The 56,589-nt window shown below is 66.7% G+C and carries 54 protein-coding genes, 1 other RNA gene and 1 pseudogene (1 of these 56 only partly in view); 25 read left to right on the top strand and 31 right to left on the bottom strand.

All coding sequences use genetic code 11. The features are described 5' to 3' along the window. Both rlmN and ndk read right to left on the bottom strand, forming a co-directional pair. Window positions 1-11, bottom strand: partial view of a 23S rRNA (adenine(2503)-C(2))-methyltransferase RlmN gene (rlmN, locus tag QZM67_RS34840; protein WP_043188276.1) — the start only. The gene continues 1,129 nt to the left of window position 1, outside the view; the window shows 11 of its 1,140 coding nt (coding positions 1-11); its start codon is at window positions 9-11; the stop codon falls past the left edge of the window. Between the two features lie 55 nt (window positions 12-66). Beyond that, entirely contained in the window at window positions 67-492 is a 426-nt protein-coding gene (gene ndk, locus QZM67_RS34835) for a nucleoside-diphosphate kinase (RefSeq protein ID WP_011352265.1), read from the bottom strand. A gap of 249 nt (window positions 493-741) precedes the next feature. Between ndk and QZM67_RS34830 the strand changes: the two genes are divergently transcribed. Further along, window positions 742-1,440, top strand: coding sequence for a Bax inhibitor-1/YccA family protein (locus tag QZM67_RS34830; protein ID WP_006761414.1), 699 nt, complete (start codon window positions 742-744; stop codon window positions 1,438-1,440). 64 nt (window positions 1,441-1,504) lie between these two features. Here the strand turns inward: QZM67_RS34830 and rlmD are convergent, their stop codons facing one another. Further along, window positions 1,505-2,902, bottom strand: coding sequence for a 23S rRNA (uracil(1939)-C(5))-methyltransferase RlmD (rlmD, locus tag QZM67_RS34825; protein ID WP_301810451.1), 1,398 nt, complete (start codon window positions 2,900-2,902; stop codon window positions 1,505-1,507). Between the two features lie 219 nt (window positions 2,903-3,121). Between rlmD and QZM67_RS34820 the strand changes: the two genes are divergently transcribed. Beyond that, window positions 3,122-3,976, top strand: coding sequence for an endonuclease/exonuclease/phosphatase family protein (locus QZM67_RS34820; RefSeq protein ID WP_301810471.1), 855 nt, complete (start codon window positions 3,122-3,124; stop codon window positions 3,974-3,976). Between the two features lie 33 nt (window positions 3,977-4,009). Here the strand turns inward: QZM67_RS34820 and QZM67_RS34815 are convergent, their stop codons facing one another. The 10 genes from QZM67_RS34815 to ffs form a co-directional block, all read right to left on the bottom strand. Then, complete coding sequence (locus QZM67_RS34815) at window positions 4,010-4,786, bottom strand: 3'-5' exonuclease (RefSeq protein WP_043188263.1); 777 nt, start codon at window positions 4,784-4,786, stop codon at window positions 4,010-4,012. A 3-nt stretch (window positions 4,787-4,789) separates the two neighbouring features. Continuing rightward, window positions 4,790-5,878, bottom strand: coding sequence for an RNA polymerase sigma factor RpoS (gene rpoS / locus QZM67_RS34810; protein ID WP_089450612.1), 1,089 nt, complete (start codon window positions 5,876-5,878; stop codon window positions 4,790-4,792). Window positions 5,879-5,889: 11 nt separating this feature from the next. Further along, window positions 5,890-6,777 (bottom strand): peptidoglycan DD-metalloendopeptidase family protein, encoded by an 888-nt coding sequence (locus QZM67_RS34805; protein WP_301810448.1) that lies wholly within the window; start codon window positions 6,775-6,777, stop codon window positions 5,890-5,892. A gap of 5 nt (window positions 6,778-6,782) precedes the next feature. After that, window positions 6,783-7,715: a protein-L-isoaspartate(D-aspartate) O-methyltransferase gene (locus QZM67_RS34800; protein WP_301810445.1), complete on the bottom strand. Its 933-nt coding sequence runs from the start codon at window positions 7,713-7,715 to the stop codon at window positions 6,783-6,785. Beyond that, window positions 7,712-8,473, bottom strand: coding sequence for a 5'/3'-nucleotidase SurE (surE, locus tag QZM67_RS34795; RefSeq protein ID WP_301810440.1), 762 nt, complete (start codon window positions 8,471-8,473; stop codon window positions 7,712-7,714). Before surE ends, QZM67_RS34800 begins: the two co-directional genes overlap by 4 nt. Before the next feature lie 222 nt (window positions 8,474-8,695). Continuing rightward, on the bottom strand, window positions 8,696-9,901 hold the full coding sequence (locus tag QZM67_RS34790) for a CaiB/BaiF CoA-transferase family protein (protein ID WP_043188252.1): 1,206 nt from the start codon (window positions 9,899-9,901) through the stop codon (window positions 8,696-8,698). A 48-nt stretch (window positions 9,902-9,949) separates the two neighbouring features. Further along, complete coding sequence (gene recR / locus QZM67_RS34785) at window positions 9,950-10,546, bottom strand: recombination mediator RecR (protein ID WP_006478665.1); 597 nt, start codon at window positions 10,544-10,546, stop codon at window positions 9,950-9,952. 31 nt (window positions 10,547-10,577) lie between these two features. Then, on the bottom strand, window positions 10,578-10,904 hold the full coding sequence (locus QZM67_RS34780) for a YbaB/EbfC family nucleoid-associated protein (protein ID WP_043188249.1): 327 nt from the start codon (window positions 10,902-10,904) through the stop codon (window positions 10,578-10,580). Between the two features lie 92 nt (window positions 10,905-10,996). Next, window positions 10,997-13,357 (bottom strand): DNA polymerase III subunit gamma/tau, encoded by a 2,361-nt coding sequence (locus QZM67_RS34775; protein ID WP_301810435.1) that lies wholly within the window; start codon window positions 13,355-13,357, stop codon window positions 10,997-10,999. Window positions 13,358-13,485: 128 nt separating this feature from the next. After that, window positions 13,486-13,584, bottom strand: an RNA gene (gene ffs, locus QZM67_RS34770) — signal recognition particle sRNA small type. 406 nt (window positions 13,585-13,990) lie between these two features. Here ffs and trxA point away from each other — a divergent pair. The 8 genes from trxA to QZM67_RS34730 all read left to right on the top strand — a co-directional run bounded on the left by trxA (window position 13,991) and on the right by QZM67_RS34730 (window position 22,595). After that, complete coding sequence (gene trxA, locus QZM67_RS34765) at window positions 13,991-14,317, top strand: thioredoxin TrxA (RefSeq protein ID WP_006402348.1); 327 nt, start codon at window positions 13,991-13,993, stop codon at window positions 14,315-14,317. A gap of 193 nt (window positions 14,318-14,510) precedes the next feature. Beyond that, window positions 14,511-15,773: a transcription termination factor Rho gene (gene rho / locus QZM67_RS34760; protein ID WP_006478662.1), complete on the top strand. Its 1,263-nt coding sequence runs from the start codon at window positions 14,511-14,513 to the stop codon at window positions 15,771-15,773. A gap of 134 nt (window positions 15,774-15,907) precedes the next feature. After that, window positions 15,908-16,417: a MerR family transcriptional regulator gene (locus tag QZM67_RS34755; protein ID WP_301810432.1), complete on the top strand. Its 510-nt coding sequence runs from the start codon at window positions 15,908-15,910 to the stop codon at window positions 16,415-16,417. Continuing rightward, window positions 16,414-17,970 (top strand): MFS transporter, encoded by a 1,557-nt coding sequence (locus QZM67_RS34750; RefSeq protein WP_301810430.1) that lies wholly within the window; start codon window positions 16,414-16,416, stop codon window positions 17,968-17,970. The genes QZM67_RS34755 and QZM67_RS34750 overlap by 4 nt, the downstream gene beginning before the upstream one ends. Before the next feature lie 38 nt (window positions 17,971-18,008). Then, window positions 18,009-18,842, top strand: coding sequence for a zinc-dependent peptidase (locus QZM67_RS34745; protein WP_301810427.1), 834 nt, complete (start codon window positions 18,009-18,011; stop codon window positions 18,840-18,842). A 157-nt stretch (window positions 18,843-18,999) separates the two neighbouring features. After that, window positions 19,000-19,260, top strand: coding sequence for a type B 50S ribosomal protein L31 (locus tag QZM67_RS34740; RefSeq protein ID WP_006753671.1), 261 nt, complete (start codon window positions 19,000-19,002; stop codon window positions 19,258-19,260). Window positions 19,261-19,404: 144 nt separating this feature from the next. Then, a complete protein-coding gene (locus QZM67_RS34735; RefSeq protein WP_089450618.1) occupies window positions 19,405-21,237 on the top strand; it encodes a glycosyltransferase family 39 protein in 1,833 nt (610 codons plus the stop codon). Between the two features lie 2 nt (window positions 21,238-21,239). Next, a complete protein-coding gene (locus QZM67_RS34730) occupies window positions 21,240-22,595 on the top strand; it encodes an MATE family efflux transporter (protein WP_301810423.1) in 1,356 nt (451 codons plus the stop codon). Window positions 22,596-22,606: 11 nt separating this feature from the next. On the opposite strand, the gene lipA is transcribed toward QZM67_RS34730, so the two are convergent. From lipA to QZM67_RS34700, 6 genes are all read right to left on the bottom strand, one after another. Beyond that, a complete protein-coding gene (gene lipA / locus QZM67_RS34725) occupies window positions 22,607-23,572 on the bottom strand; it encodes a lipoyl synthase (protein ID WP_301810420.1) in 966 nt (321 codons plus the stop codon). A gap of 2 nt (window positions 23,573-23,574) precedes the next feature. Then, window positions 23,575-24,690 carry an acetoin dehydrogenase dihydrolipoyllysine-residue acetyltransferase subunit gene (locus QZM67_RS34720; protein ID WP_301810418.1) on the bottom strand — a complete coding sequence of 372 codons (1,116 nt, stop codon included), beginning with the start codon at window positions 24,688-24,690 and terminating at the stop codon, window positions 23,575-23,577. 4 nt (window positions 24,691-24,694) lie between these two features. Next, the gene (locus QZM67_RS34715) at window positions 24,695-25,699 is read right to left on the bottom strand and encodes an alpha-ketoacid dehydrogenase subunit beta (protein ID WP_043188229.1); all 1,005 of its coding nucleotides are present in this window, start codon (window positions 25,697-25,699) and stop codon (window positions 24,695-24,697) included. Between the two features lie 54 nt (window positions 25,700-25,753). Next, window positions 25,754-26,737, bottom strand: a complete 984-nt coding sequence (locus QZM67_RS34710) for a thiamine pyrophosphate-dependent dehydrogenase E1 component subunit alpha (RefSeq protein ID WP_175025747.1) — start codon at window positions 26,735-26,737, stop codon at window positions 25,754-25,756. Window positions 26,738-26,814: 77 nt separating this feature from the next. Beyond that, window positions 26,815-27,591, bottom strand: a complete 777-nt coding sequence (locus tag QZM67_RS34705) for an SDR family NAD(P)-dependent oxidoreductase (RefSeq protein ID WP_043188226.1) — start codon at window positions 27,589-27,591, stop codon at window positions 26,815-26,817. 59 nt (window positions 27,592-27,650) lie between these two features. Continuing rightward, entirely contained in the window at window positions 27,651-28,709 is a 1,059-nt protein-coding gene (locus tag QZM67_RS34700; protein ID WP_301810413.1) for an ATP-NAD kinase family protein, read from the bottom strand. 536 nt (window positions 28,710-29,245) lie between these two features. Between QZM67_RS34700 and QZM67_RS34695 the strand changes: the two genes are divergently transcribed. After that, window positions 29,246-31,162, top strand: a complete 1,917-nt coding sequence (locus QZM67_RS34695; protein WP_175025745.1) for a sigma-54-dependent Fis family transcriptional regulator — start codon at window positions 29,246-29,248, stop codon at window positions 31,160-31,162. Between the two features lie 23 nt (window positions 31,163-31,185). Here QZM67_RS34695 and QZM67_RS34690 read toward each other — a convergent pair whose 3' ends face one another. Next, a complete protein-coding gene (locus QZM67_RS34690; RefSeq protein ID WP_301810410.1) occupies window positions 31,186-31,635 on the bottom strand; it encodes a carboxymuconolactone decarboxylase family protein in 450 nt (149 codons plus the stop codon). Next, window positions 31,619-32,080 carry a MerR family transcriptional regulator gene (locus tag QZM67_RS34685; protein WP_301810406.1) on the bottom strand — a complete coding sequence of 154 codons (462 nt, stop codon included), beginning with the start codon at window positions 32,078-32,080 and terminating at the stop codon, window positions 31,619-31,621. Before QZM67_RS34685 ends, QZM67_RS34690 begins: the two co-directional genes overlap by 17 nt. Window positions 32,081-32,366: 286 nt before the next feature. Between QZM67_RS34685 and QZM67_RS34680 the strand changes: the two genes are divergently transcribed. Together QZM67_RS34680 and QZM67_RS34675 are read left to right on the top strand one after the other, a co-directional pair. Further along, a complete protein-coding gene (locus QZM67_RS34680; protein WP_175025742.1) occupies window positions 32,367-32,978 on the top strand; it encodes a helix-hairpin-helix domain-containing protein in 612 nt (203 codons plus the stop codon). A gap of 88 nt (window positions 32,979-33,066) precedes the next feature. Then, window positions 33,067-33,504 carry a YidB family protein gene (locus tag QZM67_RS34675; RefSeq protein ID WP_043188214.1) on the top strand — a complete coding sequence of 146 codons (438 nt, stop codon included), beginning with the start codon at window positions 33,067-33,069 and terminating at the stop codon, window positions 33,502-33,504. A gap of 103 nt (window positions 33,505-33,607) precedes the next feature. On the opposite strand, the gene clpB is transcribed toward QZM67_RS34675, so the two are convergent. Together clpB and QZM67_RS34665 are read right to left on the bottom strand one after the other, a co-directional pair. Beyond that, the gene (gene clpB, locus QZM67_RS34670) at window positions 33,608-36,205 is read right to left on the bottom strand and encodes an ATP-dependent chaperone ClpB (RefSeq protein WP_043188212.1); all 2,598 of its coding nucleotides are present in this window, start codon (window positions 36,203-36,205) and stop codon (window positions 33,608-33,610) included. 157 nt (window positions 36,206-36,362) lie between these two features. Continuing rightward, complete coding sequence (locus QZM67_RS34665; RefSeq protein WP_175025741.1) at window positions 36,363-36,872, bottom strand: Rrf2 family transcriptional regulator; 510 nt, start codon at window positions 36,870-36,872, stop codon at window positions 36,363-36,365. A 251-nt stretch (window positions 36,873-37,123) separates the two neighbouring features. Between QZM67_RS34665 and QZM67_RS34660 the strand changes: the two genes are divergently transcribed. Next, the gene (locus QZM67_RS34660) at window positions 37,124-37,684 is read left to right on the top strand and encodes a group III truncated hemoglobin (protein ID WP_175025740.1); all 561 of its coding nucleotides are present in this window, start codon (window positions 37,124-37,126) and stop codon (window positions 37,682-37,684) included. Between the two features lie 66 nt (window positions 37,685-37,750). Here the strand turns inward: QZM67_RS34660 and QZM67_RS34655 are convergent, their stop codons facing one another. The 6 genes from QZM67_RS34655 to QZM67_RS34630 form a co-directional block, all read right to left on the bottom strand. Further along, window positions 37,751-38,227 carry a molybdenum cofactor biosynthesis protein MoaE gene (locus tag QZM67_RS34655; protein WP_175025739.1) on the bottom strand — a complete coding sequence of 159 codons (477 nt, stop codon included), beginning with the start codon at window positions 38,225-38,227 and terminating at the stop codon, window positions 37,751-37,753. A gap of 10 nt (window positions 38,228-38,237) precedes the next feature. Continuing rightward, window positions 38,238-38,495: a molybdopterin converting factor subunit 1 gene (moaD, locus tag QZM67_RS34650; protein ID WP_011352296.1), complete on the bottom strand. Its 258-nt coding sequence runs from the start codon at window positions 38,493-38,495 to the stop codon at window positions 38,238-38,240. 19 nt (window positions 38,496-38,514) lie between these two features. Next, window positions 38,515-39,762 (bottom strand): gephyrin-like molybdotransferase Glp, encoded by a 1,248-nt coding sequence (gene glp, locus QZM67_RS34645; RefSeq protein WP_301810398.1) that lies wholly within the window; start codon window positions 39,760-39,762, stop codon window positions 38,515-38,517. 243 nt (window positions 39,763-40,005) lie between these two features. Continuing rightward, window positions 40,006-41,457 (bottom strand): threonine synthase, encoded by a 1,452-nt coding sequence (gene thrC, locus QZM67_RS34640; protein WP_175025737.1) that lies wholly within the window; start codon window positions 41,455-41,457, stop codon window positions 40,006-40,008. 12 nt (window positions 41,458-41,469) lie between these two features. Continuing rightward, window positions 41,470-42,798, bottom strand: coding sequence for a homoserine dehydrogenase (locus QZM67_RS34635; RefSeq protein WP_301810395.1), 1,329 nt, complete (start codon window positions 42,796-42,798; stop codon window positions 41,470-41,472). 50 nt (window positions 42,799-42,848) lie between these two features. Further along, on the bottom strand, window positions 42,849-44,087 hold the full coding sequence (locus QZM67_RS34630) for a pyridoxal phosphate-dependent aminotransferase (RefSeq protein ID WP_301810392.1): 1,239 nt from the start codon (window positions 44,085-44,087) through the stop codon (window positions 42,849-42,851). Between the two features lie 315 nt (window positions 44,088-44,402). On the opposite strand from QZM67_RS34630, the gene QZM67_RS34625 reads away from it, so the two are divergent. From QZM67_RS34625 to QZM67_RS34585, 9 genes are all read left to right on the top strand, one after another. After that, window positions 44,403-44,777, top strand: a complete 375-nt coding sequence (locus tag QZM67_RS34625; protein ID WP_043188192.1) for an Mth938-like domain-containing protein — start codon at window positions 44,403-44,405, stop codon at window positions 44,775-44,777. A 124-nt stretch (window positions 44,778-44,901) separates the two neighbouring features. After that, complete coding sequence (locus QZM67_RS34620) at window positions 44,902-46,578, top strand: glycosyltransferase family 39 protein (RefSeq protein WP_301810388.1); 1,677 nt, start codon at window positions 44,902-44,904, stop codon at window positions 46,576-46,578. Between the two features lie 13 nt (window positions 46,579-46,591). Further along, window positions 46,592-46,963, top strand: coding sequence for an SMR family transporter (locus QZM67_RS34615; RefSeq protein ID WP_059464372.1), 372 nt, complete (start codon window positions 46,592-46,594; stop codon window positions 46,961-46,963). Between the two features lie 130 nt (window positions 46,964-47,093). Continuing rightward, window positions 47,094-48,245 carry a DegT/DnrJ/EryC1/StrS aminotransferase family protein gene (locus QZM67_RS34610; RefSeq protein ID WP_043188188.1) on the top strand — a complete coding sequence of 384 codons (1,152 nt, stop codon included), beginning with the start codon at window positions 47,094-47,096 and terminating at the stop codon, window positions 48,243-48,245. Window positions 48,246-48,251: 6 nt separating this feature from the next. Then, window positions 48,252-49,274: a glycosyltransferase gene (locus QZM67_RS34605; protein ID WP_175025735.1), complete on the top strand. Its 1,023-nt coding sequence runs from the start codon at window positions 48,252-48,254 to the stop codon at window positions 49,272-49,274. Then, complete coding sequence (locus tag QZM67_RS34600; protein ID WP_301810384.1) at window positions 49,271-50,218, top strand: formyltransferase; 948 nt, start codon at window positions 49,271-49,273, stop codon at window positions 50,216-50,218. Before QZM67_RS34605 ends, QZM67_RS34600 begins: the two co-directional genes overlap by 4 nt. Then, window positions 50,215-51,270, top strand: a complete 1,056-nt coding sequence (locus tag QZM67_RS34595; protein ID WP_051890217.1) for a bifunctional UDP-4-keto-pentose/UDP-xylose synthase — start codon at window positions 50,215-50,217, stop codon at window positions 51,268-51,270. Before QZM67_RS34600 ends, QZM67_RS34595 begins: the two co-directional genes overlap by 4 nt. A 13-nt stretch (window positions 51,271-51,283) precedes the next feature. Then, complete coding sequence (locus QZM67_RS34590) at window positions 51,284-52,180, top strand: polysaccharide deacetylase family protein (RefSeq protein ID WP_043188182.1); 897 nt, start codon at window positions 51,284-51,286, stop codon at window positions 52,178-52,180. A 114-nt stretch (window positions 52,181-52,294) separates the two neighbouring features. Then, window positions 52,295-52,756 carry a peroxiredoxin gene (locus QZM67_RS34585; protein WP_006756046.1) on the top strand — a complete coding sequence of 154 codons (462 nt, stop codon included), beginning with the start codon at window positions 52,295-52,297 and terminating at the stop codon, window positions 52,754-52,756. Between the two features lie 192 nt (window positions 52,757-52,948). Here the strand turns inward: QZM67_RS34585 and QZM67_RS34580 are convergent. Next, a pseudogene (locus QZM67_RS34580) lies at window positions 52,949-53,193 on the bottom strand (hypothetical protein); the annotation flags it as partial. Between QZM67_RS34580 and QZM67_RS34575 the strand changes: the two are divergent. Both QZM67_RS34575 and QZM67_RS34570 read left to right on the top strand, forming a co-directional pair. Further along, window positions 53,089-54,891, top strand: coding sequence for a PhoH family protein (locus tag QZM67_RS34575; protein WP_089425590.1), 1,803 nt, complete (start codon window positions 53,089-53,091; stop codon window positions 54,889-54,891). The pseudogene QZM67_RS34580 and the gene QZM67_RS34575 overlap by 105 nt on opposite strands. Window positions 54,892-55,131: 240 nt before the next feature. Next, window positions 55,132-56,226: a C40 family peptidase gene (locus tag QZM67_RS34570; RefSeq protein WP_301810380.1), complete on the top strand. Its 1,095-nt coding sequence runs from the start codon at window positions 55,132-55,134 to the stop codon at window positions 56,224-56,226. 139 nt (window positions 56,227-56,365) lie between these two features. Here the strand turns inward: QZM67_RS34570 and QZM67_RS34565 are convergent. Then, on the bottom strand, window positions 56,366-56,589 hold a 224-nt coding region (locus QZM67_RS34565), incomplete at its 5' end, for an inorganic phosphate transporter (RefSeq protein ID WP_301810377.1).

The raw sequence follows: 56,589 nt of genomic DNA, 5'->3' as shown, positions 1-56,589 counted from the left end.
TCGCTCGTCATGATGTGCTGCCTTGCCGCGTGCGCTGAATCCTGCCTACTTGCTGCCAGCCAGGGCTTAGCGCGAGTAAACGTTCATTTCCGGGAAGAAGAACGCGACTTCGACCGCTGCCGTTTCAGCAGCGTCCGAGCCGTGAACGGCGTTCGCGTCGATGCTGTCGGCGAAGTCGGCGCGGATCGTGCCCTTTTCTGCCTTCTTCGGATCCGTCGCGCCCATCAGGTCGCGGTTCTTCAGGATCGCGCCTTCACCTTCCAGAACCTGGATCATCACCGGGCCCGAGATCATGAAATCGACGAGGTCCTTGAAGAACGGACGCGCTGCGTGAACCGCGTAGAACTTCTCTGCGTCAGCACGCGACAGGTGTGCCATGCGCGATGCGACGATCTTCAGGCCGGCGCCTTCGAAACGGCTGTAGATCTGGCCGATCACGTTCTTTGCCACCGCATCCGGCTTGATGATCGACAGGGTGCGCTCGATTGCCATAAAAACTCCAAAAAATTAAGAAGTTACAGGTTCAAATGAATCCGCTATTGTAGCACGATCCCGTGTATCATTGCGATTGAACCCTTACACGCATGAAAGGTTCAGAATCCATATGTTTTGTGCCGCCCGGCCATTGAAACCTCCCGGCACGGAACGTATCTTAGCCATAGCTGCTCCGGTTTGCTGCGCCGCACACCGCGCGCGCCGAACCGGCCCCGGACGCCCATGCGTTCAATGTTAGGAGAAACCATGAACGACTATCCGTACAATTTCGGCCGCGGCGGTTCCGTCAGCACCGCCGAGGTTCGCAACCGCGTGCTGCGGAACACGTACTGGCTGCTCGCGCTGTCGATGGTGCCGACCGTGCTGGGCGCCTGGGTCGGCGTCGCGACGGGCTTCTCGCTGTTCGCGGCCACGAGCCCGATGATGAGCCTGCTCGCGTTCTTCGCGATCGCGTTCGGCTTCATGTTCGCGATCGAGCGGACGAAAAACAGCGCGGCCGGCGTGTTCGTGCTGCTCGGCTTCACGTTCTTCATGGGCCTGATGCTGTCGCGGCTGCTGAGCTTCATCCTCGGCTTCTCGAACGGCCCGTCGCTGATCATGCTCGCGTTCGGCGGCACCGGCATCATCTTCGCCGCGATGGCGACGATCGCCACCGTCAGCAAGCGCGACTTCTCGGGGCTCGGCAAGTGGCTGTTCATGGGCGTGATCGTGATCCTGCTCGCCTCGGTCGCGAACATCTTCCTGCAACTCCCGGCGCTGATGCTCACCGTGTCGGTACTCGCGATCGCGATCTTCTCCGCGTACATGCTGTTCGACGTCCAGCGCGTCGTGAACGGCGGCGAGACGAACTACATCTCGGCCACGCTCGCGATCTACCTCGACCTGTACAACGTGTTCACGAACCTGCTCGCGCTGCTCGGCATCTTCGGCGGCAACCGCAACTGACGTTCGCCACGCAACATGAAAAAACCGGCCCGCGGCCGGTTTTTTTTCGTCCGCCGCCCGGCGTTCAGTCGCGCTCGAACAGCGCGATCGATTCGACGTGCGACGTATTCGGGAACATGTTCACGACACCGGCGCCCTTCAGGCGGTAGCCGGCCTCGTGCACGAGCAGGCCCGCGTCGCGCGCCAGCGTCGACGGGTTGCACGACACATAGACGATCCGCTTCGGCAGCGGGCCCTCACCGCTCTGCGCGATCTCGGCCAGCGCCTTCGACACCGCGAGCGCGCCTTCGCGCGGCGGGTCGATCAGGAACTTGTCGAATGCGCCGAGCGCACGCATGTCGTCGCCCGTCACTTCGAACAGGTTCCGGCACGCGAACATCGTGTGGCCGTCGACACCGTTCTCGCGCGCATTCGCCAGCGCGCGCGTCGTCAGCGTGTCGCTGCCCTCGATGCCCATCACTTCGCGCGACAGCCGCGCGAGCGGCAGCGTGAAGTTGCCGATCCCGCAGAACAGGTCGAGCACGCGATCGTCGCGCGACGGCGCGAGCAGGCGCAGCGCACGGCCCACCAGCACGCGGTTGATCTGATGGTTGACCTGCGTGAAGTCGGTCGGCTTGAACGGCATGCGGATACCGAATTCCGGCAGCGTGTAGTCGAGCGACACGTCGAGCGGATAGAACGGCGCCACCGTATCGGGGCCCTTCGGCTGCAGCCAGAACTGCACCTTGTGCTCGTCCGCGAACGCGCGCAGCAACGCCTCGTCGTCCGCGTTGATCGGCTCCAGCACACGCAGCACGAGCGCGGTGACTTCCGAGCCGACCGCGAGCTCGATCTGCGGCATCCGATCGCGGATCGACAGCCCTTCGACGAGCCGGCGCAGCGGCACGAGCATCGCCGACACATGCGGCGGCAGCACTTCACAGCTCGTCATATCGGCAACGTAGCTGCTCTTCTTCTCGTGGAATCCGACCAGCACGCCGCCCTTCTTCGCGACGTTGCGCACGGTCAGGCGAGCACGGTAGCGATAGCCCCACGACGGGCCGTGGATCGGCGCGAACATCGTTTCCGCGCGCAGCTTTGCCAGGTGCCACAGGTTGTCTTCGAGCACGCGCTGCTTGACCGCTACCTGCGCGCGCATGTCGAGATGCTGCATCGAACAGCCGCCGCAGGTGCCGAAGAACGTGCACTTCGGCTGCGTGCGCATCACGCTCGGGCGCAGAATGTCGACAACCGTCGCCTGCTCGTAGCTCGGCTTGCGGCGGAAGCTCGAATAGGTCACGCGCTCGCCCGGCAGCGCCCCCTCGACGAAGATGACCTTGCCCGGCTCACCGTCCTCGGTGATCGTGCGGCCGACACCGCGCGCTTCCATGTCGAGCGATTCGATCTCGAGAACCGGGGCGGGCCCGGGCGCGACGGGCGCATTTCTTGATTTGCGCGCAGAAGTGGGGACGGCTTCGGACACCAGCTTTTCCTGACAAACGTTGAAGAAGGCGAGATTGTAGACGACGAAGGCCTGCATCGCCCGCTTTGCATGACGCAAGCGTCGATACTTAAGCATAGACGCCCCGGCATTGCGCGGGAGCGGCCACACAGGCGGCCCGGGAGCACCCGCGGCCGGGGCGACCGCGGAGCCGGTCAGGACCCGTCCTCGCCCGCAATCCGCCCGACAGGAGATTCGACCATGCGACTGATCGACTGGAACATCCAATGGGGTCGGGACGCGGACGGCGTCGTCGATCTTTCGCGGACCGTCGCGGCAATCCACGAGCTCGGCAACTTCGACGTGCTATGCCTGCAGGAAGTCACGCGCGGCTTCGGCGCACTGCCCGGCCGGCCCGGCAACGACCAGTTCGCCGAACTCGCAGCGCTGCTGCCCGGCCATACGATCGTCGAAGCGATCGGCGCCGACCTGCCGCCCATCGAAGCCGGTGCACCGCGCCGCCAATTCGGCAACGCGATCGCGACCCGGCTCCCGGTCGGGCGCGTGCTCCGCCAGTTGCTGCCGTGGCCGGCCGACGCCGGCGTGCCGTCGATGCCGCGCGTCGCGCTCGACGTCGAGCTGCAGGCGCCCTTCGGGCCGCTGCGGGTGATCACCACGCATCTGGAATATTATTCGGCGCGCCAGCGGCTCGCTCAGGTCGATGCACTGCGCGACCGGCATCGCGAGGCCTGCGCGCACGCGGCACGACCGGCGCCCGCCGAAACCGCCGAGGGGCCATTCAGCGCGACCGGCCAGCCGTGCGATGCGATCGTCTGCGGCGATTTCAACAGCGCATTCGGCAGCGATGCCTATTGCCGATTCCTGGAGCCGATCGCAGACGCGCCGCGTTTCGTCGACGCATGGGTCGCTCGGCACCCCGGCCGCACGCCACCGCCGACGGCGGGCGTCTACGATACGGTGCAATGGTCGGAGGGGCCGCTCGCGTGCGACTTCGTGTTCGTGACCGATACGCTACTGCCGCGCGTCACCCGCTGCGAGATCGACGGCGATGTGCGCGCGTCGGATCACCAGCCGGTGCTGCTCGAACTCGATTGATCGCGACGCCGGCCGCGGCGCGCCCCGCCCGCGCTACGCGTCGAAGCCGGCCAGGTATTCGGCCCAGTGCGACGCAGGCTCCTGTGCAAGCGAGTTCTTCACGAGCAGGATTTCATCCGCGTATTCGCTCGGCGTGAGGCCGCCGCGCATCAACTGGAACCGGCAATACAGCAGGTAGGTATTGACGACATCGGTTTCACAATAGTTGCGGATTTCCTCGATCTGCCCGTTCTGGAACGCCGGCCACACCTGGCTGCCGTCCATCCCGAGCTTGCCCGGAAAGCCGCACATCTTCGCGAGCGCGTCGAGCGGCGCGTTTGCACGTGCCTGGTACATCGCAAGCACATCCATCAGGTCGGTATGCCGCGAGTGGTAGCGCGAGATGTAGTTGTTCCACTTGAATTCGCGATCGTCTTCGCCGAGATCCCAGTAGCGGGACGCGGGGATGCCGTGCACGAGCGCGCGGTAATGGAGCACCGGCAGATCGAAACCGCCGCCGTTCCACGACACGAGCTGCGGCGTGTATTTCTCGATCACGCGGTAGAACGACTGGATCAGCGTCGCCTCGTTGTCCTGCATCGTGCCGAGCGAGCGCACGCGAAAACCGTTGTTGTCGCGGAACACGCACGAGATCGCTGCGATACGCTGCAGGTGGTGCGGCAGGAAATCGCTACCGGTCTTCTCGCGACGGGCGGCGAACGCATGCTCGGCCACCGCGGCATCGTCGAGCGTCGCAGGCAGGTCTTCCAGACGGCGAATGCCGTCGACATCGGGAATCGTCTCGATGTCAAAAACAAGAATCGGAGTCATCAGTTACAGAACGGCGTCCTTGCGCACGCCGTTGGAGGCAAAAAACCGCTTGAGGCGCACCAGCGCTTCCTGCTGGATCTGGCGCACGCGCTCGCGCGTGAGCCCCATCTCGTCGGCCAGTTCCTCGAGCGTCGCCGGTTCGATGTGGTTCAGGCCGAAGCGGCGCTCGATCACATGGCGATGCTTGTCAGACAGCCGCGACAGCCACGCGCGCGTCAGCGTCTCGAGCTCGCGGTGTTGCACCTCGGCGTCGGGCGACTGGCTCTGGTCGTCGGGCAGCAGGTCGAGCAGGCTGCTCGCAGGGTCGAGGTCGAGCGGCGCGTCAAGCGACGCCGTGTGCTCGTTGAGCGCGAGGATATCGGTGACTTCCTCGGCGGTCTTGCCGGTGAGATAGGCGATGTCGTCGATGCTGGCTTCCCGGCGCTCGGCCGCTTCGCCCGTCGACATCGAATTCTTTTCGAGGTGGCGCTTCGCGCGCAACACCTGGTTCAGCTCGCGGATCACGTGCACGGGCAGGCGCACCGTGCGGGCCTGGTTCATGATCGCCCGCTCGATGCTCTGCCGGATCCACCACGTCGCGTAGGTCGAAAAACGAAAGCCGCGCGTCGGGTCGAATTTTTCGATCGCGTGCATCAGGCCGAGGTTGCCTTCCTCGATCAGGTCGAGCAGCGGCACGCCACGGTTCAGATACCCCTTCGCGATGCTGACGACGAGGCGCAGGTTGCGCTCGATCATCACCTGCCGCGCCTCGAATTCGCCGGCCTTGGCCAGACGCGAATAGCGCTGCTCCTCCTCGACGGTGAGCAGCGGCTTCACGCTGATGCGGTTCAGGTAATGCTGGATCGTGTCGGCCGTGAGCTCGGCCTGCAGCATCGTGCGGAAATCGTCGACGTCGGGCGCCGCCTCCGGGCGGCCTTCGCGCTCATCGTCGCCACCGTCCGCGTCGGCGTCGCGTGCCTCGAGGTCACGCTCGTTGTCCGCGACGTCGTCTTCGTCGTCCGTCGAAGCACCAGCTCGCCCCACCGACGCTTGCGTGGCACGACTGATCTTCTCAGACTCGGCTTGCGGCTCGTGGCGCTTCGATTTCGGCATGGTCGTCTCGGTTATTGAGGCGGCAAATACTTCAGCGGATCGACAGGTTTACCCTGCCGGCGAACCTCGAAATGCAGCATCACGCGGTCGGAATCGCTGTTCCCCATCTCGGCGATCTTCTGCCCCTTCGTTACCGCGTCCCCCTCTTTTACCATCAAAGCGCGATTGTGTGCATACGCCGTGAGGTAAGTTGCATCGTGCTTGATGATAATGAGGTTGCCGTAGCCGCGCAGGCCATTGCCGGAGTAGACGACGCGGCCATCGGCCGCCGCCTTCACGGTCTCGCCGACCGTACCGCCGATATTGACGCCCTTGTTCTTCGCGTCGTCGAAACCATTCAGCACGGGACCGCGCGCGGGCCACGCGAACGTCACGGGGCCGCTCGGCGCGGCGGCCGTATCGCTCGATGCGGCGGCCGCGGCAGGCGGCGGCGCAACCGAGGACGACGTGCCGGCGGACGGCGTTGCCGGGCCGCTGCTGAGCGGCGCGGTCGCAACGGCTGCGCCCGCGATCGGTGCGGCGACCTGCGTGCCCGCAACGGCGGCACCGGCCTGCGGCGAAACGCGCAGCAGCTGGTCGACTTCAATCTGATTCGGGTTCGCCAGGTTGTTCCATGCGGCGATGTCGCGATAGTTCTGCCCGTTTTCGAGTGCGATCCGGTACAGCGTGTCGCCCGGCTTCACCCGGTAGTAACCCGGTGGCGCAGGGGGAAGCGGCGCCGCGGGCTGCGCGGTGCCGGTCGTGCCGAGCGAACCGGAGCGATCGACGACGGGCGCGTTGTCGAGCCGCGTCGCACAGGCGGCCAGTAGCGTGGAGAACGCAGCTACGCAGATCGCGCGCTGGGCGAGCGTGAGCGGTTCCCTGGAACGGTTGTTTTGCATCGCGCGCAACATACTCATCGGTTTCAAATTACTCCGGATTTTAAAGGGACAAAGAAAACGCGATCAAGCCGTGACTCTCTCCATTGCGCGTGCGCGACGCGCTCGACGAGCGTAAGCACCTGGTGCTGCCCGCTCTGCGCGCCGACCGGCGCGACGAGCCGCCCGCCGATCGCGAGCTGCTCGAGCAGCGCCTGCGGCACGTCGAGCCCCGCCGCCGCGATCACGATCGCGTCGAACGGGGCCGCGGACGGCAGGCCGACACGCCCGTCGCCGTAGTGCAGACGGATGTTCGGCACGCGCAGCGGCCGCAGGTTCAGCTTCGCGCGCTCGTAGAGCGGCTTGATGCGTTCAATCGAATACACGTCGCGTGCCACGTGGCTCAGCACGGCGGCCTGGTAGCCGCAGCCCGTGCCGATCTCGAGGACGCGCTCGAGTGTGCGGCCGGCCATCGCGAGCTCGATCATGCGCGCGACAACCGACGGCTTTGAAATGGTCTGCTGATGGCCGATCGGCAGCGCCGAATCCTCGTAGGCCTGCGTCGCAAGCCCGGGATCCACGAACAGGTGACGCGGCACTGCCGCCATCGCTTCCAGCACGCGCGCGTCGGTCACGCCGTTCGCGCGCAACCGTTCGACCATCCGTTCGCGCACACGTTCCGACGTGAGCGCGAACGCGCCGGCCGGCGCGACGCTCGGCGCGGCCGGCTTCGGCATCGCCGGCTTCAGCGCGGTCGGCTTCGGCGCGGTCGCGGGCTTCGCGGCCGCGGAGCCAGGCAACGCCGTGCGCGCCGCAGCAGGCTTCACCGCAACCGGTTTCAGCGCGGCGGCGGGCTTGTCGGCGGCCTTCGATACCGCGACCGCCGCATGGCGTTCGCCGGCCCGGCCTTCCGACTTGCGTGGCGCTCGCTTGAGATCTTCGAGCGCGAGCGGGAACCGCTTCGCGCGCTCGCCGCTCATGAAGCCCGCCCTCCGGCGCGCGCCCATTCGCGCGTCGCGGGAAGCATCTGCGTATGCGTGAGGTCCAGCTGCAGCGGCGTGATCGACACGAAACCGTTTGCGACCGCGTGGAAATCGGTGCCTTCGCTGGCGTCCATCGCTTCGCCCGCCGCGCCGATCCAGTAGATCGGTTCGCCGCGCGGGTCGGTCTGGCGAATCACCGGCTGCGACGGATGACGCTTGCCGAGGCGCGTGACCTTCCAGCCTTTCAGTTCGTCGTAAGGCAGGTTCGGAATGTTCACGTTCAGCAGCGGCTGGCCCGGCAGCGGATGCGCAAGGTAGTGCTCGACGATTTCCGCGGCGACGCGCGCGGCGTCCGCCAGATGAGCCCAGCCCTTGTCGGCCAGCGAGAACGCAATGGCCGGCACGCCGAACATGATGCCTTCGGTGGCGGCCGCAACTGTCCCCGAATAGAGCGTGTCTTCGCCCATGTTCTGGCCGTTGTTGATCCCGGAAACGACGAGATCCGGCCTGGCGTCGGCCATCCCGGTCAACGCGACGTGCACCGAATCGGTCGGCGTGCCGTTCACGTAGAAGAAACCCGTACTCGCCGCGCGCTGCACCGACAGCGGCCGCGACAGCGTGAGGGAATTCGACGCGCCGCTGCAGTTCTGCTCGGGCGCGATCACCGTGAGCTCGGCCAGCGGCTGCAGCGCGTCGCTGAGCGCGGCGAGACCGGGGGCGAGATAGCCGTCGTCGTTGCTGAGTAGGATTCGCATCCGGCGATTGTAACCGAGGAAAGATGGCGCGAGAGCGACAGTCCGGCGGCTGCGGATGGACCGTTGCGGGCGCCCGCGCACGCTGTGCCGCCGCGTTGCGCGGCGGCGTTCCGCGCGCTCAGGAAAGCGTCGAACCGCCCGGGGTGTTCCGCCGCCAACGACGCCCCCTCGGGGAATACCCCCTTCGGGGAGCGTGGCGTGAAGCGGCAGGCCCGAGGATGCTCAAATTGCACCCGCGTCGCGCAGTGCGGCGATCGCCTGCGCGTCGTAGCCGAGGCCCCGCAGCACCTCGTCCGTGTGCTCGCCGAGTTCCGGCCCGAGCCAGCGCGTTTCGCCCGGCGTGTCCGACAGCTTCGGCGTGATGTTCGGCAGCGGAATGTCGGTGCCGTCGGCGAGCTTGAAGCGCTGGATCATCTGCCGCGCGACGAACTGCGGATCGGTGAACATGTCGGCGGCGCTGTAGATGCGCCCGGCCGGCACATCGGCCGCATTGAGCACGACGAGCGCTTCATCGATCGTGCGCGGCGCGAGCCACGCGGCAATCGCGTCGTCGATCTCTTGCGTGCGCGGCACGCGTCCGTCGTTTTGCGCGAGCGCGGGATCGTCGGCGAGGTCGTCGCGCTCGATCGCCTTCATCAGCCGCTTGAAGATCGGATCGCTGTTGCCGCCGATCACGATGCTGCCGTCGCGACACGCATAGGTATTCGACGGCACGATGCCCGGCAGCGACGCGCCGGTGCGCTCGCGCACCATCCCGTACACGCCGTATTCGGGCACCACGCTTTCCATCATGTTGAAGACAGCTTCATACAGTGCAACGTCGACCACCTGCCCCGCACCGCCGTTGACCTTGCGGTGATGCAATGCCATCAGCGCGCCGATCACGCCGTGCAGCGCGGCGATCGAGTCGCCGATCGAAATGCCGATGCGCGGCGGCGGCAGGTCGGGATACCCGGTGATGTGACGCAGCCCGCCCATCGATTCGGCGATCGCGCCGAAGCCGGGCCGGTCGCGGTACGGGCCCGTCTGCCCGTAGCCGGACAGGCGCACCATCACGAGACCCGGGTTGTCGGCCGACAGCACGTCGTAGCCGAGTCCGAGCTTTTCGAGCAGGCCCGGACGGAAGTTCTCGATCACGATGTCGGCCTCGCGCGCGAGTTGCCGCGCGATCGCCTTGCCGGCGTCGGCCTTCAGGTTGAGCGTGACCGATTTCTTGTTGCGCGCCTGGACCGACCACCACAGCGACGTGCCGCCCTGCTCCGGGTGCAGCTTGCGCCACTTGCGCAGCGGGTCGCCGCCGTTCGGATCCTCGATCTTGATCACTTCCGCGCCGAATTCGGCAAACAGCCGCGACGCGAACGGTCCCGCGATCAGCGTGCCGAATTCGAGCACTTTGACGCCCGCGAGCGGGCCCTGGCTGGTGCTCATGTGTCTCCCTGGCATGAGGAACGGCGCCGCCGGCCGGCGGCGCCCGGCTTACATCGTGCGACGGTCGAGCATCGCGCGGGCGATGGTGCCCGCGTCGACATATTCGAGCTCGCCGCCCACCGGCACGCCGCGCGCGAGGCGCGTGACCGCGAGCCCGCGCGCCTTCAGCGTCTGGCCGAGGTAGTGCGCGGTGGCTTCGCCCTCGTTCGTGAAGTTGGTCGCGAGCACGACTTCCTTGACGACGCCGTCGGACGCGCGCCGCACGAGACGGTCGAAATGGATTTCCTTCGGGCCGATCCCGTCGAGCGGGCTCAGCCGGCCCATCAGCACGAAATACAGCCCGCGGTAAGTCATCGTCTGCTCGAGCATGATCTGGTCGGCAGGCGTCTCGACGACGCACAGCAGCGTCGGATCACGCTCTTCGTCGCTGCAGACCTCGCAGATCTGCGCTTCGGTGAACGTGTTGCACTTCTCGCAGTGCTGCAGGTGCTCGGTTGCGAACAGCAGCGACCGGCCGAGCCGCTCCGCGCCCTCCCGATCGTGCTGCATCAGGTGGACCGCCATGCGCTGGGCGGATTTCGGCCCGACGCCGGGCAGCACGCGCAACGCTTCGACGAGAGCGGACAGGGCGGACGGCTGTTTCATACGGCAGCAAAAAGTGGCACGGACGCTGCGCTCAGAACGGCAGCTTGAAGCCCGGGGGCAGCGGCAGGCCCGACGTCATGCCGCTCATCTTTTCCTGCGACGTCGCTTCGGCCTTGCGCACGGCGTCGTTGACCGCAGCTGCGACGAGATCCTCGAGCATGTCCTTGTCGTCCGCGAGCAGGCTCGGGTCGATCGATACGCGACGCACTTCGTTGCGGCACGTCATCGTCACCTTGACGAGGCCGGCGCCCGACTGCCCTTCGACTTCGATCAGCGCAAGCTGCTCCTGCATCTTCTTCATGTTTTCCTGCATTTGCTGCGCTTGCTTCATCAGTCCGGCGAGGTTGCCTTTCAACATGGGAATACTCCTTCTTGATCGTGTGAAAACCGGCACGCGGCGCGTGCCGGCCAATGTGTGGGCGTGATTGTGCCTGTCGCGGGGCGGTCAGTTCAATGCAGCGTCGGCGGCGGGCCGTCCGGCGCCGCGTCGGCGAGCGGGCGCACCGAACCCTCGACGATGCGCGCGCCGAATTCGCGCACGAGTTGCTGGACGAACGGATCGCCGTGAATCTCCTGCTCGGCCTCGCGCTGGCGCGCCGCGCGCGCGGCTGCATCGAGTGCCGCTGCCGTGCGCCGCGCGGGCCCGACTTCGACGGCCACCTCGACCGGCTTGCCGAGCGCATCGGCCAGCGCGGCCTTCAGCTTCGCCACCTGCGCGGCGTCCGCATATTGCGGCACCGGCACGGAAAGTTTCAACGTCGTCGCATCGACAGCCGTCAGTTCGCTGTTGAATGCGAGCTGGTACGCGACGCCCTTGAGCGGCAGCCGCGCGGCCAGCGCCGGCCATTCGCCGTCGAAGCCAACCGGATCGAGTGCGATCGCGGGCGGCAACGGGCGCGTGTCGGCCGGTGCGGACGGACGGGTGTCCGCCGGCTGCGGCATCACGCGCACATCGTCGGGGCCGCTATCGAACACCGGCACGAAGCCATCGTCGGGCGGGCCGCCGAACATCTCGTCGGCGCTGAGCGGTACGTAGTCGTCCGGCGGAATGTCCTCCCACGGCGGCGAGGCCTGGCGCGATTCGGCCGCCTGCGGCGCACGGGCCGCAGCGCGCGGCGTCGGCACCTGTACGGCGGCGGGACGCGGCGCGGCCGGCTTCTCGGCAGCCGGCTGGGCTGCCGGTTTCGCGGCGGCGCCTGCGCGCCCGCGGTCGGACGATACGCGCATCCCCGCATTGCGCAGCACGTCGAGCGCGGCGGCGGCACCGCCGGAACGCGCTGCCGGACGCGCGGCGGGCTCGGGCGGCGCAGCGCGCGGCACCGGTTCGGCCGGCACGGCCGGTTCGTCGCTTCGCTGCGCATCGGCAGCAGGCGGCTCGGGTTCCTTGCGGACGGGTGCCGGCCTGTCGCCGGCCAGCTCTGCTTGCGGTGCCGCGGCCGCCTGCGGCTGCGGCGTCTCGATGACGGGCGCGTCAACCGGGGCCGGCGCAGATGCCTGCACGGCAGCCGGCTTCACGGGCGGCTTGCCTGCTTCGTCGCCGGACTGCACCGGCGCTACACGCACAACCGGCGCCGCGGGTGCAGCCGGTGCAGCAGCTTGCGGCCGCGCTGCTTCGACAGGTGCGGCCGATACCGGCTTCGCCGCAGCGGCCGATGCCGCCACCATGCGCGGCCCCGGCACCGCACGCGGCACCGCCGGCTGGCCACCCGGCGCACTGCCGGCGGCAACCGCCGGCTCGAACGCGAGCATCCGCAGCAGCGTCATCGTGAAACCGGCGTATTCATCCGGCGCCAGGCCGAGCTCGGCGCGACCGACTGTCGCGATCTGATAGAACAGCTGGACCTGCTCGGGGCTCAGCGTCTCGGCGAAGCGGCGCAGGTCGCTCGCTTCGGGCCATTCGTCGAGCACCGAACCCGGCGCGAACTGCGCCCACGCGATCCGGTGCAGCAGGCTCGCGAGGTCCTGAAGCGCGGTCGAGAACGACAGGCTGCGCAGTGACATCTCGTCGGCAATCGCGAGGATTTCCGGGCCGCTGGCCGCGGCAAGCGCGTCGAGCAGACGCACCATGTAAGTCTGGTCGAGCGCGCCGAGCATGCCCGACACGGCCGACTCGGTCACCTCGTTCGCCGAATACGCGATCGCCTGGTCGGTAAGCGACAGCGCGTCGCGCATGCTGCCCTGCGCGGCACGCGCGAGCAGGCGCAATGCTTGCGGCTCGAACGTGATCTGCTCTTCGCCGAGAATCCGTTCGAGATGCGACACGATGTGCCCGGCCGGCATCTGCTTCAGGTTGAACTGCAGGCAGCGCGACAGCACGGTGACGGGAATTTTCTGCGGATCGGTCGTCGCGAGGATGAACTTGACGTGCGGCGGCGGCTCCTCGAGCGTCTTCAGCATCGCGTTGAACGCGTGATTCGTCAGCATGTGCACTTCGTCGATCATGTAGACCTTGAAGCGCGCATCGACGGGCGCGTACACCGCGCGCTCGAGCAGCGCGGCCATTTCATCGACGCCGCGGTTGCTCGCGGCATCCATCTCGACGTAATCGACGAAACGCCCTTCGTCGATCTCGCGACAGGCGCGGCACACGCCGCACGGCTGCGACGTGACGCCGGTTTCACAGTTGAGTGCCTTGGCGAAGATCCGCGACAGCGTCGTCTTGCCGACACCGCGGGTTCCGGTAAACAGATAAGCGTGATGGAGACGCCCGCCGTCGAGCGCGTGCGTAAGCGCCCTGACAACGTGCTCCTGGCCGACGAGCGAAGCGAAATCCTTCGGACGCCACTTGCGTGCGAGAACTTGATAGGTCATCGGGAAATTGTATCAGTAACGCTGCGTCGCGCCGACACGCGAAACGGTGCGGAAGACAGGCAACGCGCAGGTAAAAACGGAGTGTGATGCAGAAATAAAAAACGCCCGGCGAACGGGGCGAGAAGGAAGGTGACGAGCCCAACCCTCGGCACTGGCGGAAAACGATTGTGGCTGCTTCGTTCCCGACCTGACCAGGTTCACCGCCCCACCATGCGAGGAGGCCCGTCACGGCATATTCTATCACCGCTTCCGAACGAATGCGACCGTTTGTTCGCACCAATGCGAATTTGACCAGACAAACCGTCGTGCATCGAGCTGCACGATGGCTGCCCGAATCGAATCGCCTGGCGCGCCCACCTCTTGTAATTTGCGGGCCGGCCTCCATCTGCTGGACACAACGGTCGAACGTCGCGTCGTACCCCTACTCGCGTAGCGGCTACTATCGCCGCCCGCAGCAGATAGCAATTTAGGCTAATATGACGCCCGAACGACCCGCGAGCCGCGGCATGCAGCGCTTACACCCCTCCTTGCCGGAGAGCGGAGTGACCTGCCGCAGCGGCCGGCAGCCCACGGCGGCCGGCGCGCCGCAACGCGCAAGCAGGCAGTCCCCGAACCGTAAGAGGTATTGACCCAATGAGCGAACAGATCAAACACATCAGCGACGCATCGTTCGAACAGGACGTCGTCAAGTCCGACAAGCCCGTGCTCGTCGATTTCTGGGCCGAATGGTGCGGCCCGTGCAAGATGATCGCCCCGATCCTCGACGAAGTCGCGAAGGACTACGGCGACAAGCTGCAGATCGCGAAGATCAACGTCGACGACAACCAGGCAACGCCCGCGAAGTTCGGCGTGCGCGGCATCCCGACGCTGATCCTGTTCAAGAACGGCGCAGCCGCTGCGCAGAAGGTCGGCGCGCTGTCGAAGTCGCAGCTCACCGCATTCCTGGACAGCCACCTGTAATACAGGCAGTTCCGCGGACGTGTTGTCAACCGGCAACACGTCCGGCATCAAGCCGCCGATCGCTCGCTCAAGCGCGAATCGGCCTATGCTAGAATTAAAAAACGTCTACAAGACGCATTTAAGTCTCTGAGCGCTTCCGCTCGCCCTCCTCCCTTTATTTCTTTCGTCGTCTCCTCCCTGGCGGGTTCTCCGTATGCATTTATCCGAGCTCAAGTCTCTGCACGTCTCCGAACTGATCGAAATGGCCAATGGCCTGGAGATCGAAAACGCGAACCGCCTGCGCAAGCAGGAGTTGATGTTCGCCATTCTCAAAAAGCGCGCCAAGACGGGTGAGACGATCTTCGGCGACGGTACGCTCGAAGTGCTGCCGGACGGCTTCGGCTTCCTGCGCTCGCCGGAAATGTCGTACCTCGCGAGCACCGACGACATCTACATCAGTCCGTCGCAGATCCGCCGCTTCAACCTGCATACCGGCGACACCATCGAAGGTGAAGTCCGCACGCCGAAGGACGGCGAGCGCTACTTCGCGCTGGTGAAGGTCGACAAAGTCAACGGGCAGCCGCCCGAGGCCTCGAAACACAAGATCATGTTCGAGAACCTCACGCCGCTGCACCCGAACAAGCCGCTGTCGCTCGAACGCGAAATGCGCGGCGAGGAAAACGTCACGGGCCGCATCATCGACATGATCGCGCCGATCGGCAAAGGCCAGCGCGGCCTGCTCGTCGCGTCGCCGAAGTCCGGCAAGACCGTGATGCTCCAGCACATCGCGCACGCGATCAAGCAGAACCACCCGGACGTGATCCTGTTCGTGCTGCTGATCGACGAGCGCCCTGAAGAAGTGACCGAAATGCAGCGCTCGGTCGCCGGCGAAGTGATCGCATCGACGTTCGACGAACCGGCCACGCGCCACGTCCAGGTCGCCGAAATGGTGATCGAGAAGGCCAAGCGCCTCGTCGAAATGAAGCACGACGTCGTGATTCTGCTCGACTCGATCACGCGTCTCGCTCGCGCGTACAACACCGTGATCCCGGCATCGGGCAAGGTGCTGACGGGTGGTGTCGACGCGAACGCACTGCAGCGTCCGAAGCGCTTCTTCGGCGCGGCGCGCAACATCGAGGAAGGCGGTTCGCTGACGATCATCGGCACCGCGCTGATCGAAACCGGCAGCCGCATGGACGACGTGATCTACGAAGAGTTCAAGGGCACCGGCAACATGGAAGTGCACCTCGAGCGCCGTCTCGCGGAAAAGCGCGTGTATCCGTCGATCAACCTGAACAAGTCGGGCACGCGTCGCGAAGAAATGCTGATCAAGCCCGAGATCCTTCAAAAGATCTGGGTGCTGCGCAAGTTCATCCACGACATGGACGAAGTCGAGGCAATGGAATTCCTGCTCGACAAGATCCGCCAGACGAAGAGCAACTCCGAGTTCTTCGACCTGATGCGTCGCGGCGGCTGATCCCCCCGCCCCGCACCCAAAAAACGGCCGCCCGCGCTTTCTGCCCGGCGGCCGTTTTTCGGTGCCAACCTGAACGTGAACGTACAGGTTGATCTATAATCGCGTCATCGTCCAGACCGGATCCCCATCGCCCGATGCCGAACGACGCCTCCGCCCCGCTGCTGACCGTGAGCGATGCCGCATCGCGGCTCGGCGTCACGCCACGCACGCTGAAGTATTACGAGGAGCGCGGGCTCGTCACGCCGACGCGCAGCGAAGGCCGCTACCGTCTCTACGACGAAGCCGACCTCGAGCGCTTCGCGCGCATCCTGCGGCTGCGCGCACTCGGCTTCTCGCTGCACGGCATCACCGAGATGCTGAAGCGCCCGCTGGAAGAAACGGGCGACGGCCGGCGCCGCTATTCGGACGCGTCGCTGCGCGACATCCGTACCGGCCTGACCGAGCAGGTCGACACGCTCGACCGGCGGATCGCGGCCGTCCAGCGCGAACTGAAGGAAGCCGTCGCACTGCGCAAGGAACTGCAGCACGACATCGACTACGTCGAACGGCGCCTTGCCGGCGAAAATGCCGATGCGTTGATCGCGCAGCGGCAGGCCGAAGCCGGCACGCGGCGCACGCGGCGCACGCGCAAGGATCGCGAATGAACGCGACGCCCGGTCGCCCGCCGCTATGGAGCCGCGCGAACCTGCGCGCGGACCTGTTCCCGTGGGCGCTCGCGCTCGTCACCGGCATCGACTACTTCGACAACGCGATCTTCTCGTTCTTCGCGAGCTACATCGCGGGCGGCATCAACGCGTCGCCCGACGAACTCGTGTGGTCGTCGAGCGCCTACGCGGTCACGGCCGTGCTCGGCATCCTGCAACAGCAATGGTGGGTCGACCGGCTCGGCCATCGTCGCTACGTCGCCGGCTGCATGCTGATGTTCTCGTTCGGCGCGATCGCGGCCGCGCTCGCCGATACGTCGCTCGAACTCGCATTCGCGCGCGGCTTCCAGGGGTATTTCATCGGCCCGATGATGGGTGCGTGCCGGATCCTGATCCAGATCAGTTTCAAGCCGCAGGAACGGCCGCCCGCGACGCGCGCGTTCCTGATCATGATCCTGCTCGGCAGTGCGCTCGCGCCCATCGTGGGCGGCCTGCTCGTCGCGCATTCGACGTGGCGCGCGCTGTTCGCGTGCTCGGCGCCCGCCGGCATCGCGTTCGCGATCCTCGCGCTGCTCACGCTGCCCGATTCGGGCCGGACACCCGACGACGAACGCGGCTCCGGACACTTCTGGCCGTATGTCGTGTTCGCGCTCGCGCAAGGCGCGCTGCAGATCGTGCTGCAGCAGGTGCATTACCAGCTCTACAGCGGCTCGCCGATGCTGATCCTGCTGACGATCGCGGGGATCGGCGCGCTTGCGTGGTTTGCGTATCACCAGTGGAACCATCCGACGCCGCTCGTGCGGCTGCACGCGTTCCGCGAACGGACATTCCAGGTCGGGCTGTTGCTGTACATGTTCTATTACTACGAGTCGACGGGCTTCAGCTACCTGACGTCACGGTTTCTCGAGGGCGGGCTCGGCTACCCGGTCGAAAATTCCGGGCGGCTGGTGGGCACGATGTCGCTGATCTCGGCCACCGCGCTGTTCGCATACCTGCGCTACGCGAAATTCGTCACGCACAAGAAATGGTTCGTCGTACCGGGGTTCGCGATCGCCGTCACGGCCGCGCTATGGATGACGCGGATGACACCGCAGGTCGGTGAAGCCGCGCTGATCGTCCCGCTGTTGCTGCGCGGGCTGCTGCTGCTCTTCATCGTGCTGCCGGTGGCCAACCTGACGTTCCGGATCTTCGCGATCGACGAATATACGCACGGCTACCGGCTGAAGAACATCGTGCGGCAACTGACGATCTCGTTCGCGACGTCGTCGGTGATCATCGTCGAACAGCACCGACTCGCCGTGCACCAGACGCGGCTCGTCGAGCGCGCGAACGTGTTCGATCCGCTGTTCCAGCAGACCGTCGACACGCTCACGCGCAGCTACGCGGCCGCCGGTCACGCACTGAACGAAGCGCACGCGCTCGCGATCGCATCGATCGCGCGGATGATCGCGCAGCAGGCGTCGTTCCTCGCGTCGCTCGACGGCTTTTACTTCCTGGCGGGCGTGGCGCTCGTCGGCGGCCTCTTCGCGGCATGGCAAAAAGAGATCGATTGAGTTAAAAGACAGGCTTTGGATTTCCGCGAGCCGCCTTCATGCTCTCGAAACTGACCCGCTGGTTCGACGACCGCCGCCGCGACCGCGCGCTGCGCAGCCACCCGATCCCCGACGCGCTGTGGCAGGACACCGTCGAGCGCCTGCCGTTCCTCGCGGCGCTGGCGCCCGACGCGCTCGGCCGGCTGCGCGAACTGACGAGCCTGTTCATCGCGAAGAAATCGTTCTCGACCGCGCACGGGCTCGAGCTGACCGACGCGATGATCGTCGCGATCGCCGCGCAGGCCTGCCTGCCCGTGCTGAATCTCGACCTGTCGCTGTACGACGGCTGGGTCGGCGTCGTCGTGTATCCGGGCGAATTCGTGATCCGCAAGACGGTGCAGGACGAGGACGGTGTCGTCCACGAAGTCGAGCAGGATGCGAGCGGAGAAGCCTGGGAAGGCGGCCCCGTGATCCTGTCCTGGGAAGACGCGCAGATGACGGACGGCCGCGACGCGTACAACGTCGTAATCCACGAGTTCGCACACAAGATCGACATGCTCAACGGCGCGGCCGACGGCTATCCGCCCCTTTTTCGCCGCTGGCACGCGCCGCACCTCGACGCGCAGGCCTGGGCCGACGTGTTCGAGCACGCGTACGACCAGTTCTGCGCGCGCGTCGACGCGGTGCCGGACCGTGCGTGGGCGCGCTTCGAGCGGGACTCGCTGATCGATCCGTATGCGGCCGACCATCCGTCGGAATTCTTCGCGGTATGCAGCGAAGCGCTGTTCGTGCGGCCAAAAGCGTTCGAGTCCGAATTTCCGGAGCTGTACCGGCTGCTCGCGCGCTACTACCGGCAGGATCCGGCCGGCACCGGCGCGCTCGACGCACCCTGAAAATTATTCGTCAACCATCTGATTTTCTGGCATAATCGCCGTTTTTCGACCTTAGGCAAGTGGCTCGCGCCGGGCTTGGCGTCGTCTGGTTTGCGCAATCTGCGCGTTCCGGCACGGCAAGCGGCGGGTTGGCTACCGCTCTCACCAAGGAAAGACCATGAAAGAAGGCATCCACCCGAACTACCGCGAAGTCGTCTTCCAAGACATGTCGAACGGCTTCAAGTTCATCACGCGCTCGACGATCCAGACGCGCGAAAACATCGAACTCGACGGCAAGACCTACCCGCTCGCCAAGATCGAAGTGTCGTCGGAATCGCACTCGTTCTACACGGGTCAGCAAAAGATCATGGACACGGCAGGCCGTGTCGAGAAGTTCAAGAACAAGTTCGGCGTTCGCGCCAGCGGCAAGGCGAAGTAAGCTTCGCATTGCATCCGGTGGTCGCAACCCACCGGTGTCGCACAAAAGGGCAGCCCAGGCTGCCCTTTTTTGTCTCTGCTCGCCCGGCAGGCGCCAGCCGGCGCCCGGGCAACGACCTGACGCGCAACAGCGGGCGCGTCTACAATGCCGGATGCTCGAAACCGGCTCGACCGCGCGCATCCGCGCCGGCCACCCGCCCATAACAAATCGCTCATCTGCATGAAGCCTGTCGTCCGTCTCACCGCCTCCGCCACGCGCGCGCTGCCGCGCTGGCTGCTGCTCACGCTCTGCTTCGTCTACGCAGCGTTCGGCCTGTTCGGCCGCGATCCGTGGAAGAACGAGGACGCGGCGGGCTTCGGCGTGATGTGGACGATGGCCAAAGGCGGCTGGCACGACTGGCTGCTGCCGAACCTGGTCGGCAAGTACATCACGACCGACGGGCCGCTCAGCTACTGGCTCGGTGCGCTGTCGATCCGCGGCCTCGGCCCGTGGGTCGACGCGAGCAACGCGTCGCGTGTCGATACCGGCGTGCTGTTCTGCGTCGCGTGTGCATTCGTCTGGTACGCGGCCTACCTGCTCGGCCGGCGCGCCGAGGTCCAGCCGTTCAAATACGCATTCGGCGGCGAACCCGAGCCGCGCGACTACGGCCGCACGCTCGCCGACGGCGCGCTGCTGGTGCTCGTCGCCTGCTTCGGCCTCGCGGAGCGCGGCCACGAAACGACACCGCAGCTTGCGCAATTCGCGTGGATCGCGATGCTCGTCTACGGGATCGTGCGCGGCATCGACAAGCCGATGCAGGGCGCGCTGTGGTGGGGCCTCGCAATCGGCCTCGTCGCGCTGTCCGGCAACCCGGTGCTGGTCGTCGCCCTGCTCGCCGGTACGGCCGTCCTGTGGCTCGTTACGCCCGAGATGCGCAACCTGCGCCTGCCGCTCATCGGCGTGCCGCTCGCGGCCGCGATCTTCGCGCTGTGGCCGCTGGCCGCGTTCGTCGCGGCGCCCGACGACGCCGCATGGTTCTTCAACCAGTGGATCCACGGCAGCCTGATGCGCTTTTCGGGCCCGCCGACCACGGTGCTCGGCTATGCGGCGAAGAACCTGCCGCTGTTCACGTGGCCTGCCTGGCCGCTCGCGATCTGGGCGTGGTGGAGCTGGGCCGGCATGCGCCGCCGGGCGCACATCGCGATTCCGCTGTCGGTCGCCGTGCCGCTCGTCGCACTCGTGATCCTGCAGAGCCAGCAGTCGAACCGCATGTACATGCTGCTGCTGCCGCCGCTCGCAGTGCTCGCGACGTTCGCGCTGCCGACCCTCAAGCGCGGCGCGATCAACGCGATCGACTGGTTCGCGGTGCTGAGCTTCACGATCCTCGGCACCTTCGTGTGGCTCGTGTGGCTCGCGTCGCTCACGGGCTTCCCGCATCCGCTCGCGCGCAACCTCGCCCGCCTCGTGCCCGGCTACGAGCCCCACTTCAAGATCCTGTCGTTCATCTGCGCGGTGATCGCCACCGTGTGCTGGTGCTTCCTCGTGCGCTGGCGCATCTCGCGGCATCCGAAGGTGCTGTGGCGCAGCGTCGTGCTGTCGGGCGCCGGTACCACGCTGATGTGGGTGCTGCTGATGACGCTGTGGCTGCCGATCGTCAACTACGGCCGGACCTATCGCGATGTCGCCCAGCAGATCGCCGTGCACCTGCCGTCCGACTACGAGTGCATCTCGCCCGTGCGGCTCGGTGACGCGCAGATCGCGACCTTCGCGTATTTCGGCAACATGCGCTTCGATTTCTCCGGCGACTGCGACTTGATCCTGCGCCAGGACCATGCGGACTTCGGCGAGCCGAGCTCGATGTCGCAATACGTGTGGCGTCTCGTGTGGGAAGGCCGCCGCGTCGCCGACCGCGACGAGCGCTTCCGCCTGTACGAGCGCATCGAACGGCCGAAGACTCCCGTCAAGCGACGTCCGCCGCGCCGCCAGCCGGCCGATTGACGATGTTCGGCGACATCCGCCGGATCGTCGGTCTCGCGTGGCCGGTGCTCGTCGGCCAGCTCGCGATCATCGCGTTCGGCGTGATCGACACCGCGATGGTCGGGCGCTACTCGGCCGTCGACCTGGCCGCGCTCGGGCTCGGCTCGTCGATCTACATATCGATCTATATCGGCCTGACGGGCATCCTGTCCGCGCTGCAGCCGATCACCGGACAACTGTACGGCGCGCGGCGCTATGCCGAGATCGGCGAGGAAGTGCGCCAGGCGCTGTGGCTCGCGCTGCTGCTCGCGGTGCCCGGCTTTCTCCTGCTGCATTTTCCCGAGCCGCTGCTGCGCGTCGCGCACACGCCCGCCGCGCTGCACGACCGCACCGTCGACTACCTGCGCATCCTGTCGTACGGGCTGCCCGCCAGCCTCGTGTTCCGCATCTACAACGCGCTGACCAACGCGGCCGGCAAGCCGCGCCTCGCGATGATCCTGCAGATCGGCGCGCTGATGCTCAAGTTTCCGCTCAACGTGTGGTTCATCTTCGGCGGGTTCGGCGTGCCCGCTCTCGGCGGCCCGGGCTGCGGGCTCGCGAGCACGCTGATCAACTGGGCGCTCGCGCTGATCGGCTACACGCTGCTCGCGAAGCTCGACGTGTTCGCGCCGCTCGCGATCTTCTCGCGCTTCTGCTGGCCGGTCTGGGAACGCCAGAAGGCAATCCTGAAACTCGGCGTGCCGATGGGCCTGTCGTACCTGATCGAGGTCACGTCGTACACGTGCATGGCGCTGTTCATCGCGCAGTTCGGCACGACGACGCTCGCCGGCCACCAGATCGCCGGCAACATCGGCGCGGTGCTGTACATGACGCCGCTGTCGATCGGCGTGGCGGCGTCGACGCTGGTCGCGCGTGCGCTCGGCGCCGGACGGCCCGAGGAAGCCCGGCTGCTCGGCCGGCACAGCGTGATCTTCGCGTGCGGCATTGCCGCAACCTACGGCCTGCTCGTGTTCGTGCTGCGACCGCTGATCATCGGCGGCTATACGCCGAACCCGGCCGTCGCCGCGGCCGCGATGCCCCTCGTCGCGATCGTCGCGTGCTACCACGTCTTCGACGCGGTACAGGTCACGTCGGCGTTCGTGCTGCGCGCCTACAAGGTCGCGGTCGTGCCGACCGTGATCTATGCGGTCGCGCTGTGGGGCGTCGGGCTCAGCGGCGGCTACGCGCTCGGCTTCGACGTGGGCGGCATCGCGCCCGCGTGGCTGACCGGCGCGCGCGGCTTCTGGTTTGCGAACACGATCAGCCTGGTGCTCGCGGGCGCCGGGCTCGTGCTGTATCTGCGCCACGTCAGTCGTGCGCATGCCTCCGCATCCGCCTGACGCGCCGCCCGTTACGTCTCCTCCAGCACGTCGGCCGCGTGATACGACGACCGCACGAGCGGGCCGGCAACGACTTCCCTGAAGCCGAGCAACAGCGCCTCGTCGCGCCATGCGGCGAATGCGTCCGGGCTCACGTAGCGCCGCACGGGCAGATGGTGCGCGGACGGCGCGAGATACTGGCCGAGCGTCAGCACGTCGACGTCATGCGCACGCAGGTCGCGCAGCGTGTCGCGCACTTCGTCGTCGCACTCGCCCAGCCCGAGCATCAACCCCGATTTAGTCACCAGTCCCGACCGCACCCGCTTCGCCTGCGCGAGCAGTTCGAGTGAGCCGCGATAGTCGGCGCCCGGCCGCGCCGCACGATACAGCGATGGCACCGTCTCGATGTTGTGGTTGAACACGTCGGGCCACGCCGTCGACAGCGCCTCCAGCGCGCGGGCCACGCGGCCGCGGAAGTCCGGCGTCAGCACTTCGACGCCGATGCCCGGCACGCTCGCGCGCACCGCCGCGATACACGCGGCGAAATGCGCGGCGCCACCGTCGCGCAGATCGTCACGGTCGACCGACGTGATCACGACGTAGCGCAGCCCGAGCGCTGCGGCCGCATCGGCCAGCCGCGCCGGCTCGTCGGGATCGAGCGGCTCGGGACGGCCGTGCGCGACGTCGCAGAACGGGCAGCGCCGCGTGCACAACCCGCCCATGATCATGAAGGTCGCGGTGCGCTGCGCGAAGCATTCGCCGATGTTCGGGCACATCGCCTCCTCGCAGACGGAATGCAGCCGATGGTCGCGCAGCACGGCCGCCATGTCGGCGACCGCCGCGCTCATCATCGGCCGCGCGCGCAGCCACGGCGGCTTCGGCAACGCCGCGCCGGCCGCGGGCTCGACGCGCACCGGAATGCGCGCGAGCTTGTCGCGGCTTCGCGCGCCCGGCTGGCCGAGCGCCGTGAGGCTGGGTCGTTCGAGCGCGGCGGCCATCGTCAGCCTCCGAGAAACGCGACGATCAGGCGGTTCACGTCGGCGGCCGACTCCATCTGCACCATGTGCCCGCTGCCGGCGATCACCTCGGCACGCACGCCGTCCGGCAGGCCCTGCGCGTGCTGCGCGGGGATCACCTGGTCGCGCTCGCCCCAGATCACGAGCGTGCGCGGCGCAAGTGCCGCGAGCCGGTCGCGGAACACACGCCGCTGTGCGGCGCCATCGAACGCGGCATGCGCGATCTTCTCGAGTGCGGCCTGCACGCCTTCGAGCCGCTTGTACTTGACCAGATCCTCGACGAGCTGCCGCGTGACCAGCGCGTTGTCCGCGAACAGCGCGCCGAGGTGCGGCTTCAGCGTGTTGCGGCTGTTGCCGGCGACGAAGCCGTCGATGTAAGCGCGGTTGATGTCGGTGCCGAGCCCCGCGCTCGCAATCAGCGTCAGCGACGCGACGCGTTGCGGTGCGCGCTCGGCCGCCGCCATCGCGACCGCGCCGCCCATCGAATGGCCGATCAGGTGGGCTTGGTCGATGCCCTTCGCATCGAGCAGCGCGAGCACCGCGTCGGCCAGTTCGTCGAGGCTGCCCGTCTCGACCGCCTTGCCCGATTCGCCGTGACCGGGCAGGTCGAGCGCCCACACCGGCCGGTGCGCGGCGAGATCCGCGTGATTGAACAGCCAGTTGTTCAGGTCGCCGCCGAAGCCGTGGATCAGCACGGCGGGCGTGCCGCTGCCTTCGCCAAGCTTCAGGAAACGCACCGTCCGGCCGCCGATCTGCGCCTTTTCGGGCTGCGGGCCTGCCGCTTCGTCCGTGGCCGCGCTCGGCACGAAATCGCGCTGGAAATCGGCGATTGCCGCATCGATGTCCGCATCGCTCGCGTCGGTGGCCGCGACGACGCCGAGCAGCGCGCCGACCGGCAGCGTCTCACCTTCCTGCGCGACCTGCCGGCGCAGCGTACCGTCGAACGCGCATTCGACGCCCGACGAGATCTTGTCGGTCTCGACGTCGAGCACTTCGTCGCCCTTCGTCACGCGTTCGCCGATCGCCTTCAGCCAGCCGTTGACCTGCCCCTGCTCCATCGACAGCCCCCACTTGGGCATCGTGATCATGTGAATCGACATCGTGTCAGCTCCTCGTCTTCAGGACCGCCTGCGCAATCGCATCGGCGGACGGGATATACAGGTCTTCCAGCACACTCGCGAACGGCGTGGGCGTATGCGGCGCGGTCACCAGCTCGATCGGCGCCTTCAGCGCATGGAACGCGCGTTGTGCGACGAGCGCGGCGATGTCGGTCGCGATCGAGCAGCGCGGGTTCGCTTCGTCGACGACCACCACACGCCCGGTGCGCTCCGCGCTTTCGAGGATCGTTTCCTCGTCGAGCGGCGACGTCGTGCGCAGGTCGATCACGTCGACCTGGATGCCGTCCTTCGCGAGCTTCGCGGCCGCGTCCATCGCGAGGTGCACCATGCGGCCGTAGGTGACGATCGTCGCGTCGTCGCCGTCGCGCATCACGTTCGCTTCACCGAACGGAATCGCATAGGACTCCTCCGGCACATCGCCTTCGCGGGTATAGAGCAGCTTGTGTTCGAGGAAGATCACCGGATCGTTGTCGCGGATCGCCTGGATCAGCAGCCCCTTCGCGTCGTACGGCGTCGACGGGCACACGACCTTCAGCCCCGGAATGTGCGTGAACAGCGACGTGAGCATCTGCGAATGCTGCGCGGCCGCGCGCAAGCCGGCGCCGTACATCGCGCGGATCACGACCGGCGTCACGGCCTTGCCGCCGAACATGTAGCGGAACTTGGCGGCCTGGTTGAAGATCTGGTCGAAGCACACGCCCATGAAATCGATGAACATCAGCTCCGCGACGGGCCGCATCCCGCACGCGGCCGCGCCGACCGCCGCGCCGATGTAGCCGCCTTCGGACAGCGGCGTATCGAGCACGCGGCCCGGAAATTTGTGGAACAGCCCCTTCGTCACGCCGAGCACGCCGCCCCACGCGTCGTCCTCGCCCGGCGCGCCCGCGCCGCCTGCATTGTCTTCGCCCATCACGATCACGCTGTCGTCGCGCGCCATTTCCTGCGCGAGCGCCTCGTTGATCGCCTGCGAATAAGTGATCTTCCTTGCCATGTCTGTCTCCTGGAATGTTCGGTTCGCCGTGTCGGCCGCGGTGTCAGGCCGCGCTCACGGGTACGACACGTAGACGTCGGCCAGCAGGTCGGCCGCGTCGGGCAGCGGCGCAGCCTTGGCCTGCGCGACCGCATCGTCGATCAGCGACTTCACCTGTGCATCGACCGCGCGCAGGTCGGCGGTCGTCAACGCTTCGGCACGCACGACGCGCGTTTCGAAATGCTTCAGGCAGTCCTTCTCGTCGCGCAGCCTCTGCACCTCGCCGGGTGCGCGATACGTTTGCGCATCGCCTTCGAAGTGGCCGAAATAGCGCGTGAGCTTCACCTCGACGAGCGTCGGGCCGCCGCCGTTGCGCGCGCGCTCGACGGCCTCGCCGAGCGCTTCGTGCACCGCGAAGAAGTCGAAGCCGTCGACGATCACGCCCGGCATCCCGAACCCGTTCGCGCGATCGGCGATGTTGTCGGTCGCGACCGACCAGCTCGACGACGTCGCTTCCGCATAGCCGTTGTTTTCGGCAACGAAGATCGCGGGCAGCCGCCACACCGACGCGAGGTTCATCGATTCGAAGATCACGCCCTGGTTCGACGCGCCGTCGCCGAAGAAGCACACGCCGACCCCGCCGGTCTTCTTGTGCTTCGCCGCGAGCGCCGCGCCGCAGACGAGCGGGCCGCCCGCACCGACGATCCCGTTGGCGCCGAGCATCCCCATCGACAGGTCGGCGATGTGCATCGAGCCGCCCTTGCCGTGGCAGACGCCCGTCTTCTTGCCGTAGATCTCGGCCATCATCCCGTGCACGTCCACGCCCTTCGCGATGCAATGGCCGTGGCCGCGGTGGGTGGTCGCGACGTAGTCGTCGAGGCCGAGGTGCAGCATCGTGCCGACCGCGGACGCCTCCTCGCCCGCGTACAGGTGAACGAAACCGGGGATCTCGCCGGTCGCGAATTCGACGTGCAGGCGTTCCTCGAATTCGCGGATCGTGCGCATCAGCCGGTAGGCGTCCAGCAGCTTGTCCCTGCTGAGCTGTGTCGAAGCTGTCATGTGTGTCTCCTGGGTAGGTCTGACTGCGAATGCCGCCTCGGCCGGGCCGCGGCGACGGATTGTTCGGCCCGCGGCCGTCAGTGGAACGTGAAGCCGCCGTCGACGTTCACGGCCTGGCCCGTCACGTTGTCCATCGTCGCGAAGAACAGCGCGAGCCGGCCCATGTCTTCCGGCGTCTGCGCGCGGCCCTGCGGGATCAGCGTCAACTGGTGCCGCTGCCACGACTCCTCGACCGATTCGCCGTCGGTCTTCCATTCGTCGGACAGCCGGTCCCACATGTAGGTGCGCACGATGCCGGGGCAGATCGCGTTGACGGTCACGCCGTCGCGCGCAAGCTCCTTCGCGAGCGCGTTCGTGAAGCCGACGACCGCGAATTTCGACGCGCTGTAATGCGCGAGATTCGGAAAGCCTTCCTTGCCGGCGATCGACGCGACGTTGATGATCCGGCCGCGACCCTGCGCCTTCAGATGCGTGAGCGCCGCGCGGCAGCCGAGGAACGTGCCCTTCGCGTTCACGTCCATCACGAAATCCCAGTCCCGCTCGGTCAGCTCGGCAACCGGATGAATGCTGATCACACCCGCGCAGTTCACGAGGATGTCGAGCCGGCCGAGGTCGGCGAGCGCCTGTGCGACCATCGCGTCGACCTGTGCGGCTTGCGTGACGTCGACTTTCGCGACCGTCGCCCGGCGGCCGAGCGCACGTATCTCGCGCGCGGTGGCGTCGAGTGCATCGTCGAGCAGATCGGCCAGCAGGATGTCGGCGCCCGCGCCGGCGAGCGTCAGTGCAATGCCTCGGCCGATACCGCGCGCGCCGCCCGTGACGATGGCGACCTGTCCTTCGAGTGAAGCTGTCATGGCGATGTCTCCTTGATGATCGTTATGGATGCCGAAATTCCTCTCGGTAAAATGGTGTCTCAATCGCGCCACTCGCCGGCCTCGCGCAGCAATTGGCGTGACGACGCGTAGCGCAGCGTGCGGCCGACGTCGACCGTCAGCGGCCCACGCCAGTCGAGCGAGATCTCGTAGCGATCGCCACGCGCGACTTCGATCTCGCGTTCGCCGTCGAACGCGAGCGTGCCGCGCTCGAACGGGATCGTCTGCCACGCGCCAGGCTCGAGCCGCTCGCAACTGCGCATCACGACGCGATCGACACGGCCCGGCGCAATCGGCGCGACGAGCGGCGTGCCGGCCGTCTTGCCTTCGGCCGCGAAGCGCATCGCGAGCCCGTGCGGCGCGCTGCGTTCGAGCGGCGCCCACGCGCCGCCGAGCGCGGACAGGCCGATCCCGTCCGGTTCCGCAAACGTCAGGTAGAGCGAATCGATGTCGTCGGATCCCGAGATCGCGCGGGCACCGATGAAGCGCTGTCGCGCGGCGCACACGTCGACGAGCGCGATCTCCTCGCGCCCCGGCTGCGCGCCCGCCACGCAGCGCACGACGAGCCGCTTGTTGCGCGTGAACGCGACTTCGGCCGGCACGGCGCCGGTCGCGGCGAGCCCTGCCGCGACGCCCGCGACGGTGGCTTCGCGATGTTCGGGAAACGCGTTGTTGGTGCCGGTGGACAGCGCGACGAGCGGCGTCGCGCCGCAGTGCGCGGCAACCGCGCGATGGGTGCCGTCGCCGCCGAGCACGACGATCAGCGCGACTTCCATCCGGTGCAGGTACGCGGCACCGGCCTGCGTATCGGCGACGGTATCGGTGATCGGCAGGTCGACGAATTCGACCTCGGGCCAACGCTCGTGTGGCGCGACCGCACGATGCGTGTCGATCGCGCGCAGCAGCAGCGTCGCGATGCCCGTGCGGTCGCGCAGCGTCAGCACGCGCTCGACGCCCATCGCGCCGAGGCCGGCCAGCAGGCGCACGATCATGTTCGCCTTCTCCGCCGTGGGAAACACGGAGGCATGCGTCGTGAGGCGGCGGATGTCGCGCCCCGATGCGGGGTTCGCGATCACACCGACGGTAACGGGCGTCGTCACGGATTCGTCTCCATCCAGTTGGCCGGCCGCGGTGCATCGGCGTGCGCCGCGGCCCTGCCTGTCTCGTCCGCTGCCATCGCCGGGCGGCGGATCGTCGTCATCGACGCGACCGCGCCGACTTGCCCGTGATCTCTGCAAGCGGCGTGCCATCGTGCATGCGATGAACGTGAAACCCTTGTGAATGCTGGAGCGGCCGGTATGCACGCGTTCTTGATTCGATGCTTGAAGGACGGCGTGCGCGGCAATTCGGCCTGTTCGTCTCACATCGCCGATGCGACCAAACGACCACCGCGGCGCCAGTGCAAGCGCACCGTTCCGCCCGCAAGCCCCGCCATATCGCGGCGCCGCGCATGCCGCGTCATGCCCGACGACCGCCACGTGTCGCAGATGAGCGCGTCTCAACGACACGAGACAGCCCGCGATACCGGTGAGACGAACGTCTCACGCCCGCTGCGTGCTGCGATGCAATGTGATCCGCCGAGCGGGATGTGCTACAAGAACATCGCATTCCCCGCCGTACGGAACCGGAGCCGACCATGCCCTACGCCGTCCCCCAGGCCCAGCACGCCGACCGTGTGCTCGGCGCGCTCGCCGGACGCCTGCCCGCGCCGGCCGATTCCACGCGCCTCGTGTCGTCGTGGCAACGATCGCTGGAGCGCTACCGTCTCGACCCCGCTTCGTCGATCGGCCCGCGCGTGCTGACCGCGGCCGAGCTGCGCGAAGTGCGCGACAAGGAGGAAGCCTTCCTGCGCGCGTCGGGCCAGTGCCTGACGCGGCTGCACGACATGATTCGCGTCGCCGACTACTGCGTGATGCTGACCGATGCGCACGGCGTGACGATCGACTACCGGATCGACCGTGAGCGCCGCAACGACTTCCGCCACGCGGGGCTGCACATCGGCTCGTGCTGGTCGGAAAGCGAGGAAGGCACCTGCGGTGTCGCGAACGTGCTGACCGATCTCGCGCCGATCACCGTGCACAAGACCGATCATTTTCGCGCGGCGTTCACGACGCTCACCTGCAGCGCGGCGCCGATCTTCTCGCCGTGCGGCGAACTGATCGGCGTGCTCGACGCGTCGGCCGTTCATTCGCCCGACGGCCGCGACAGCCAGCGTCTCGTCTATCAGCTCGTACGGCAGAGCGCGGCACTGATCGAGGACGGCTACTTCGTGCACAGCACCGCGCAGCACTGGATCCTGTTCGGGCATCCGAATCGTCACTACGTCGAAGCGCAACCCGAGTGGCTGATCGCGTTCGACGAATGCGGCAATATCGTCGCCGCGAACCGGCAGGCGCGCGACGCGCTGCCGGCACTGCGCGAACCGCGCCATATCGACGAGATCTTCGACGCAACCGAGATGCCGCTGCGCGATGCCGCGCGGCTCGATACCATCGTCGCGCTGCGGCTGCGCGCGACCGGCGCGCCGCTCTATGCGCGGCTGCGTGCGCCGCTACGGCGCATCGGCCGCGAACCCGGCACGGCCACGCGCCGCCCGGGCACCGCGCAACGCCACGTCGGCGCGCTGACGCCGTTCCTGAACAGCAGCGACTCGCATATCGCGCAGCAAGCCGAACTCGCACTGCGGGTCGCGAGCAAGCGGCTGCCGATTCTCGTGCTCGGCGAAACCGGTGCAGGGAAGGAAGTGTTCGCGCGCGCGATCCACGACGCCGGTGCGCGGCGCGCGCGGCCGTTCGTCGCGGTCAACTGCGGCGCGCTGCCGGAAGCGCTGATCGAGAGCGAATTGTTCGGCTATGCGGCCGGCGCGTTCACCGGGGCGCGCAAGCACGGCGCGCGCGGCAAGATCGCACTCGCCGACGGCGGCACACTGTTCCTCGACGAAATCGGCGACATGCCGCTCGCGCTGCAGACGCGCCTGCTGCGCGTGCTCGCCGACGGCGAAGTCGTGCCGCTAGGCAGCGATACGCCCGTACGCGTCGATCTCGACGTGATTTGCGCGACGCACCGCGATCTCGCGCAGATGGTGGCCGACGGCACGTTCCGCGAGGATCTGTACTACCGGCTGAGCGGCGCGACGTTCGAACTGCCGCCGCTGCGCGAGCGCGCCGACGTGCGCGACGTGATTGCCGCCGTGTTCGCCGAGGAGGCGCAGGCCACCGGCCACGTGCTGACGCTCGATGCAACGCTCGCCGAACAGCTTGCCGCGTACCCGTGGCCCGGCAACGTGCGGCAGTTGCGCAACGTGCTGCGCTATGCGTGCGCGGTGTGCGACGCCGCGCGCGTCACGCGGCATGACCTGCCGGCCGATATCGCCGCGCAACTCGGTGGCATGGCGCCCGGCACGCTGCCCGACGACGAACGCGGCCGTATCGTCGCGGCGCTCACCGCGCACCGCTGGCGGCCCGACGCGGCCGCGCAGGCACTCGGCATCTCGCGCGCGACGCTGTACCGGCGTATCGCGAAACACCGGATCGTCGCGCCGCACCGCGCGTGACGCGCCGCCGGCGCGTCTACCACTCATGACGCATGCGCCGCCGCTTCACGCGCGTTCGCGGTGTCACCCGACTTGCTGGCCGCTTCGGCTTCGTCGCGCCGCACGAACACCTCGTGCGCGGCGAACAGCGCGTTGAGCGCGGCCGGAAAACCCGCATAGACGGCCATCTGCATGAACACCTCGACAATCTCGTCGCGCGTGCAGCCGACGTTCAGCGCAGCCTCGATATGCACTTTGAGTTGCGGCTGCGCGTTGCCGAGCGCGGCCAGCGCCGCGATCGTCGCAATTTCGCGCGCTTTCAGGTCGAGCTGCGGCCGGCTGTAGATGTCGCCGAAACCGAATTCGACCAGCAGCCGCCCGAAGTCCGGCGCGATCGGCGCGAGCGCCGAGATCACGCGCTCGCCCACTTCGCCGTCGATTTCCTTCAGTTTGTTCCAGCCGCGCGTGTAGCGGTCTTCAACGAGTCGTTCCATTGCGTCCGTCCTGTTCCGAGGGAGAGTGAGAAGGTTTCGCCCGTCGCGCCGCATCCCGCTCCTGTGCCTCGTAGTAAGCGATCTTGTCGCTGATGACCTCGAGGCTCGCCTGCAGCTCCGCGATATGCGCGCGCACCGCGTCGCGATGCGTGACCAGCAGGTCGCGCCGCGCGCCGAAGGTCGGCTCGCCTTGCGCGCGCAGCGTCGCGAATGCCTGCATCTGCGCGATCGGCATGCCGGTCGCCTTCAGGCGCATCACGAAGGCCAGCCAGTCAAGGTCGGCCGGTGCATAGAGCCGGTGCCCGGCCGCCGTGCGCGAAATCGCGCGCAGCAGGCCGGCCTGCTCGTAGTACCGCAGCGTATGCGTCGACAGGCCGGTCATTTCGGCGACCTGACCGATCGTCAGCGGGCCGGCGGAGGAAGGTTGGGATACGGTTTTCGACATGGCAGGAACAAGGTTAGGAGTTAGAGTTCACTCTAAGTCAAGCCCTGTCGAACAGCCAGTGCGACGATCATCGGCGACACCCCGGCGACACCGTAAACAATGGTCAAAATCGCCGCGCGGCGCGGGCTTCGGTCTTTACAGCGCCGCAAGCCTTCAGCAAGATTCGGTCAGCCTGTCTTAAAAAGGGCACGCATTTGTCCTATGCTTAACGGCGACGCCCGGCCGCGCCTCGCCCCGCCGTCCGTTGCAACAGCCATTCATCCGTCAGAACCAGGGAGCCTTTGCCATGCTGAAGAAGCTGCTGATGCTGTTCGTCGCGCTATCGCTGTCGCTCGCCGCAGGCCTCGCCGCGGCCGTCGAAGTCAACTCGGCTGACCAGGCCACGCTCGAATCCGTGAAGGGTCTCGGGCCCGTGAAGTCGAAGGCGATCATCGACGAACGCACCAAGAACGGCCCGTTCAAGGACGCGGACGATCTCGCGAACCGCGTCAAGGGCCTCGGCACGAAGTCGGTCGGGCATCTCGAAGAAAACGGTCTGACGATCGGCGGCTCGTCGACGCCGCCGAAGGGCGTGAAGCTGTCGAAGCCGGCCGCAACGACCTCGGCGACCACGTCGGCCACGACGTCGGCGGGCACCGCGTCGACCTCCACGACCGCGACGGCCGGCACGACGGCCACCGCACCGGCACCGGCGGCAAGCGCGCCGGATACGGCGGCGAAGCCGGCCAAGGCCAAGCGCATGACGAAGAAGGAAAAAGCGGCTGCAGCAGCGGCAGCATCCGCCGATGCTGGTGCGAGCGCACCGGCCGCAGCATCGTCGACGAAAGCGACGAAGGGTTCCAAGAAGAAAAGCAAGAAGGACAAGGCAGCCTCCGCCGCCGCGGCGTCGGGCGCCTGATATGCGCCGCGCGCGCGACGGCGTGCGCGCGGCATTCGTTCAACGGGCGCCCACTGCGTGGCGCCCTTTTCAGTAAAGGTGAAGAACCATGGGTCTCCTCGACATCGTTGGCGGTCTGATCGGCGGCCAGGCCGGCGGCAACTCGCAAAGCGCGCTGATCACGACCGCGCTCGAATTCATCAACAACCAGCCGGGCGGCCTGAACGGCCTGATCGAGAAGTTCAAGGCCGGCGGCGCCGGCGACATCATCGGCTCGTGGGTCGGCAACGGCCAGAACCAGCCGATCTCGCCGGACGCGCTGCAGAACGTGCTCGGCTCGGACGCGATCGGCGCGCTCGCGAGCAAGTTCGGTGTCGATCCGTCGATGGCCTCGACCGTGCTCGCGCAGGTGCTGCCGCACGTCGTCAACCACGCGACGCCGGACGGCGCCGTGCCGGCCGACGGCCAGGCGCAGGTCGACCCGTCGAACGTGCTCGGCTCGCTGTCGCAGATCGCCGGCATGTTCGGCGGCAACAAGCAGGGCTGACGCGCCGCGTCGTTGCGACGCTCCATAGGCAAACACCCCGCTGAGGCGGGGTGTTTGTTTTTGCGCGCCCGGTGCGAACCGGGCGGCGGCCAATGGCCTGCGATCAGTGAACAACGCGGTCGAACACGAACTTGCCGTCGTGGACGTCGACCGGAATCACGTCCTTCGGACCGAAGCGGCCCGCGAGGATGAGCTTCGCGACCGGATTCTCGATCTCCTGCTGGATCGCGCGCTTCAGCGGACGCGCACCGAACAGCGGATCGTAGCCGACCTTGCCGATCTGTTCGAGCGCCGCTTCCGACACGTCGAGCGCCATGTCGAGCTTCGCGAGCCGTTCGTGCAGGCGTGCGAGCTGGATCTTCGCGATCGATTCGATGTTGCTGCGGTCGAGCGCATGGAACACGACGACGTCGTCGATCCGGTTCAGGAACTCGGGGCGGAAATGCTGCTTCACCTCGAGCCACACCGCGTCCTTGATCTCTTCCTGCGGCGCACCCGTCATCGCCTGGATCACCTGCGAGCCGAGGTTCGACGTCATCACGATCACCGTGTTCTTGAAGTCGACCGTGCGCCCCTGCCCGTCCGTCATGCGGCCGTCGTCGAGCACCTGCAGCAGCACGTTGAACACGTCCGGATGCGCCTTCTCGATCTCGTCGAGCAGGATCACGCTGTACGGCTTGCGGCGCACGGCTTCCGTCAGGTAGCCGCCTTCCTCGTAGCCGACATAGCCCGGCGGCGCGCCGATCAGCCGCGCAACGCTGTGCTTCTCCATGAACTCGCTCATGTCGATGCGGATCAGGTGCTCTTCCGAATCGAACAGGAACGACGCCAGCGCCTTGCACAGCTCGGTCTTGCCGACACCCGTCGGGCCGAGGAACAGGAACGAGCCGTACGGACGGTTCGGATCGGCGAGACCCGCACGCGAACGGCGGATCGCATCGGCCACCGCACTGATCGCCTCGTGCTGGCCGACCACGCGCTCATGCAGCTTTTCCTCGATGTGCAGCAGCTTCTCGCGCTCGCCCTGCATCATCCGCGACACCGGAATCCCGGTCGAACGCGACACGACTTCCGCGATTTCCTCGGCGCCGACCTGCGTGCGCAGCAGACGCGGACGCGTCGGGTTGTGCTGCTCCTGCTCTTCGGCCTGCGTAACCTGCTTCAGTTGCGCCTCGAGCTGCGGCAGCTTGCCGTACTGCAACTCGGCAACCTTCTCCAGCTTGCCGTCACGCTGCAGCCGCGCGATGTCCGCACGCACCTTCTCGATTTCTTCCTTGAGCTGCGCGCTGCCCTGCACCGCGGCCTTCTCGGCGGTCCAGATCTCCTCGAGGTCCGCATATTCGCGGCCGAGGCGGTCGATCTCTTCCTCGATCAGCTGCAGGCGCTTCTGCGACGCTTCATCCTGCTCCTTCTTCACGGCTTCGCGCTCGATCTTCAGCTGGATCAGACGACGGTCGAGCTTGTCCATCTCTTCGGGCTTCGAATCGATTTCCATCTTGATCTTCGAAGCGGCTTCGTCGATCAGGTCGATGGCCTTGTCGGGCAGGAAGCGGTCGGTGATGTAGCGGTGCGACAGCTCGGCCGCGGCGACGATCGCCGGGTCGGTGATGTCGACGCCGTGGTGCAGTTCGTACTTCTCCTGCAGCCCGCGCAGGATCGCGATCGTCGCCTCGACGCTCGGCTCGTCGACGAGCACCTTCTGGAAGCGACGCTCGAGCGCGGCATCCTTCTCGATGTACTTGCGGTATTCGTCGAGCGTGGTCGCGCCGATGCAATGCAGCTCGCCGCGCGACAGCGCCGGCTTCAGCATGTTGCCCGCATCCATCGCGCCTTCGGCCTTGCCCGCGCCGACCATCGTGTGGATTTCGTCGATGAAGACGATCGTCTGGCCTTCGTCCTTCGCGATGTCGTTGAGTACCGCCTTCAGGCGCTCCTCGAATTCACCGCGATATTTCGCGCCTGCGAGCAGTGCGGCCATGTCGAGCGACAGCACGCGCTTGCCCTTCAGCGTCTCGGGCACTTCGCCGTTGACGATCCGCTGCGCGAGCCCTTCGACGATCGCGGTCTTGCCGACGCCCGGCTCGCCGATCAGCACCGGGTTGTTCTTGGTGCGGCGCTGCAGGATCTGGATCGACCGGCGGATTTCGTCGTCGCGGCCGATCACCGGATCGAGCTTGCCCGCACGGGCGCGCTCGGTCAGGTCGACCGTGTATTTCTTCAGTGCCTCGCGCTGGCTTTCCGCGTCCTGGCTGTGCACCTGCGAGCCGCCGCGCACTGCGGCGATCGCGGCTTCCAGCGCCTTGCGCGTGAGGCCGTGCTGGCGCGCGAGTTTGCCGGCGTCGCCCTTGTCGTCGGACACGGCGAGCAGGAACATCTCGCTCGCGATGAACGTGTCGTTGAGCTTCTGCGCTTCCTTGTCGGCCTGGTTCAGCAGCCCGGCCAGTTCACGGCCGATCTGGATGTCGCCGCCCGTGCCCGTCACTTGCGGCAGGCGCGAGATGGCCTCGTTCAGCGCGCCTTGCAGCGCCTGAATGTGAACGCCCGCGCGCGACATCAGCGAGCGGGCGGAGCCGTCCTGCTGCGCGACCAGCGCCGCGAGAACGTGAACGGGTTCGATGTATTGATTGTCGCGGCCTGCCGCGAGGCTTTGCGCGTCCGCGAGTGCTTCCTGGAACTTGGTGGTGAGCTTGTCGATTCTCATTTAGTCGAGACCTCCAATTTTCGATTAACACCAAGATGAGGATGGTTATGCGGCTTTCAAGCGAAATTCGGGTTGATTCAGCGCAAAAATCGATGGATGTCCCTGACGCGGCCCTGGGACAGGCCACGGCCGGATCGCAACGCGCGGCGCGTGCTTGTCAGCCCGCCGTCGACGGCGGCTCGACGGATGCGGCCGCTTCTTCCGTCACGACACGCACGCGCACGGCCGGACGGATGCCGAGCAATGCGACGAGCGGCTCAGCGTGTTCGACCAGCTCGCCGAGCGTGTGACGGTCGAGTTCGGCGAAGAAAGCATCGCGCGCGGCCGCCAGCACACCCTTCAGGCGGCACTGCGGCTCGATCACGCAGCCACGCGACTCGCCCTCGGCCGCGAAGCAGCCGACCAGCGCGAAATCGTTCTCGGTCGCGCGCACGACCTGGCCGACGGTCAGTTGCAGCGATTCGGGGAACAGCCGCAGCCCGCCGTTGCGGCCGCGAACGGTGTCGACCCATCCGAGCTCGCCGAGCTGCTGCACGACTTTCATCAGATGGTTCTTCGAGATGCCGTAGGCATCCGAGATCTCCTGGATCGTCGCGAGTCCATCGCCGCGCACGGCAAGGTACAGCATCACGCGAAGCGAATAGTCGGTGTAGTCGGTGAGTCTCATGGGCGAATACGGAAAAGATCGATCATGCCCCGATTACGTGAGCCGGGCCGATCGGGATGCGCACGGGGCCGACTAGCGGCCCTGTTCCGCGGCCCCGGGTTGCCGGGACGGCGCGCGCGCAATAAGATTCATGACATCTACACGTTTTTCAGGGGGTGTTGGACGCTATTTTGCGTCAAAATCCGGCCGGCGTCCTCCACGATGCCCGCGCCGCCACCCCGTCGTTGCCCCTCTCTCCCGGCCCTTTTGCCATGACCGTCCTGCCCGCCTCGCCCGATACCGCACCGGCCCGCCCTCGCGACACCGAGCCGACCGAAGAGAACATTCGCGATCTCGTCTACGCGTTCTACGACCGCGTACGCGCCGATCCGCTGCTCGGGCCCGTGTTCGACGCGAAGCTGGCCGGTCGCTGGGACGACCACCTGCCGAAGATGGTCACGTTCTGGTCGAGCCTCGTGCTCGGCACCAAGGGCTATCGCGGCAACGTGCAGCAGGCGCACCAGCCGCTCGACGGGATCGAGCCGGCCCATTTCAGCCGCTGGCTGTCGCTGTTCCTGAAGACCGTCGAGACGCGCTACGCGCCGCCCGCGGCGATCCGCTTCATGGAACCCGCACTGCGGATCGCGCAGAGCCTGCAGTTGAGCCGGTTCGGCTGGGACTACCAGATTCCGCCCGAGCAGCAGGCGCTGCTCGACGCGATCGCGCCGCGCCGTCGCGACGCGGGCGACGATCCGCACGCGTTGCCGTCGCGTGCCCGCGGCGAGCCGTTTCCGACGAAGATCATCGGGCGCAGCACCGACCCGGACGCGTAACGGGTAGCCGCCACGCGCGACCCTTGCGCGCATGTGGCATCTCGCCGCACGACGCAGGCGCCACGCTCAGCGCCGCGTGTTGCCCGATTCGATGCCCCAGCGCGCGAGCGCGGCATCGTCGGTGCTGCGCGCATCGACCCAGCGCTCGCCATCCGGCGTGGTTTCCTTCTTCCAGAACGGCGCTTCGGTCTTCAGGTAGTCCATCACGAACTCGCACGACGCGAACGCATCGCCGCGGTGCGACGCAACCGTTGCGACCATCACGATCTGGTCGAGCGGCAAAAGCCTGCCGACGCGATGCACGATCGCGACGTCGGTGCCCGGCCAGCGCCGGCCGGCCTCGGCGGCGATCTTCTCGAGCGCCTTCTCGGTCATCCCCGGATAGTGCTCGAGCTCCATCGCGGCCACCGAATCGCCTTCGTTCAGGTCGCGCACCGTGCCGACGAAGCACGCGACCGCGCCGATCTTCGGGTTGCGCGCGCGCAATGCCGCGACTTCGGCGTTCAGATCGAAGTCGTCCGTCTGGATTCGTACCGTTGCCATCGCCGGTGCCTCAACCGCCCGTCACCGGCGGAAAGAACGCGACTTCGCAGCCCTCGGTGAGCCGCGTGTCGGGATCGGTCATCTCGTGATTGCACGCCATGCGCAGGGCGCGCCCTTCCGCGAGCGTCTCGGCCCACGCACCGCCGCGCACGCGCAGCCACGCGCGCACGTCGCCCACGGTCGTGACGCTGTCCGGCACGTCGGCCTGTTCGTCGGCAACACCCAGTGCCTCGCGCACGCTTGCAAAAAATTTCAGCTGAATCTTCATGGTTCGGGAAGCCGCCGGGTTACGACAGCAGTTCGGAAAACGGAATGAAACGCACGGTCTCGCCGGCGCTGATCGCGTGCTGCGGCGGATTGTCGATCAGGCCATCGCCCCACACCGTCGACGTCAGCACCGCCGAGCTCTGGTTCGGGAACAGGTCGAGGCCGCCCGCCGCGTTCACGCGCGCACGCAGGAATTCGTTGCGCCGGTCGCCCTTGCTCTGCGAGAAGTCGGCGCGCAGCGACAGCGCGCGCGGCGCAACGTCACGCACGCCGGACAGGCGCAGCAGGAACGGCCGCACGAACAGCAGGAACGTGACGAAGCTCGACACCGGGTTGCCGGGCAACCCGATGAAATGCGCATCGGGGCGTTCATCGCCGCGGCGCACCGCGCCGTATGCAAGCGGCTTGCCGGGCTTCATCGCGATCTGCCACAGCGCGAGCCGCCCTTCGGCCTCGACGGCCGGCTTCACGTGATCCTCATCGCCGACCGACACGCCGCCGCTCGTCAGGATCACATCGTGATCGCGTGCGGCCTCGCGCAGCGTGTCGCGCGTCGCGGCGAGCGAATCGGGCACGATCCCGTAGTCGGTCACGTGGCAGCCGAGCCGCTCCAGCAGCCCGCGCAGCGTGAAGCGGTTCGAGTTGTAGATCGCGCCGGGCTTCAGCGGCTCGCCCGGCATCGTCAGCTCGTCGCCGGTGAAGAACACCGCGACGCGAATCCGCCGCGCGACCGGCAACTGCGCACAGCCGACCGATGCGGCCAGGCCGAGCGCCTGCGGCGTGAGCCGCGTACCGGCCGGCAGGATCACCGAGCCCTGCCGGATATCCGCGCCCTGCGCGGTGATCCATTCGCCGGCCTTCGGCGTGTGCAGGATCTCGACCGCATCGCCGTCGGCCGACGCCTGCTCCTGCATCACGACGGCGTCGGCGCCGGGCGGCACCGTCGCGCCGGTGAAGATCCGTGCGGCCGTGCCGGCTGCGAGCGGCGCGGCCGGATGCCCGGCCGGAATACGCTGCGACACCGGCAGGCGCCGATCGCCATGCAGCAGGTCGGCGACGCGCACTGCATAGCCGTCCATCGCACTCGTATGCATCGGCGGCACGTCGAGCGGCGAGCTCACGTCGGCCGCCAGCACGCGGCCGAGCGCGTCGAGCGTAGCGACGGTTTCGGTGCCGGGCAACGGCTTCGCGGCCTCGAGCAGTGCGACGAGCGCCTCGGCGGTCGACAGCATCGGCGCGCGCGGCGCCGCGGGATTCGGGTTCGACATCGATGGAATCGGGGATCGTGGGATGCAATACGTCATTGTAGCGACGCCGTCGCGCGGGCGCGCGATATGGCGGACATGCGGAAACTGTGATTCGCGCGAAGGCGCGGGTCTGGCACTTGTTTCGCGCGCGGTACGGCGGCAATCGCGCGGCAGTGACCAAACGAAACGGCCGGAACCCCGATCCGTTCGACGAATCGGCATTCCGGCCGTCCTGCGCAGCCGGGCCCGCGGCCCGGCCGTGCGTCATGCGCCCGTATGAGTAGCGATGAAGTCCTTCACCTGCTGCGCGTCGGCCTTCACGACCTCGAAGCGCTGCGGCAGCGCCTCGAGCCCGTCGAATGCAGCCGGACGCTCGGCTTCGCGATCGAGCGCTTCACGGATCGTCTCGCCGAACTTGATCGGCTGCGCCGTCTCGAGCACGACCATCGGCACGCCTGCGTCGAGATGCTCGCGCGCGACCTTCACGCCGTCGGCCGTGTGCGTATCGATCATCGTGTCGTAGCGCGAGAACACGTCGCGGATCGTCGCGATGCGGTCGATGTGGCTGCTGCGGCCCGACACGAAGCCGAACTCGGCGACGCGCGCGAAATCGCCGCTCGCCGCGAGATCGAAGCCGCCCTTCTCCTCGACGTCGCGGAACAGCTGCATCACGCGCGCCGGATCGCGGCCGAGCAGGTCGAACACGAAGCGCTCGAAGTTCGATGCCTTCGAGATGTCCATGCTCGGGCTGCTCGTGTGATAGGTGTTCTCTGCGCTGCGCACGCGGTATGCGCCGGTGCGGAAGAACTCGTCGAGCACGTCGTTCTCGTTGGTCGCGACCACCAGCTTCGCGATCGGCAGCCCCATCATCCGCGCGATGTGGCCCGCGCAGACGTTGCCGAAGTTGCCCGACGGCACCGTGAACGACACGCGCTCGTCATTGGATTGGGTCGCCGCGAAGTAACCCTTGAAGTAGTACACGACCTGCGCGACGACGCGCGCCCAGTTGATCGAGTTGACCGTGCCGATCTTCTGCTGCGCCTTGAACGCGTGATCGTTCGACACGGCTTTGACGATGTCCTGGCAATCGTCGAACACGCCTTCGACCGCGAGGTTGAAGATGTTCGGATCCTGCAGGCTGAACATCTGCGCCGTCTGGAACGCGCTCATCTTCTTGTGCGGCGACAGCATGAACACGCGCACGCCGGCCTTGCCGCGCATCGCGTATTCGGCCGCGCTGCCGGTGTCGCCGGACGTCGCGCCGAGAATATTCAGCGTTTGCCCGTGCTTCGCGAGCGTGTACTCGAACAGGTTGCCGAGCAGCTGCATCGCCATGTCCTTGAACGCGAGCGTCGGGCCGTTCGACAGTTCGAGCAGCGAGATCGGCGCGCCGTTTTCGGTACCGAGCGTCTTCAGCGGCGTGATGTCGGCTGCATTCTCGCCGTGGCGCGTGTTGCTGTACACGTCGGCCGTGTACGTGCGGCGCGTGATCGCGCGCAGGTCGTCGGCCGGCACGTCGTCGCAGAACTTCGACAGGATCTCGAACGCGAGATCCGCGTACGACAGCGTGCGCCAGCGTGCGAGCTCGTCGGCGGACACCTGCGGATACTCGGTCGGCAGGTAGAGCCCGCCGTCCTTCGCGAGACCGCCGAGCAGGATGTCGGAGAACGTGTGGCGCTCGCCGATGCCGGCGCCGCGCGTGGAGATGTAGTTCATGTCGTCCTCAGCTCAGTTCAGCGCTTCCATGCGCAGCTTCGTCACCTTCGATACCACCGTCTCGAGGCTCTCGATTTGCGCGATCGCCGCATTCACGTTCTTCTCGAGCGTGACGTGCGTGATCAGGATGATGTCGGTTTCGCCGTTCGCGTCGTCGACCTGCTCCGATTCCTTCTGCAGCAGCGCGTCGATCGAGATGCCCGACGCAGCAAGGATGCGCGTGATGTCGGCCAGCACGCCCGTCTGGTCGGCGACGCGCAGGCGCAGGTAATAGCCGCTCGTCACTTCCTCGATCGGCAGGATCGGCGTGTTCGACAGGCTGTCGGGCTGGAACGCGAGATGCGGCACGCGGTGCTCGGGGTCCGCCGTGTGCAGGCGCGTGACGTCGACGAGATCCGCGACCACGGCCGATGCGGTCGGCTCCGCGCCCGCGCCCTTGCCGTAGTACAGCGTCGTGCCGACCGCGTCGCCGTGCACGACGACCGCGTTCATTGCACCCTCGACGTTCGCGAGCAGGCGCTTCTCCGGGATCAGCGTCGGGTGCACACGCAGCTCGATGCCCTTTTCGGCACGGCGCGTGATGCCGAGCAGCTTGATCCGGTAGCCGAGCTCTTCCGCGTAGCGGATGTCGGTCGCGTCGAGCTTGCTGATGCCCTCGACGTACGCGCGGTCGAACTGCACCGGCACGCCGAACGCGATCGCGCTCATGATCGTCGCCTTGTGCGCGGCGTCGACGCCTTCGATGTCGAAGGTCGGATCGGCTTCCGCGTAGCCGAGCTCCTGCGCGGCCTTCAGCGCGGTCGCGAAGTCGAGCCCGCGGTCGCGCATTTCCGACAGGATGTAGTTGGTCGTGCCGTTGATGATGCCCGCGATGTACTGGATGCGGTTCGCGGTCAGGCCTTCGCGCAGCGCCTTGATGATCGGGATGCCACCGGCGACGGCCGCTTCGAACGCGACCATCACGCCCTTCGCGCGCGCGGCCTCGAAGATCTCGGTGCCGTGCACCGCGAGCAGCGCCTTGTTGGCCGTCACGACATGCTTGCCGTTCGCGATCGCGCGCAGCACGAGCTCGCGCGCGATACCCGTGCCGCCGATCATCTCGGCGACGATTGCGATCGACGGATCATCGACGACTGCGTTGAAATCGTCGGTGATCTGCGCGGCGCCGGCGTCGCCGCCGAGCGCAGCCAGCGCCTTGGCCGGGTTGCGCACCGCAATGCGCGTCACCTCGATGCCGCGCCCCGCGCGTCGCTTGATTTCTTCCTGGTTGCGGCCCAGCACCGTGAAGGTGCCGCTGCCTACCGTGCCGAAGCCCAACAGGCCAACTTTGATCGGTTCCATGCTGCGTGTGATCGATGAGTAAAAAGAATAGGTTTCGTCCGGGCTGCCGCTTACACCGTATGGCGCTTGCGATAGCCGTCGAGGAAGCGTGCGATCCGGTTGATCGAATCGGTCAGATCGTCGAGGTTCGGCAGGAAGACCACGCGGAAGTGGTCCGGCGTCGTCCAGTTGAAGCCCGTGCCCTGCACGAGCAATACGCGCTCCTCGAGCAGCAGGTCGAGAATGAACTGCTGGTCGTTCTGGATCGGATAAAGCTTCGGGTCGAGGCGCGGGAACATGTACAGCGCGGCCTGCGGCTTCACGCAGGTCACGCCCGGGATCGACGTGAGCATGTCGTACGCGAGTTCGCGCTGCTTGTACAGGCGCCCGCTCGGCACGATCAGCTCGTTGATGCTCTGGTAGCCGCCGAGCGCCGTCTGGATCGCGAACTGCCCGGGCACGTTCGCGCACAGGCGCATCGACGACAGGATGCCGAGCCCCTCGAGGTAGTCCTTCGCGTACCGGCGGTTGTCGCCGCCCAGGCCCGACACGGCCATCCAGCCCGCGCGGTAGCCGCACGAGCGATAGCTCTTCGACAGGCTGTTGAACGTGACGGTGATCACATCCTCCGACAGCGAGCCCAGCGCCGTGTGCTCGAGGCCGTCGTAGACGATCTTGTCGTACACCTCGTCGGCAAACACGATCAGCCCGTGCTGGCGCGCGATCGCGAGCAGTTCGAGCAGCAATTCGTCTGAATAAAGCGCACCCGTCGGGTTGTTCGGGTTGATCACGACGATCGCCTTCGTGTTCGGCGTGATCTTGCGGCGGATGTCGTCGAGATCGGGCATCCACGCGTTCTGCTCGTCGCAGATGTAATGCACCGGCGTGCCGCCCGACAGGCTGACCGCCGCCGTCCACAGCGGGTAGTCGGGCGCGGGCAGCAGCACTTCGTCGCCGTCGTTCAGGAGCGCCTGGGTCGCCATCACGATCAGCTCGGACGCGCCGTTGCCGATGTAGATGTCGTCGAGGCCGACGCCCACGACGCCCTTTTCCTGCGTGTAGTGCATCACGGCCTTGCGCGCCGAGAACACGCCCTTCGAATCCGAATAGCCGGACGACGTCGGCAAATTGCGGATCATGTCCTGGATGATCTCGTCCGGCGCGTCGAAACCGAACGGCGCGAGGTTGCCGATGTTCAGCTTGATGATGCGGTGGCCTTCTTCCTCGAGGCGCTTCGCGTGCTCGAGCACCGGGCCACGGATGTCGTAGCAGACGTTGAGCAGCTTGTTCGACTTCTGAATCGGTTTCACGACGACACGGTTCCTGGGTTGGCCTTGCGGCCGGGGGGACGGGATCAAAACTGGAAAGCGGCCGGTCTGTGCGCGCTGTCTAGACTGGGAAAAAGCGGGCGGTCGGGCGCGGCTTGTGGCGACGCGCGACGCAAGTGGCGCCCGGGGGCGACCAAAAAGTTATAATTTAGCGGATTTTGGCCGACTTTCGCAATGCACCATAGCCGCGCCGGGGCCGCGCCGTCAGGCGCCCCGCGTGCTCAGGCAAGCGAAACCGGCCATCCGGGCCCGTGTGGCCCTGCACCACATTCCCCTACGGAACCGCGGAATACCGATTTGAAACTGCACCAGGACGCGAGCGGCGCGCTCAACACCGTCACCGGCTACGGCCCCGATTATGTCGACGTCAATCTCGAACGCCATGAAACGAGCGTCATCGTACTGCCCGGCGCGCCGGTCCAGGTATGGCCCGTGTCGTCGTTCGACGCGCTCGCGCCCGAGCATTTCGCGATGCTGCTCGACCCGACGCCCGAACTCGTGATCTTCGGCAGCGGCGCGCGGCTGCGCTTCCCGCACCCGCGGCTCGTCGCGGCGCTCACCGCGAAGCGGATCGGCGTCGAGACGATGGATTTCCAGGCCGCCTGCCGCACCTACAACATCCTGATGGCCGAAGGCCGCAAAGTCGCCGCCGCGCTCTTAATTGAACGTTAATCCCCGATGCGGTAAAACTCGGGCCGGCGCAGCGGGTCGATCCTCCGGATCGGCCCGACCAGGCCGCCCGCCCCCGGCGCAACCCGCCGGCGGCCCGTCACAATAACCAACAGGCTGAAAATCCATGAACGATACGCCGTCGAGGCTACCGCTCAATCGCATCACGCTCGTCCTCCTCGTCATCGCGCTCGCGATCGTCTGGTTCGCGCCGCTCGGGCTGCGCCACCTGATCCCGAGCGACGAGGGCCGCTACGCGGAAATGGCGCGCGAGATGTTCGTCACCGGCGACTGGATCACGCCGCGCTACAACGGCTACAAGTACTTCGAGAAGCCGCCGCTGCAGACCTGGATGAACGCGCTCACGTTCGCGTGGTTCGGCATCGGCGAATGGCAGGCCCGCCTCTACACGGCTGTCGCCAGCTTCGCCGGCATCTTGCTGGTCGGCTTCACCGGCGCGCGCCTGTTCAACCCGCTGTCGGGCTTCCTCGCCGCCGTCGTGCTCGCGTCGTCGCCGTACTGGAACCTGATGGGCCACTTCAACGCGCTCGACATGGGGCTCGCGTTCTGGATGGCGCTGTCGCTGTGCTCGCTGCTGCTCGCGCAGCGGCCCGGGCTGCGCCCGGCCGCGGCGCGCGGCTGGATGTGGGCATGCTGGGCCGCGATGGCGTTCGCCGTGCTGTCGAAGGGCCTCGTCGGCCTGATCCTGCCCGGCGCCGTGCTCGTGCTCTATACGCTGATCGCGCGCGACTGGGCGCTGTGGAAGCGCCTGTACCTGGTAAGCGGCCTCGTGATCTTCTTCGCGATCGTCACGCCGTGGTTCGTGCTCGTCCAGCAGCGCAACCCCGAATTCTTCAACTTCTTCTTCATCGTCCAGCAGTTCCGCCGGTATCTGACCCCGGAACAGAACCGCCCGGGCCCGCTCTACTACTTCGTGCCCGTGCTGCTGGTCGGCTTCCTGCCGTGGCTGTCGGTCGCGTGGCAGAGCATCCGCCATGCGCTGCGGATGCCGCGCCAGCCGAACGGCTTCTCGCCGATGCTCGTGCTGATGATCTGGAGCGCATTCATCTTCCTGTTCTTCAGCGCGTCGCATTCGAAACTGATTTCGTACGTGCTGCCGGTCGCGCCGGCGCTCGCGCTGATCATCGGCGCGTACCTGCCGCTGATGAGCGCCGACCGGTTCCGCCGCCACCTGCTCGGCTACCTCGTGTTCCTCGTCGTCGCGGCATTCGGGATCATCGCCCTCGCGTACCTGGGCGATGCCCGCACGCCGAACGCGCTGTACCGCGCGTTCCAGATGTGGCTGTACGCAGGCCTCGCGGTCGCGGCCGCCCTGACGCTCGCGGCCGCATGGCTGAACCGTCGCGCGAGTGTGGCTGCCGCGCTCGCCGTGTTCGGCGCCGCCTGGTTCGCGTTCGGCACGATCGGCGGCACCGGCCACGACGAATTCGGCCGCTACAGCTCGGGCGCGCTGCTCGCGCCCGCGGTACGCGCCGAACTCGCGAAGCTGCCGGCCGACACGCCGTTCTACTCGATCGAGATGCTCGATCACACGTTCCCGTTCTATATGGGCCACACGACGATCATGGTCCAGCGCCAGGACGAGCTCGCGTTCGGGATCTCGATGGAGCCGAACAAGTGGGTTCCGACCGTCGACGAGTGGATCACGCGCTGGAAACAGGAAACCCATGCGCTCGCGATCATGCCGCCCGGCCAGTACGACACCCTGGTCAAGCAAGGCGTGCCGATGCGCGTGATTGCGCGCGACAACCGCCGCGTGATCGTCGAGAAACCGCAATCGTAAGGACGCCTGCCGCATGAATCCCGTTTCGTTCGTCTGCATCATCACCGGCGTGATGCTCAACGCCTGTGCGCAACTTCTGCTGAAAGCCGGCGTCAACGCTGTTGGACACTTCGAATTCAGCCGTGCGAACATCATCCCGGTCGGCCTGAAGATCGCGACCCAATTGCCGATCATCGGCGGCCTCGGCTGCTACGTGCTGAGCGTCGTGGTCTGGATCCTCGGGCTGTCGCGGGTCGACGTGTCGATCGCGTACCCGATGCTGTCGCTCGGCTACGTCGTCAACGCATTCGCGGCCTGGTACCTGTTCGGCGAAGTGCTGTCGGTCCAGCGGCTCATCGGCATCGGCATCATTCTGATCGGCGTACTGGTGCTCGCGCGAAGCTGAGCAGGCCCCGCCGCGTTAAGCGCCCGCCTACAAAAAATCACGGTGCGATTCCGCCAACCGGTGTCTAATGCCGGTTTCGGCCGGGACCGCCCGACCCTTTTATTACACGCCATTACAGGCCAAAGCGTACATGAGCCAGACTACCGCTCCGTTTCTGCCGTTCACCCGCCCCGAGATCGATGAGGAAACCATCCAGGGCGTCGTCGAAGTGCTGCGCTCGGGCTGGATCACCACCGGCCCGCAGAGCCAGAAATTCGAAGCGGCGCTGTCCGAATACTGCGGCGGCCGTCCCGTCCGCGCGTTCAACTCGGGCACCTGCACGCTCGAGATCGGCCTGCGCATCGCGGGCGTCGGTGCCGGCGACGAGGTGATCACGACGCCGGCGTCGTGGGTCTCGACCAGCAACGTGATCATCGAAACCGGCGCGACGCCCGTGTTCGCCGACATCGATCCCGTCACGCGCAACATCGACCTCGACAAGCTCGAGCAGGCGATCACGCCGCGCACGAAGGCGATCATCCCCGTGTTCCTGTCCGGCCTGCCGGTCGACATGGACCGCCTGTACGCGATCGCGCGCGCGCACAAGCTGCGCGTGATCGAGGATGCGGCGCAGGCGTTCGGCTCGACGTGGAACGGCAAGCGCATCGGCGCGATCGGCGACATCGTGTCGTTCAGCTTCCACGCGAACAAGAACCTGACGACGATCGAAGGCGGCGCCCTCGTGCTGAACAACGAGGAAGAAGCGACGCTCGCGCAGAAATACCGGCTGCAGGGCATCACGCGCACCGGCTTCGACGGGATGGACTGCGACGTGCTCGGCGGCAAGTACAACCTGACCGACGTCGCCGCGCGCGTCGGCCTCGGCCAGTTGCCCCACCTCGAGCGCTTCACCGCGCAGCGCCGCGCGCTCGCGCGCGCGTATTTCGCCGCGTTCGACGGCAGTGCGGCCGTGAAGCTCGGCGTCGGCCTGCCGATCGCCGAATTCGAGAACGGCAACTGGCACATGTTCCTGATCACGCTGCCGCTCGAACGGCTGACGATCTCGCGCGCCGAGTTCATGGCGCAGCTGAAGGAACGCGGCATCGGCACCGGCATCCACTACCCGGCGATCCATCTTTTCACGCTGTACCGTGCGCGCGGCTTCAAGGAGGGCATGTTCCCCCACGCCGAACGGTACGGCGCGTCGACCGTCACGCTGCCGCTCTTCACACAGATGACGGAAGGCGACGTGCGTCGCGTGGTCGACGCCATCAACCAGATTTGCGAACAATACGGAAAATAAGCGTACATGAGTCACCTTGAAGCACGCGCCGGGCATCCGGTCGCCGGGCAGCCCGAAGTATCGGTCATCATCCCCGTGTACAACGAGGAAGACGGCCTCGCTGCGCTGTTCGCGCGGCTGTATCCGGCACTCGACGCACTCGACACGTCGTACGAAGTGATCCTGATCAACGACGGCAGCCGCGACCGCTCGGCCGCGATGCTCGCCGATCAGTTCCACGTACGGCCCGACACGACGCGCATCGTGCTGCTCAACGGCAACTACGGCCAGCACATGGCGATCCTCGCCGGTTTCGCGCAATCGCGCGGCGAGATCGTCATCACGCTCGATGCCGACCTGCAGAACCCGCCCGAGGAAATCGGCAAGCTGATCACGAAGATGCGCGAGGGCTACGACTACGTCGGCTCGATCCGCAAGCAGCGCCAGGACAGCCTGTGGCGGCGCAAGGCGTCGCAGATGATGAACCGTCTGCGCGAGCGCATCACGCGCATCAAGATGACCGACCAGGGCTGCATGCTGCGCGCGTACAGCCGCCGCATCATCGACACGATCAACGTGTGCGGCGAAGTCAACACGTTCATCCCCGCACTCGCGTATACGTTCGCGCAGAACCCGACCGAGATCGAGGTCGCGCACGAGGAGCGCTTCGCCGGCGAGTCGAAGTACTCGCTGTACAGCCTGATCCGGCTGAACTTCGACCTCGTGACGGGCTTCTCGGTCGTGCCGCTGCAGTGGCTGTCGTTCATCGGCGTGATCCTGTCGATCGGCTCCGCCGCGCTGTTCGTGCTGCTGCTCGTGCGCCGCTTCATCGTCGGCGCGGAAGTGCAAGGCGTGTTCACGCTGTTCGCCATCACGTTCTTCCTGCTCGGCGTGATCATCTTCGCGCTCGGCCTGCTCGGCGAATACGTCGGCCGCATCTACCAGCAGGTGCGCGCGCGGCCGCGCTACCTGATCCAGGCCGTGCTCGAACAGCACGACGGCGTGCCGGCGGTGCCGGCCGGCGCAAACCGCTCGGGGGCCACGCAATGAAGCCACGCGCAGTCGTCTTCGCCTATCACAACGTCGGTGTGCGGTGCCTGCAGGTGCTGCTCGCGCGCGGTGTCGACGTCGCACTCGTCGTCACGCACGAGGACAACCCGAACGAGAACATCTGGTTCGGCAGTGTCGCGTCCGTCGCGGCCGAGCACGGAATTCCGGTCGTCACGCCGGCCGATCCCGCCGATCCGGCGCTGCGCCGCGCGGTATCCGACGCGCAGCCCGACTTCATCTTCTCGTTCTATTACCGGCACATGCTGCCGGTGGACCTGCTCGCGATCGCACCGCGCGGCGCGTACAACATGCATGGTTCGATGCTGCCGAAATACCGGGGTCGGGTACCGACCAACTGGGCGGTGCTGAACGGCGAAACCGAAACCGGCGCGACGCTGCACGAGATGGCCGCCAAGCCCGACGCGGGTGCAATCATCGGACAAACCGCGGTGCCGATCCTGCCGGACGACACGGCCACGCAGGTGTTCGACAAGGTCACGGTTGCCGCCGAACAGACGCTCTGGCGCGTACTGCCCGCACTGCTCGCAGGCGAGGCGCCGCGCCTGCCGAACGATCTCGCCACCGGCAGCTACTACGGCGGGCGCAAGCCCGAGGATGGCCGCGTCGACTGGTCGAAGCCGGCCGCGCAGGTCTATAACCTGGTACGCGCGGTCGCGCCCCCGTATCCGGGCGCGTTCACGGACGTCGACGGCACGCGTTTCGTGATCGCGCGCGCGCGCCTCGCGGCACCCGGCAGCGCGGCGGCGGCCGCCGCCGCGGATTTGCCGCCCGGCCTGCACGTAAGCGATAATGCGCTATTCGGCGTCTGCGGCGACAGCCGCGCCCTATCCATTCTCGAGCTGTGGCAGCAGCGCGACGGCAGCGAAACCGTCGTGACGCCCGCGGAATTCGCGCAGTTCATTCATTCTTCCCGTCATTCATGAAAGCAAAAAAAGTCCTGATCCTGGGTGTGAACGGCTTCATCGGCCATCACCTGTCCAAGCGCATTCTTGAAACCACCGATTGGGAAGTGTTCGGCATGGACATGCAGACCGATCGACTGGGTGACCTCGTCAACCACGAGCGGATGCATTTCTTCGAAGGCGACATCACGATCAACAAGGAGTGGGTCGAGTATCACGTGAAGAAGTGCGACGTGATCCTGCCGCTCGTCGCGATCGCGACGCCCGCCACCTACGTCCAGCAGCCGCTGCGCGTGTTCGAACTCGACTTCGAGGCGAACCTGCCGATCGTGCGTTCCGCCGTCAAGTACGGCAAGCACCTCGTGTTCCCGTCGACCTCCGAGGTCTACGGCATGTGCTCGGACGAGCAGTTCGACCCGGATGCGTCGGCCCTCACCTACGGCCCGATCAACAAGCCGCGCTGGATCTACGCGTGCTCGAAGCAGCTGATGGACCGCGTGATCTGGGGTTACGGGATGGAAGGCCTGAACTTCACGCTGTTCCGCCCGTTCAACTGGATCGGCCCGGGCCTCGACTCGATCTACACGCCGAAGGAAGGCAGCTCGCGCGTGGTCACGCAGTTCCTCGGCCACATCGTGCGCGGCGAGAACATCAGCCTCGTCGACGGCGGCTCGCAGAAGCGCGCGTTCACCGACATCGGGGATGGCATCAGCGCGCTGATGAAGATCATCGAGAACAAGGACGGCGTCGCGTCGGGCAAGATCTACAACATCGGGAATCCGAAGAACAATTTCTCGGTTCGCGAACTCGCGCACAAGATGCTCGAGCTGGCGGCCGAATTCCCGGAGTACGCCGATTCGGCCAAGCAGGTGAAGCTCGTCGAGACGACGTCCGGCGCCTACTACGGCAACGGCTACCAAGACGTGCAGAACCGCGTGCCGAAGATCGAGAACACGATGCAGGAACTCAGCTGGGCGCCGCAAGCGACGTTCGACGACGCACTGCGCAACATCTTCGAAGCGTATCGCGGCCACGTCGCCGACGCGCGCGCGCTCGTCGAACAGCAAGGCTGATCGGGACGCTCGCTTGGCTCGTATCGTCCTCAAGATCGACGTCGACACGCTGCGCGGCACGCGCGAAGGCGTGCCGAACCTCGCGCGCATCTTCGACCGTTTCAGTGCGCGCGCGACCTTCCTCTTCAGTCTCGGCCCGGATCACACGGGCTGGGCGCTGCGGCGCGTGTTCCGCCCCGGCTTCCTGAAGAAAGTGTCGCGCACGTCGGTGGTCGAGCACTACGGCGTGAAGCAACTGATGTACGGCGTGCTGCTGCCGGGCCCCGACATCGGCCGCCGCGCGATTGCCGACATGCGCGCGATTCACGAAGCCGGCTTCGAATGCGGGATCCACACATGGGATCACGTGTACTGGCAGGACAACGTCCGCGTGCGCGACCGCGACTGGACCGCGCGTGAAATGCAGAAGAGTCACGCGCGCTTCATCGATATCTTCGGCGCGCCGCCCGTCACGCACGGCGCAGCGGGCTGGCAGATGAACGATTCCGCATTCGAGCAGATCGACGCTTGGGGGATGCGCTATGCGTCCGATGGTCGCGGCCACTCGCCGTACCTGCCGGTCGTCGATGGCCGCACGCTGTCGCACGTGCAGATGCCCACCACGCTGCCGACGCTCGACGAAGTGCTCGGCATCGACGGCGTCGACACGCACAACGTCGCCGCGCACATCCTCAAGTTCACCGAAACCAATCCGCACGACCAGGTGTTCACGCTGCATGCGGAACTGGAAGGCCAGAAGCTCGCGCCCGTGTTCGAGCAACTGCTCGCCGGCTGGCGCGCGCAAGGCCACACGTTTGCGACGATGGGCGACTATCACGCGACGCTGGACCGCGACTCGCTGCCATCGTACCCTGTCACGTGGGGCGAAATCCCCGGCCGCTCCGGCGAACTGATCGTCCAGCCCGACTGAGTTCGTCCAGGCGCACGCCGGCGCCGCTCTCCAGACCTTCCCGCACAGTCGCCGCCGCGCGCCACCCGCGCGCATCGCGGCGGCTGTGCGCCTCCATAACAACAGGAGAAACACGTGTCCGTCGAAGTTGACCGTCAAGTTCCCGATTTCACCGCTCCGGCCACGGGCGGCGACATTTCGCTGTCCGACCTGAAGGGCAAGAAGCTCGTGCTGTACTTCTATCCGAAGGACAACACGCCGGGCTGCACGACCGAAGGGCTGCAGTTCCGCGATCTCTATCCGAAGTTCAAGAAAGCCGGTGCGGAAGTCATCGGCGTGTCGCGCGACAGCCTGCGCTCGCATGACAATTTCAAGGCAAAGCTCGAACTGCCGTTCCCGCTGATTTCCGATGCCGACGAAGCGCTGTGCGCGCTGTTCGATGTCATCAAGATGAAGAAAATGTATGGCAAGGAAGTACGCGGAATCGAGCGTTCCACGTTCCTGATCGACGCCGACGGCGTGCTTCGCCAGGCATGGCGCGGCATCAAGGTACCGGGTCATGTGGACGACGTGCTAAGTGCTGTACAAGCGCTTTGAGGCGCGTTATATTGGGCCGCAATGAATGCCAGTTCGCCCCATATTTCTCGTAGCTGCGCCGGTGCTCGTTGCGATGCTTGCCGGCACCTGACGCGCATTACGACGGTATCAGCCGAGCCGCATGCCTCTTTCGACGAGGCAGCGGCTTTTTTTATGGATCGCGCGCCGGCCCCCGGTCCGGCCCTCACCGCGTCAAGGAGCTGACCGACACCTAGGCGAACCGGCTAGACGAACTTCCTGTGCGCCACCGCGCGCAAACTGCATGCGTCTACGTCACGCAGGATGCGATCAGCGGCGCACGCCATGCGACACGATTCCTCCCGAGGGACACCATGCCTTTGCCTACTCCCCCCAGCAAGCTCGGCAGCCTCCTGCCGCCCGACGAATACAAGGCGAAAGCGCGGCCCGCGAAAGCCGCGAAGAAATCCGCCGAAGGGGACGCATCCACAGCCGGTGACTTTGGTCCGGCTAGCGTGGCCCAACCGATGACCGAAGCCGCAAACACGGCCGCGCCGCTGCGCGCCGTCGCATCTTCGGCGCAAGATGCCGCGAGCGCACCCGCACGCGGCCGCAAGACCAAACAGACGGCTGCCCTGCTGCAGCCGATGCCGGCGCCCGCCGAACCCGCGGCACCGGTCGTTGCACGCAACGACAAACCGGCTGCCGACAAACCGGCCGCCGCCCCCGCGCGCGACACCGGCGCCGCGACGAAATCGCGCAGCCGCAAGCCCGCCGAAGCCGAACTGCAGAAACTGTTCGTGCTCGACACCAACGTGCTGATGCACGACCCGAGCAGCCTCTTCCGCTTCGAGGAACACGACGTCTATCTGCCGATGATGACGCTCGAGGAGCTCGACAACCACAAGAAGGGGATGTCCGAAGTCGCGCGCAACGCACGCCAGGTCAGCCGCACGCTTGACGCGCTCGTCGCCGATGCCGGCCCGATCACGGCCGGCATCCCGCTGTCGCGCCTCGGCAGCCGCGAGGCGCTCGGCCGCCTGTACTTCCAGACGAAGCTTGCGGACATCGCGCCCGTCGAAGGCTTGCCCGAAGGCAAGGCCGACAACCAGATCCTCGGCGTCGTGCGTGCGCTGCAGCGCGACCGGCCCGATCGCCAGGTCGTGCTGGTGTCGAAAGACATCAACATGCGGATCAAGGCGCACGCGCTCAGCCTGCCCGCGGAAGACTACTTCAACGACCAGGTGCTCGAGGATAAAGACCTCCTGTACAACGGCGTGCGCGAACTGCCGCAGGATTTCTGGACCAAGCATGCGAAGGGCATGGAGAGCTGGCAGGACACGAAGACGGGCACCACGTACTACCGCGTGACGGGCCCGCTCGTCGCGTCGATGCTCGTCAACGAGTTCGTCTATCTCGAGCCGCAGAACGGCGAGCCGACGTTCCATGCGATCGTCCGCGAACTGAACGGCAAGACGGCGCTGCTGCAGACGCTGCGCGACTACAGCCACCACAAGAACAACGTGTGGGGCATCACCGCGCGCAACCGCGAGCAGAACTTCGCGCTGAACCTGCTGATGAACCCCGAGATCGACTTCGTCACGCTGCTCGGCCAGGCCGGCACCGGCAAGACGCTCGTCGCGCTCGCGGCCGGCCTCGCGCAGGTGCTCGACGACAAGCGCTACAACGAGATCATCGTGACGCGCGCGACCGTGCCCGTCGGCGAGGACATCGGTTTCCTGCCGGGCACCGAGGAAGAGAAGATGCAGCCGTGGATGGGCGCATTCGACGACAACCTCGAAGTGCTGCAGAAGACCGACGACGCTGCCGGCGAATGGGGGCGCGCGGCGACGCAGGAACTGATCCGTTCGCGCCTGAAGGTCAAGAGCATGAACTTCATGCGCGGCCGCACGTTCGTCGACAAGTACCTGATCATCGACGAAGCGCAGAACCTGACGCCGAAGCAGATGAAGACGCTCGTCACGCGCGCGGGCCCCGGCACGAAGATCGTGTGCCTCGGCAACATCGCGCAGATCGATACGCCTTACCTGACCGAAGGCAGCTCGGGCCTCACGTACGTGGTCGACCGCTTCAAGGGCTGGGGCCACAGCGGCCACGTGACGCTCGCGCGCGGCGAACGCTCGCGGCTCGCCGACTACGCGTCGGACATCCTGTAATCACGCGTTGTGCCGGCCCGTCGGCCGGCACCCGACGCCTCGCGGCGCTCCGTTTCCGGAGCGCCGTTTTTATTTGGGGTCGAAATCACAAGTCATACATCGTCACGCAACACCCCGGTTTACGCGCGAAACTTCAAGTAAATTCTCAAGAATGGTTGCTTAAGCCCCGCCGGAGCGTCTACCATCGGGTCTGTCTGTTGTCATACGATTCGCGAGCGTGTCGCGCTCGCCCGCCTTGCCATGCTTCGAATCTGGGTTCCCGTTGCTGTCGTTTCACTGCTTGCGGCCTGCTCCAGCGTGCCGCCGCAGTCGGCATCGCGCCCCGCCTCGGGCATGAAGATCACGACGCCGCGCGCATTCCCCGCCCCCGCCAACTTCCCGAAGTTCGTCGATCACAGCGTCGGCCAGGAAGAAATCTCGATCCAGGCGATGAGCCTCGTCGGTGTCCCGTATCGCTGGGGCGGCAACACGCCGACAAGCGGCTTCGACTGCAGCGGGCTCGTGCGCTACGTGATCGGCCGTGCGGCCGACGTGAACCTGCCGCGCACGACCGCCGACATGAGCGGCCGCGGCGTGTCGATCGATCCCGACCAGGTCGCACCAGGCGACCTGATCTTCTTCAATACGACCGGACGGCCGCATTCGCACGTCGGCATCTATGTCGGCAAGCTGCGCTTCGTCAACGCGCCGTCGACGGGCGGTACCGTACGGCTCGACTACTTGACGAACCCATACTGGGCCAAGCGATTCGACGGCATTCGCCGCGTCGCGCCGCCGCGTGGGGCGCCTACGCCGTTCGATGCGCCGACCTACGAGGCGAAGCGTGACGAGCCGCGCAGCGCGCCGGCGGTCGCACCTGCCCCGGTGGTCGTGACTGCCGCTGCATCGCGACAGCCAGCCTATACGCCGCCTCAACCTGCCGCGACCCAGGCACCCGCACCAGTCATGCCGGCCACGCAGGTCGCATCGACCGCAGCGGTTGCCCCCACAGCCGCGTCGGCCGACCCGTATGAACCGCCGCCGCCGCGCATGCAGGCCGCTGAACAGCAGGCAACGTCCGTGAATGACGGCACGGGCACCGCCGCCGTGGCGGCGAATACCGCGCCGGTCGGCCCAGCCGAGGTCGGCACACGGATTCCGACGACGGCCCTGACGGCTGCCCAGGCCGCCGCATTCGATGCGGAACCGCCGCCCGCCGTCGCAGCGACGTCACCGCGCAGCGCCGAGCCCGCCCCTGTCCAGGTATTGCGCGCGTCGACGCAATCCGCCCCCGCCAGCCCGCGCACCGCCACCGCAGACGATCCGATTGCACGGTTCGCGAACGGAAGTTACTGACCCGCTTCGCCAGCCACGCCGGCCACCTCGGCCCGCATCCGTCGCTCATCGTCCGCCACGAATACCCAGTTCCAAAAGAAAATGCGCCGCAGCCTTTCGGCTTGCGGCGCATTTCATGTCGATCCGCCAGCGTTGGCGATCAGAAGATCTGGTGGCCGAGCCACCATCCGCCGGCCGCAAACAGCGCGGCCGCCGGCAGCGTCAGCACCCACGCCCACACGATGTTGCCGGCGACACCCCAGCGCACGGCCGACAGCTTCTGCGTCGCGCCGACACCGACGATCGCGCCGGTAATCGTATGCGTGGTCGATACCGGAATGCCGAGGAACGACGCGATGAACAGCGTGATCGCCCCGCCGCTTT

It is taken from the genome of Burkholderia sp. AU45251, assembly GCF_030482905.1.
GTDB classification, from domain to species: Bacteria; Pseudomonadota; Gammaproteobacteria; order Burkholderiales; family Burkholderiaceae; genus Burkholderia; species Burkholderia aenigmatica.
This window is presented reverse-complemented; position numbering and strand designations above follow the sequence as displayed.

Coding starts and splice junctions, on each gene's coding strand:
- QZM67_RS34780 (WP_043188249.1), bottom strand. CDS start 10,904: ATGTTGAAAGGCAACCTCGCCGGACTGATGAAGCAAGCGCAGCAAATG.
- thrC (WP_175025737.1), bottom strand. CDS start 41,457: ATGAACTACATCTCCACGCGCGGCGCCGGCATCGGCGAGCGCCACACG.
- QZM67_RS34600 (WP_301810384.1), top strand. CDS start 49,271: ATGAAGCCACGCGCAGTCGTCTTCGCCTATCACAACGTCGGTGTGCGG.
- glp (WP_301810398.1), bottom strand. CDS start 39,762: ATGTCGAACCCGAATCCCGCGGCGCCGCGCGCGCCGATGCTGTCGACC.
- QZM67_RS34740 (WP_006753671.1), top strand. CDS start 19,000: ATGAAAGAAGGCATCCACCCGAACTACCGCGAAGTCGTCTTCCAAGAC.
- QZM67_RS34730 (WP_301810423.1), top strand. CDS start 21,240: ATGTTCGGCGACATCCGCCGGATCGTCGGTCTCGCGTGGCCGGTGCTC.
- moaD (WP_011352296.1), bottom strand. CDS start 38,495: ATGAAGATTCAGCTGAAATTTTTTGCAAGCGTGCGCGAGGCACTGGGT.
- recR (WP_006478665.1), bottom strand. CDS start 10,546: ATGAAACAGCCGTCCGCCCTGTCCGCTCTCGTCGAAGCGTTGCGCGTG.
- QZM67_RS34655 (WP_175025739.1), bottom strand. CDS start 38,227: ATGGCAACGGTACGAATCCAGACGGACGACTTCGATCTGAACGCCGAA.
- QZM67_RS34690 (WP_301810410.1), bottom strand. CDS start 31,635: ATGGAACGACTCGTTGAAGACCGCTACACGCGCGGCTGGAACAAACTG.
- QZM67_RS34830 (WP_006761414.1), top strand. CDS start 742: ATGAACGACTATCCGTACAATTTCGGCCGCGGCGGTTCCGTCAGCACC.
- QZM67_RS34665 (WP_175025741.1), bottom strand. CDS start 36,872: ATGAGACTCACCGACTACACCGACTATTCGCTTCGCGTGATGCTGTAC.
- ndk (WP_011352265.1), bottom strand. CDS start 492: ATGGCAATCGAGCGCACCCTGTCGATCATCAAGCCGGATGCGGTGGCA.
- QZM67_RS34805 (WP_301810448.1), bottom strand. CDS start 6,777: ATGAGTATGTTGCGCGCGATGCAAAACAACCGTTCCAGGGAACCGCTC.
- trxA (WP_006402348.1), top strand. CDS start 13,991: ATGAGCGAACAGATCAAACACATCAGCGACGCATCGTTCGAACAGGAC.
- QZM67_RS34755 (WP_301810432.1), top strand. CDS start 15,908: ATGCCGAACGACGCCTCCGCCCCGCTGCTGACCGTGAGCGATGCCGCA.
- QZM67_RS34695 (WP_175025745.1), top strand. CDS start 29,246: ATGCCCTACGCCGTCCCCCAGGCCCAGCACGCCGACCGTGTGCTCGGC.
- QZM67_RS34705 (WP_043188226.1), bottom strand. CDS start 27,591: ATGACAGCTTCACTCGAAGGACAGGTCGCCATCGTCACGGGCGGCGCG.
- QZM67_RS34745 (WP_301810427.1), top strand. CDS start 18,009: ATGCTCTCGAAACTGACCCGCTGGTTCGACGACCGCCGCCGCGACCGC.
- QZM67_RS34660 (WP_175025740.1), top strand. CDS start 37,124: ATGACCGTCCTGCCCGCCTCGCCCGATACCGCACCGGCCCGCCCTCGC.
- clpB (WP_043188212.1), bottom strand. CDS start 36,205: ATGAGAATCGACAAGCTCACCACCAAGTTCCAGGAAGCACTCGCGGAC.
- QZM67_RS34720 (WP_301810418.1), bottom strand. CDS start 24,690: ATGTCGATTCACATGATCACGATGCCCAAGTGGGGGCTGTCGATGGAG.
- QZM67_RS34790 (WP_043188252.1), bottom strand. CDS start 9,901: ATGAGCACCAGCCAGGGCCCGCTCGCGGGCGTCAAAGTGCTCGAATTC.
- QZM67_RS34675 (WP_043188214.1), top strand. CDS start 33,067: ATGGGTCTCCTCGACATCGTTGGCGGTCTGATCGGCGGCCAGGCCGGC.
- QZM67_RS34620 (WP_301810388.1), top strand. CDS start 44,902: ATGAACGATACGCCGTCGAGGCTACCGCTCAATCGCATCACGCTCGTC.
- QZM67_RS34715 (WP_043188229.1), bottom strand. CDS start 25,699: ATGGCAAGGAAGATCACTTATTCGCAGGCGATCAACGAGGCGCTCGCG.
- QZM67_RS34750 (WP_301810430.1), top strand. CDS start 16,414: ATGAACGCGACGCCCGGTCGCCCGCCGCTATGGAGCCGCGCGAACCTG.
- QZM67_RS34615 (WP_059464372.1), top strand. CDS start 46,592: ATGAATCCCGTTTCGTTCGTCTGCATCATCACCGGCGTGATGCTCAAC.
- QZM67_RS34735 (WP_089450618.1), top strand. CDS start 19,405: ATGCCGGATGCTCGAAACCGGCTCGACCGCGCGCATCCGCGCCGGCCA.
- QZM67_RS34800 (WP_301810445.1), bottom strand. CDS start 7,715: ATGAGCGGCGAGCGCGCGAAGCGGTTCCCGCTCGCGCTCGAAGATCTC.
- QZM67_RS34775 (WP_301810435.1), bottom strand. CDS start 13,357: ATGACCTATCAAGTTCTCGCACGCAAGTGGCGTCCGAAGGATTTCGCT.
- QZM67_RS34820 (WP_301810471.1), top strand. CDS start 3,122: ATGCGACTGATCGACTGGAACATCCAATGGGGTCGGGACGCGGACGGC.
- QZM67_RS34710 (WP_175025747.1), bottom strand. CDS start 26,737: ATGACAGCTTCGACACAGCTCAGCAGGGACAAGCTGCTGGACGCCTAC.
- QZM67_RS34595 (WP_051890217.1), top strand. CDS start 50,215: ATGAAAGCAAAAAAAGTCCTGATCCTGGGTGTGAACGGCTTCATCGGC.
- QZM67_RS34570 (WP_301810380.1), top strand. CDS start 55,132: ATGCTTCGAATCTGGGTTCCCGTTGCTGTCGTTTCACTGCTTGCGGCC.
- QZM67_RS34635 (WP_301810395.1), bottom strand. CDS start 42,798: ATGGAACCGATCAAAGTTGGCCTGTTGGGCTTCGGCACGGTAGGCAGC.
- QZM67_RS34815 (WP_043188263.1), bottom strand. CDS start 4,786: ATGACTCCGATTCTTGTTTTTGACATCGAGACGATTCCCGATGTCGAC.
- QZM67_RS34680 (WP_175025742.1), top strand. CDS start 32,367: ATGCTGAAGAAGCTGCTGATGCTGTTCGTCGCGCTATCGCTGTCGCTC.
- surE (WP_301810440.1), bottom strand. CDS start 8,473: ATGCGAATCCTACTCAGCAACGACGACGGCTATCTCGCCCCCGGTCTC.
- lipA (WP_301810420.1), bottom strand. CDS start 23,572: ATGGCCGCCGCGCTCGAACGACCCAGCCTCACGGCGCTCGGCCAGCCG.
- rpoS (WP_089450612.1), bottom strand. CDS start 5,878: ATGCCGAAATCGAAGCGCCACGAGCCGCAAGCCGAGTCTGAGAAGATC.
- QZM67_RS34685 (WP_301810406.1), bottom strand. CDS start 32,080: ATGTCGAAAACCGTATCCCAACCTTCCTCCGCCGGCCCGCTGACGATC.
- QZM67_RS34575 (WP_089425590.1), top strand. CDS start 53,089: ATGCCTTTGCCTACTCCCCCCAGCAAGCTCGGCAGCCTCCTGCCGCCC.
- rho (WP_006478662.1), top strand. CDS start 14,511: ATGCATTTATCCGAGCTCAAGTCTCTGCACGTCTCCGAACTGATCGAA.
- QZM67_RS34605 (WP_175025735.1), top strand. CDS start 48,252: ATGAGTCACCTTGAAGCACGCGCCGGGCATCCGGTCGCCGGGCAGCCC.
- QZM67_RS34610 (WP_043188188.1), top strand. CDS start 47,094: ATGAGCCAGACTACCGCTCCGTTTCTGCCGTTCACCCGCCCCGAGATC.